Origin of the sequence: Vagococcus sp. WN89Y (assembly GCF_052220145.1) — a bacterium.
GTDB lineage: Bacteria > Pseudomonadota > Gammaproteobacteria > Enterobacterales > Enterobacteriaceae > Kosakonia.
On the sequence record NZ_JBQPOM010000060.1, the window covers coordinates 1 to 57,671 of the forward strand.

Genomic DNA, 57,671 nt, shown 5'->3' on the forward strand with positions numbered 1-57,671 from the left:
TCGATCTGCTCAACAACGGCTATTTTAAAGGATAGAGGATAATCGCGTTGGGTGCGTTTGAACTCAGTCATCATCACGTTCTCCGGGTTTGAGTCAGGAACGTGTCAACGCTATTCAGGACGGGTCACTGGCAACAAAAAAGGCGCCTCGCGGCGCCTTAGCAATCGTCGTTGCGAACTTAGAACTGGTAAACCAGACCCAGGGCAACGATGTCGTCGGTGCTGATACCAGCAGCACGAGTAAAGTCGTTTTCGTCCAGCAGGTTGATTTTGTAATCAACATAGGTGGACATGTTTTTGTTGAAGTAGTAGGTCGCGCCGATATCGATATATTTCAGCAGATCCTGATCGCCGTAGTTAGAAGTACCAGTGTTGTTGGTAATGTCTTTACCTTTGGACTGCAGGTAAGCGATGGACGGACGCAGACCGAAGTCGAACTGATACTGCGCCACAACTTCGAAGTTCTGCGCTTTGTTTGCAAAACCATAGGCGTCAGAAGGATTAGAACCGTTAGAGGTACCGAAACGGGTCGCGTTATAGGTCTGGGAGTACTCCGCGGCCAGGTAGATGTTGTTAGCATCGTATTTCAGGCCGCCGCTGTACACTTCAGCGCGATCGCCGTGACCGTACAGAGCCGGGTTAGTCACAACGTTCTGATCGTAGCTACGTTTGGAGGAGGACATTGCCGCACCCAGGCTGAAACCTTCGCCCAGATCGTAGGTCAGGGACGCGCCGTAACCGTCGCCGTTCTGTTTCAGCAGGCTGCGGCCATCAGCGTTTTCACCGCTTACGCTACCGTTTTTACCCTGATACTGCAGAGCGAAGTTCAGACCATCAACCAGACCGAAGAAGTCGGTGTTACGGTAGGTAGCAACGCCGTTAGCACGGGATTGCATAAAGTTGTCAGAACCGTAGGTGTCGCCGCCGAATTCCGGCAGAACGTCGGTCCAGGACGTCACGTCGTAAATCACGCCGTAGTTACGACCGTAGTCGAAAGAGCCTGCTTCCGCAACGCGGATACCGGCGAATGCCAGACGGGTCCAGGCCTGGTCGCTTGAACCTTCAGTGTTATCGGCCTGAACGTTGTACTCCCACTGACCGTAACCAGTTACCTGATCATTTACCTGGGTTTCGCCTTTGAAGCCGAAACGCACGTAGGATTTGTCGCCATCGTCGCCGTTGTTATCGGAAAAATAGTGCAGGCCGTCGACTTTGCCATACAGATCTAATTTGTTGCCATCTTTGTTATAAATTTCAGCCGCATTTGCTGCGCCCGCTACCAGCAGAGCCGGTACCAGGAGGGACAGGACTTTAACTTTCATTTATAAACCCTCTGTTATATGCATTTTATTATTGCCACTGCTTTGCTGACTAACCCTCTAAGTCAGCTGGCGATTTCATTGTCCGCAAAAATGCAGAATAATCCAACAAGAATATGATACTAAAACTTTGAAGATGTTTCATATATACACAAAGGTGTTTCATTTTGTAAATTTCACGGAACTTTTTATAGCACGATTAGCTAAAATAAATAGCACCTTTAATCAAGAAATATAAAATAAAACATTAAAAACATATAGTTACAATCATCAAACTTGATAGCACTGAATGCAAAACCAGAATCTTCAATCGCAACTAGAATATTCGACGCTATCATCATTAACTTTATTTATTACCGTCATTCGAATCTGAATGTCTGTTTACCCCTCTTATAACCGGATGCTTCGCATTCGGTTTTTTTTTCGCTTCGACTTATAAGGTAAATAGTAAAGCGAGAAATTATTGAATTTGTAATGACTATTAATTAATCAATTATCATGCCAGGTCTTTTCTTACACGTACAACTCATTAATTTATTTCTTGATATTTTGTGCGATCTTTTCCAACCCTAACGGTAAATATTTGTACAATCTTTTCCGCTTTTACCTTTTAACTGCTATGGTTATCTCGGCCCCTCTGCTGCGACATTTGCTGGCAATAGAGTCTGGAATTTCATGCATTAACCGATATACTGCCTGCTGTACATTGCTCTGCAACACGACATCTGCATTTGTCGCGCATCAACATCGACGATTACGGGTTACAGGCTACACACACGAATGAGTCAATCTGACACAATGATCCCTGGCAAATTTTCCCTGATACCGGGCAACATTACCCGTTTCTTTCTCTTGCTGATTATCGTCCTGCTGGTCACGATGGGCGTGATGATCCAGAGTTCAGTCAATGCGTGGCTGAAAGATAAAAGCTATCAAATCGTGGGTATTACCCATGCTATTCATAAACGCATCGATACCTGGCGCTACGCGACATGGCAGCTTTATGACAATATCGCAGCCGCACCGGCTTCTTCGTCGGGTGAGGGTTTACAGGAGACGCGTTTAAAACAGGATGTGTATTACCTGGAGAAGCCCCGGCGTAAAACCGAAGCGCTGATTTTTGGCTCGCATGACAGCACCACGCTGGAGATGACCCAGCGCATTTCTGCTTATCTGGACACGCTGTGGGGCGCGGAGACCGTGCCGTGGTCGATGTACTATCTCAATGGCCAGGATAACAGTATGATCCTGGTCTCCACGCTGCCGCTAAAAGACCTGACCTCCGGTTTCAAAGATTACACCATCAGTAATATAGTGGACTCCCGGCGCGCGGAGATGCTCCAGCAGGCGAATGCTCTTGATGAGCGCGAAAGCTTTTCCTCCCTGCGCCGCCTTGACTGGCAAAATGGCCGCTACTTCACCCTGCGCACCACGTTTAACCAGCCAGGCCATCTGGCCACCGTCGTGGCGTTTGATTTACCTATCAATGATTTGATCCCACCGGGTATGCAGCTCGATAGCTTTCGTCTCGATCCGGACACCACGCCCGGCGCTTCTCGCGGACAGGATAAAGATCCGGCCGATAGCGCCACGGTAAATTTTAACAGTTCAAAAATTGAAATCTCCTCGCCGCTGAACGGCACCGGGATGCGCCTTGTCTGGCAGGTGCCGTTTGGTACGTTGCTGCTTGAGACCTTGCAAAACAGCCTGTTGCCGCTGCTGCTAAACATTGGTTTGCTGGCGCTGGCGCTGTTTGGTTACACCACGTTTCGCCACCAGCCGGGGCGTAAAACCGATAGCCTGGCCTCACCGGCTGCGCAAAATGAGCTGCGGGTGATGCGCGCGTTTAATGAAGAGATAGTCTCACTGCTGCCGCTGGGCCTGTTGGTGTACGATCAAGAAGCCAATCGCACGGTGCTTAGCAATAAAATTGCCGATCATTTGTTGCCACATCTCAATTTGCAAAATATCACCGCAATGGCTGATCAACACCAGGGTGTTATCCAGGCGACAATCAATAATGAGCTGTATGAGATTCGCCAGTTTCGCAGCCAGGTCGCTTCGCGCACGCAAATTTTTATTATTCGCGATCAGGACCGTGAAGTACTGGTGAATAAGAAACTCAAACAGGCGCAGCGCCTGTATGAGAAGAATCAGCAAGGCCGCGCGGCGTTTATGAGTAACCTGGCCGAGGCGCTGAAACTGCCGGTGAAAGACCTGGCGACCGAAGCCGCGGCGTTGCAAAGCAGCGAGGGCAATCAGCTGGCGGATCACGCCGACAGGCTGGTGCAGCTGGTTGATGAAATTCAGCTGGCGAATATGCTCGAAAACGACACCTGGAAAGGCACAGCCAGCCTGTTTGCTATTCAGGATTTAATTGATGAAGTGGTGCCAGTGGTGCTGCCCGTTATTAAACGCAAAGGCTTACAGCTTTTGATTAACAACCATCTTCCGGCAAACGAACAGCGTCATGGCGATCGTGAGGCGCTGAGCCGCATCCTGCTGTTGTTGATCCAGTACGCCGTCACCACCACGCAAATGGGCAAAATTACCCTTGAGGTAAGCCGTGACGAGTCGGCAGACGATCGCCTGACATTCCGCATTCTGGATACAGGTACAGGTGTGAGCGCCAGTGAGATTGATAATTTACACTTCCCGTTCCTGAACGACACTCAGAGCGATCAGTACGGGAAAGCAAACGCCCTCACCTTCTGGCTGTGCGATCAGCTGGCCAGGAAGCTGGGCGGGCATCTGAATATTAAAGCACGTGAAGAGCTGGGAACCCGCTACTCGCTGCACGTTAAAATGGCCGCTCGCGCGCAACAGGATGACAGCGAAGAGAAATTGCTCGATGATGTTGTGGCAATGATTGATATTACATCTAATGAAATTCGTAATATTGTAGTACGGCAGCTCGAAAACTGGGGGGCAACCTGCATTTCTCCGGACGAAAGGCTTTCAAGTCAAGAATATGATCTGTTTTTGACTGATAATCCGTCTAATCTTACTGCCTCCGGCTTGCTTTTAAGCGATGATGAGGTAGGCGTGCGGAAGATTGGCCCTGGCCAATTGCGCGTCAACTTTAATATGAGCAATGCAATGCAGGGAGCAATATTGCAGCTTATTGAAGAGCAACTGGCACAGGAAGATGTACCGGAGTCGCCTTTGGGGGGCGACGAAAACGCCGAACTCCATGCCAGCGGCTATTACGCGCTGTTTGTTGATACGGTACCCGATGATGTTAAGAGGTTGTATACTGAGTCGGCATCGGGCGATTTCGCGGCGCTGGCTCAGACGGCACACCGCCTCAAAGGGGTGTTTGCCATGCTAAACCTGGTGCCGGGTAAACAGTTGTGCGAAACGCTGGAGCAGTTAATTCGCGAGAAGGATGCTCCAGGCATAGAAAATTACATCAGCGACATTGACGCATACGTCAAGAGCTTGCTGTAGCAAGGTAGCCTAATACATGAACAATATGAACGTAATTATTGCCGATGACCACCCGATTGTACTGTTCGGTATTCGTAAGTCACTCGAACAAATTGAATGGGTAAATGTAGTCGGTGAATTTGAAGACTCTACAGCGCTAATTAATAACTTGCCGAAACTTGAGGCAAATGTCCTGATCACCGATCTGTCAATGCCGGGCGATAAATACGGCGATGGTATTACGTTGATCAAATACATCAAACGCCACTTTCCGACCCTGTCGATTATTGTGCTGACGATGAACAATAACCCGGCTATCCTCAGCGCCGTGCTGGATTTAGATATCGAAGGTATCGTGCTGAAACAGGGCGCGCCGACAGACCTGCCGAAGGCGCTCGCTGCGTTGCAAAAAGGGAAGAAGTTTACCCCGGAAAGCGTCTCCCGCCTGCTGGAGAAAATCAGCGCTGGCGGCTACGGCGACAAACGTCTGTCACCGAAAGAGAGCGAAGTGTTGCGTCTGTTTGCTGAAGGTTTCCTGGTCACCGAAATCGCCAAGAAGCTGAACCGCAGCATCAAAACCATCAGCAGCCAGAAGAAATCAGCCATGATGAAGCTGGGTGTTGATAATGATATCGCCCTGCTGAATTACCTCTCTTCCGTCACCCTCACCCAGACGGAAAAAGAGTAACGTCAGAACCCCCGGCCCTGCGCCGGGGTTCCTCTTTTCTTCTCATCAATTCCGACTGTTTCTCACCCGCGCGGCATAAACGGCCAGCGTTTGCCTGATGACATCCAGCGTCACCGGCTTGGAGAGGCAGCTATCCATCCCCGATTCGAGGCAGCGTTGCTTCTCTTCTGCCAGCGCGTTGGCCGTAACGCCAATCACCGGCAGCGTCAGCCCCAGCTGGCGAATACGTTGTGTCAGACGATAACCATCCATATTCGGCATGTTGACATCGCTGAGCACGATATCGATATGGTTTTTGCTCAGCACGTTCAGCGCATCCACCCCGTCGTTGGCGGTCTTGCACTGATAACCCAGCGAACCGAGCTGATCGGCAAGCAGACGGCGGTTGATCGGGTGATCGTCCACCACCAGGATCATCATATCGTCGTTGCACTGCGCGTCGCTGTCCAGCTCAGGCAGTAGATTATCCGCCCGTGATTCCGCCATCGGCACGCGATAAATACGCCCCAGCAGGTTGAGCAGTTCGTGAGGCGAAGCTACGCTGTGTAACCATTCGCCCGGCGCACGTTCCAGCGGAATACCGATATGCCGCGGGCAAAAGATAATCGCCGCGCGACCAGTCCAGGACGATAGCTGATCGTCATCGGTGATTAACGTATCTTCATTACCCAACGTGCGGCCATCATAGTGCTTAACCGGAATACCGTGCCAGCTAAGTAACCGTTGCAGATAATCGTAAAGTGATGCGTTACGTACTGCCAGCCAGCAGCTGGTTTGCGCCAGGCCATCTACCGCCGCCGGAGACGATGGCACCGCGCCATAAAGCGGAATGCGAATGGTGAACTGGCTGCCCATGCCCGGTTCAGAATCGACGGCAATATCGCCGTCCATCATATTGATAAGCTTCTCACAGATAGCAAGGCCCAGCCCGGTTCCCTGGAAGTTACGCTGCACGCCGGTTCCCACCTGAAAGAACGGATCGAACAGGCGCACCACTTCTTTACCAGGAATACCGACGCCGGTATCGCGCACACGAATGCTGAGATACTCAGAATTGCGCTGTACGTGCAGAACAATGCAGCCAATATCGGTAAACTTGATGGCATTGCTGAGCAGGTTAGAGATAACCTGCTGTAAACGCATCGGGTCGCCATTGAGCTGCGCCGGAACATCCGGCTCAATAAAGCAGTACAGCCCAAGCTGTTTGCGCACCACCAGCGGGACATAGTTGGCGGTAATATGGCTCATCACCTCGCGCGGCGAAAACTCGCGCGGCTCAATTTTTAACTGCTCAGATTCAATTTTCGAGAAGTCGAGAATATCGCTGATGATTTTTAACAGCAGGCTGGAGGAGTTGTTCATGGCGTTAACCAGCCGGTCCACGCCCTTCGGCAGCTCTTTGGTTTGCAGCAGATCCAGATTCCCGATGATGCCATACAAAGGCGTGCGTAATTCGTGGCTGACAGTTGCCAGGAACATCGATTTCGACTGGCTCGCCTGTTCTGCCGCCTGGGCCATCTCCTGGAGCGACTCTTCCATTTTGACGCGGGCGGAGACATCCACCAGCACGCAAATCGCCACGTTTTCATTGCGATAACGCGAATGCACAAAACTGATTTGCAGGTTGGTGTTATTGCTGGTCAGCACATCGACAAAATTCACCTGCTGGCCGCAGATTATCTGCGTCAGCCGCTGCCTGTCCTCATGCGTCAGCATATTCAGATAGTTATGCGCCAGCTCATTACTGAGGATATTGGTACCGTCCTGGGTGCGCAAAATACAGATCCCTACCGGCGCAGAAGCAACGATTTTACGGTTGAACTGATCGTGCTCCTCCAGGCGCTGGGCGTCATTCTCTGCCGGTATAAAAATGCGCCGCTCATACATCCGCGCCAGGGTAAACAGTGCGATACCGACCAGTACGTTGAGCAACACCGCGTTCAGGATAAGCATACGGATGCGCTCCAGAACCAAATCGACCGGCACGGAGTAAACCACGCTAAGGGAAGACGGCGGCAATGTTTTTTTCAGGATCAGTTCGCGAAACCCGGAGGTGTAGCCAAACCAGGAGCGTTCTTGCATCCAGCGCGGCTCGGCGCTGACGCCGGTATCCGGCCCGGTCAGTGAAAGCAGCGAGTGGCCATTCTCATCAAGGATAGTCACCCCCATCGGCAGGCTGCCAGGGGTAAAAAAGTTTTCCATGCGAATGGACTGCTCAGTACCGAGCAGCGCCTGCAGGCGGTTGCCGAGGTAAACGGGCGTCAGGGCGTAGAAGTAGCCGATGCCCGGACGCGGCCCCTGGCTCATCCAGTACACATTATTACTGCGTTCATCCTGCGGAGCATTGCGGTATTTCATGATGCGCTCATGCAGGCTTTTCAGGGTGTTATCGCGCTCCACCGGCATATCGCGCAGGCCGAAATCAGCCATACACAGGTTATCGCTGCCAATCAGAAACACACGATTAAGATCGTAAGCAGCGGAAAAATTATCGCGCCAATAGCGCATAAACCACGCCAGCGACTCCAGCGAGCCGCGCCAGGACTTGCTCATCGCCGCGCAGTCAGAATCCGGAAACAGCGGCGCAAAGGTGGGCACGCTGGTTTTGTCGTCCTGCCCGCGTGAGGTAAGGATACCGTTTTCTGCCGTCAGGCGGTTTTCAGCGATGTACTTCAGCTCTTTCATCACATCCGACGTGCGCTGGATATAGCGCTGCGCCTGATCGGAACTCAGGTTAAATTCCTGACGGATTTCCGACTCTTTATCATGTAATGCATTAACGATGTAAAAAACAGAGAAAAAGGCAATCAATAGCCAGAGCAATAGCGCCAGCGCCCTGAATAAATAGCGGGAAACTTTTAGCGTACTGCGAAACGAGACAGGGTATTTCAACCTGAAGAAACTCCACCACAAGGATGTTAAAAAAGAGTGTGATTAAGGTAGCGGTAAAACGTAACGCCTGCAACGGCAAAGGAAAAAGGGCCGGATACCGGCCCTTCAGGAGGCATTACTCGGCGTCGTCGTCCGCCACATCATCGTCGCTGTCAACTTCCGGGGCGATATCTTCATCCCCTTCCGCGACGCTACCGTCAATGGAATCCAGCTCTTCGTCATCCACCGGTTCAGCAACACGCTGCAGACCCACCACGTTTTCATCTTCCGCAGTACGGATAAGAATAACGCCCTGGGTGTTACGACCCACCACGCTGATTTCCGACACGCGCGTACGCACCAGCGTACCGGCATCGGTTATCATCATTATCTGGTCGCAATCATCAACCTGCACAGCGCCGACAACCGGGCCGTTACGATCGGTGACTTTGATAGAGATAACGCCCTGAGTACCGCGAGACTTGGTCGGGTATTCCATTTCAGCGGTACGTTTGCCGTAACCGTTTTGCGTAACCGTCAGAATGGCGCCCTCACCGCGCGGCACAATCAGCGAAACCACGCTGTCGCCTTCGGCAAGTTTGATACCGCGCACGCCGGTCGCCGTACGGCCCATTGCACGCACTGCGCCCTCTTTAAAGCGCACTACTTTACCGGCTGCGGAGAACAGCATGACTTCGTCGTTTCCGGAGGTCAGATCCACGCCAATCAGCTCATCACCGTCGTTCAGATTCACGGCAATGATACCGGCGGAACGCGGACGGCTGAACTCGGTCAGCGCCGTTTTCTTCACGGTACCGCTGGCGGTCGCCATAAAGACGTTGACGCCCTCTTCGTATTCACGCACCGGCAGGATAGCCGTAATGCGCTCATTCGGCTCCAGCGGCAGCAGGTTGACAATCGGGCGGCCACGCGCGCCACGGCTCGCTTCCGGCAGCTGATAGACTTTCATCCAGTACAAACGACCACGGCTGGAGAAGCACAGGATAGTGTCATGAGTATTGGCCACCAGCAGGCGGTCGATAAAGTCTTCTTCTTTAATACGCGCAGCGGATTTACCTTTCCCGCCACGGCGCTGGGCTTCGTAATCGGTCAGCGGCTGATACTTCACATAGCCCTGATGCGACAACGTCACCACAACATCTTCCTGGTTGATCAGGTCTTCGATATTGATATCGGCGCTGTTGGCGGTAATTTCCGTGCGGCGCTCGTCGCCAAACTGCTCGCGCACCAGCTCAAGCTCTTCACGGATCACTTCCATCAGGCGCTCTGCGCTGCCGAGAATATGCAGCAATTCGGCTATCTGCGTCAGCAGCTCTTTGTATTCGTCGAGCAGTTTTTCATGCTCAAGGCCGGTCAGTTTCTGCAAACGCAGATCCAGAATCGCCTGTGCCTGCTGTTCGGTCAGGTAGTATTTACCGTCGCGAATACCGTACTCAGGCTCCAGCCACTCCGGGCGCGCCGCGTCATCGCCTGCGCGTTCCAGCATCGAGGCCACGTTGCCCAGATCCCACGGACGGGCAATCAGGCCCGCTTTCGCTTCAGCCGGGGTCGGCGCGCGACGAATCAGTTCAATAATCGGATCGATGTTGGCAAGAGCCACCGCCAGCGCTTCAAGGATATGCGCGCGGTCGCGCGCTTTACGCAGTTCGAAAATAGTACGGCGGGTCACCACTTCACGGCGGTGGCGCACAAACGCGGCCAGAATCTCTTTTAGCGTCATGATCTTCGGTTGACCATGGTGCAGCGCCACCATGTTGATACCGAAGGAAACCTGCAGTTGCGTCTGGGAGTAGAGGTTATTGAGCACCACTTCGCCCACCGCGTCGCGTTTCACCTCAATCACGATACGCATACCGTCTTTGTCAGACTCATCGCGCAGCGCGCTGATACCTTCGACGCGTTTGTCTTTGACCAGCTCGGCGATTTTCTCAATCAGGCGCGCTTTGTTCACCTGGTAGGGAATTTCGTGGACGATAATCGTCTCGCGGCCGTTTTTCGCATCGGTTTCAACTTCCGCGCGCGCGCGAATATAAATTTTGCCGCGACCAGTACGGTAAGCTTCTTCAATACCGCGACGGCCATTGATAATCGCCGCCGTCGGGAAGTCCGGGCCTGGAATATGCTCCATCAGCCCTTCGACGCTGATGTCTTCATCATCGATATACGCCAGGCAGCCGTTGATCACTTCCGTCAGGTTGTGCGGCGGAATATTAGTCGCCATACCAACAGCAATACCGGAAGACCCGTTTACCAGCAGGTTCGGGATCTTGGTTGGCATTACATCTGGGATTTTCTCGGTGCCGTCGTAGTTATCAACGTAGTCGACGGTCTCTTTTTCCAGATCGGCCATCAATTCATGGGCGATCTTCGCCAGGCGGATTTCCGTATAACGCATCGCCGCCGCAGAGTCGCCATCGATAGAACCGAAGTTCCCCTGGCCATCAACCAGCATATAGCGCAGCGAGAACGGCTGCGCCATACGGACGATGGTGTCATATACCGCGGAATCACCATGGGGATGGTATTTACCGATTACGTCACCAACAACACGGGCAGATTTCTTGTATGCTTTATTCCAGTCATTGCCCAATACGTTCATGGCGTAAAGTACGCGACGGTGAACCGGTTTCAGGCCATCTCGGACATCCGGCAGCGCACGGCCAACAATGACCGACATCGCATAATCCAGATAGGAGCTCTTCAGCTCTTCCTCAATGTTGACCGGTGTAATTTCTCTCGCAAGGTCGCTCATCTAACCGCTATCCCTCTACTGTATCCCGGATTCAAAGGTCGCAAATTATAACACAACCGCTTTCATTCAGGTAAACCTATAACACCTGCACAAAGGTTTATTCATGCCGTCGGCCTGATATACTCCTTTGTCTTACTGAAAGAGGAGTATATGCGCCCATGAATGCCGAAAAAACGTCGGTCGCTCAGAATGTTGATCATGCTGAAATCGCTAAATTCGAAGCGGTTGCTTCACGCTGGTGGGATACCGAAGGCGAGTTTAAACCCCTGCATCGTATTAACCCGCTACGCCTGGGGTATATCACTGAGCATGCCGGTGGTCTGTTCGGCAAAAAAGTGCTGGATGTCGGCTGCGGCGGCGGTATCCTGGCCGAGAGCATGGCGCGTGAAGGGGCGAGCGTAACCGGTCTGGATATGGGTTTTGAGCCGTTACAGGTCGCTCGCCTGCATGCGCTGGAGTCCGGCGTTGCGGTGGAATACGTGCAGCAGACCGTGGAAGAACACGCGCAAGCCCACCCGCAACAGTATGACGTCGTGACCTGTATGGAAATGCTCGAGCACGTTCCCGACCCGCAATCTGTGGTAAGAGCTTGCGCACAGCTGGTGAAACCTGGCGGGCACGTCTTTTTCTCAACCATTAATCGCAACGGCAAAGCCTGGCTGATGGCGGTGGTGGGCGCGGAATATGTGCTGCGGATGGTGCCGAAAGGGACGCATGACGTGAAGAAATTTATCAAGCCCGCGGAGTTGTTAAACTGGGTGGACGGTACGGTATTACAAGAGCGTCACATTACCGGCCTACACTACAACCCGTTGCTGAATCAGTTTCGGTTAGGGCCGGGCGTCGACGTTAATTACATGTTACTTACAACAGCTAAAAAAGCGTAACGTCATTCAGAAAAGTTATAAGTATTGCGCAGGATCAGACTGCGCAATTCTGCTTCCCGATGAAGAAATCAGCACTCGATCAAATTTTCATTTTTTTTTAAGCAATGTTGACATGCCCGCCAGGCCTTACAGTGCGTGGAGTTTGCGTTTGTCACCTCCCGGCAACCTCAATTTAACGTCAAAATCAACTCTTGTACTGAAAAGATTCCTTACTAGAATACTCACCATATAGCGTTTATCTTATCGCAAACCCCCTATATATAGTATTTATCCACAGAGTTAGCCACAGCGGCTTACTGTGGATAAATGGGGGATACATTTATTTCACGGATAGGTAGAAATTCAAATGAATCAGAGTCTGCTGGTGACAAAGCGTGATGGTAGTACCGAGCGCATCAATCTCGACAAAATTCACCGCGTGCTGGATTGGGCAGCAGAGGGGCTGAATAACGTATCCATCTCTCAGGTTGAGCTGCGTTCGCACATCCAGTTCTACGATGGCATCAAGACCTCCGACATCCACGAAACTATCATCAAAGCCGCAGCGGATCTGATTTCCCGTGAGGCGCCAGACTACCAGTACCTTGCTGCCCGTCTGGCGATTTTCCACCTGCGTAAAAAAGCCTATGGCCAGTTCGAACCGCCAGCGCTGTTTGATCATGTGAAAAAAATGGTCGAGCTGGGCAAATATGATGAACACCTGCTGAACGATTACACCGAAGAAGAGTTCAGGGAGATGGACGGTTTTGTCGACCACTGGCGCGACATGAACTTCTCCTACGCTGCGGTGAAGCAGCTCGAAGGGAAGTATCTGGTTCAGAACCGCGTCACCGGCGAAATTTACGAAAGTGCCCAGTTCCTCTATATCCTGGTGGCCGCATGCCTGTTCTCCGGCTACCCGCGTGAGACGCGCCTTAGCTATGTGAAGCGTTTTTACGATGCGGTGTCGACCTTCAAGATTTCGCTGCCGACGCCGATTATGTCCGGCGTGCGTACCCCAACCCGCCAGTTCAGCTCTTGCGTACTGATTGAGTGCGGCGACAGCCTGGACTCCATCAACGCGACGTCCAGCGCGATTGTGAAATATGTTTCCCAGCGCGCCGGTATTGGTATCAACGCCGGGCGCATCCGTGCGCTGGGTAGCCCTATCCGTGGCGGCGAAGCGTTCCATACCGGTTGTATTCCGTTCTACAAACACTTCCAGACAGCGGTGAAATCCTGCTCGCAGGGCGGCGTGCGCGGCGGAGCAGCGACGCTGTTCTACCCGATGTGGCACCTGGAAGTGGAAAGCCTGCTGGTGCTGAAAAACAACCGTGGCGTCGAAGGCAACCGCGTGCGTCACATGGATTACGGCGTACAAATCAACAAGCTGATGTACACCCGTTTGTTAAAAGGTGAAGACATTACCCTGTTCAGCCCGTCTGATGTACCGGGTCTGTACGACGCGTTCTTTGCCGATCAGGATGAGTTCGAGCGCCTCTACACGCAATACGAAAAAGATGACAGCATCCGTAAACAGCGGATCAAAGCCGTGGAGCTGTTCTCGTTAATGATGCAGGAGCGCGCCTCGACGGGCCGTATCTACATTCAGAACGTTGACCACTGCAACACCCACAGCCCGTTTGATCCGGCCATTGCGCCAGTGCGTCAGTCTAACCTGTGCCTGGAAATCGCGCTGCCGACCAAACCGCTGAACGATGTGAATGACGAGAATGGTGAAATCGCGCTGTGCACCTTGTCCGCCTTTAACCTCGGCGCTATTGAAAACCTCGACGAGCTGGAAGAGCTGGCGACGCTTGCGGTGCGCGCGCTGGATGCCCTGCTTGATTATCAGGATTACCCGATTCTGGCCGCGAAACGTGGCGCGATGGGGCGCCGTACGCTGGGTATTGGTGTGATTAACTTTGCTTACTGGCTGGCGAAAAACGGTAAACGTTACTCCGACGGCAGCGCCAACAACCTGACGCACAAAACGTTCGAAGCTATCCAGTACTGGCTGTTGAAAGCCTCTAACGAGCTGGCGAAAGAGCAAGGCGCGTGCCCATGGTTCAATGAAACCACCTACTCGCAGGGCGTGTTGCCTATCGATACCTATAAAAAGGATCTCGATGGCATCACCAACGAGCCGCTGCATTACGACTGGGAAGGGCTGCGTGAATCAATCAAAACCCACGGTCTGCGTAACTCCACACTCTCTGCGCTGATGCCGTCTGAAACTTCATCGCAGATCTCCAACGCCACCAACGGTATCGAACCGCCGCGCGGCTATGTGAGCATCAAAGCATCGAAAGACGGGATCCTGCGCCAGGTCGTGCCGGATTACGAACATCTGAAAGATGCTTACGAACTGCTGTGGGAAATGCCGGGTAACGATGGCTACCTGCAACTGGTTGGTATTATGCAGAAGTTTATCGACCAGTCGATTTCAGCGAATACGAACTACGACCCGTCTCGTTTCCCGTCGGGCAAGGTGCCGATGCAGCAATTGTTGAAAGACTTGCTCACCGCCTACAAATTTGGTGTGAAGACGCTGTATTATCAAAACACCCGCGATGGTGCCGAAGATGCGCAGGATGACCTGGTGCCTTCTATCCAGGACGATGGCTGCGAAAGCGGCGCATGTAAGATCTAACTGAAGGGCGGGGAAACCCGCCTTCTTTTTCGCACAAAAGTTCGCACGACAGGACCCACATTTCATGGCATACACCACCTTTTCACAGAAGAAAAACGACCAGCTGCTGGAGCCGATGTTTTTTGGCCAGCCGGTGAACGTGGCGCGCTACGATCAGCAAAAATATGACATCTTCGAAAAGCTGATTGAGAAACAGCTCTCCTTTTTCTGGCGACCGGAAGAAGTGGACGTTTCGCGCGACCGTATCGATTTCCAGGCGCTGCCGGAACACGAAAAACACATTTTTATCAGTAACCTGAAGTACCAGACGCTGCTGGACTCCATCCAGGGCCGCAGCCCGAACGTTGCGCTGCTGCCGCTGATCTCCATTCCTGAACTGGAAACCTGGGTGGAAACCTGGGCGTTTTCGGAAACGATCCACTCTCGCTCCTACACCCATATCATCCGCAATATCGTTAACGATCCGGCGGTGGTGTTTGACGATATCGTCACCAACGAGCAGATCCTCAAGCGCGCGGAAGGTATTTCCCACTTTTATGACTCGCTGATTGAGATGACCAACTACTGGCATCTGCTGGGCGAAGGTACGCACACGGTGAATGGTAAAACCGTGACCATCAGCCTGCGCGAGCTGAAAAAGAAACTCTATCTGTGCCTGATGAGCGTCAATGCGCTGGAAGCGATTCGCTTCTACGTCAGCTTCGCCTGCTCCTTTGCTTTCGCCGAGCGCGAGCTGATGGAAGGCAACGCGAAAATTATCCGCCTGATCGCCCGCGATGAAGCGCTGCACCTGACCGGTACCCAGCATATGCTGAACCTGCTGCGCTCCGGTGTGGATGACCCGGAAATGGCAGAGATTGCCGAAGAGTGTAAGCAAGAGTGCTACGACCTGTTTGTGCAGGCCGCACAGCAGGAAAAAGAGTGGGCGGAATATCTGTTCCAGGGCGGTTCGATGATCGGTCTGAATAAAGATATTCTTTGCCAGTACGTGGAGTACATCACCAATATTCGTATGCAGGCGGTAGGGCTGGATTTACCGTTCCAGACCCGCTCTAATCCTATTCCGTGGATCAATACCTGGCTGGTGTCCGATAATGTCCAGGTGGCGCCGCAGGAAGTGGAAGTCAGCTCTTATCTGGTCGGTCAGATCGATTCTGAAGTAGATACTGACGACCTGAGCAACTTCCAGCTCTGATGAACCGCGTTACGCTTCGCCTTTCCGGCACGCAGGTCGAGTGCCGGGATGAGCACCCTTCTCTGCTGGTGGCGCTGGAGTCCCAGCAGGTGGAGGTCGAATACCAGTGCCGCGCAGGCTACTGTGGCTCCTGCCGCTGTCGCCTGGTGGCAGGCCAGGTGGACTGGCTTACCGAACCGCTGGCCTTTATCAACGATGGCGAAATTTTGCCCTGCTGCTGCCGGGCAAAGGGCGATATCGAAATCGAGATGTGAACACTCACTCGTAGTAAGCATTAAAAAAGGGCCTTGCGGCCCTTTGTTTTAGCGATCCGTTTTCAGAAACTGGACGGCTTTATCGGGAAAGTCGGTGAATAACCCATCGACACCCGCCTGGTTATACAACACATCATAAAGCTGATTAACGTCGCTGGCATAGTCCGGCAGCTTATCCGCACGCACGGTAAACGGGTGCACCTGCAAGTGATTGTCCCGCGCCTCTTTGGCCATTGCCGTTAACTGGATATGGCCCGGCGTTGAACCTTCAGCCACCAGCATATGGTAATCGGGGCCGATACCATCCGCATAGCGCGCTATCTGCTTCATCGCGCCGGGTTTGAACATCCAGTCATAGTTATAATTCACCCACTTGCCGTCCGGCTGCTTTTGCTGCGTCTCGTTCCAGTCGGTATAGGCAATAAGCTGCACCAGTTTGAGATCCATCTGCATCTGCGGTTCCAGCACGTTTTTGATGCGTTTTAGCTCATCGGCGTCAAAACATTGCAAATACACGTTGTCATCTTTGCTGGTGTAGCCATATTTTTTCAGCACTTCCAGCGTTTTTCGCGCGATATCTTTGCCTTCCTGATGATGAAACCAGGGCGCTTTAATTTCCGGGTAGATACCGATATTTTTCCCCGTCGAATGATTCAGCCCCTGCACAAACTCTATCTCTTCTTCGAAGGTGTGAATGCGAAAAGTGGATTTGCCCATCGGGAAGCGCCCCGGAAAAACCTGCACTTTTTTCCCGCCTTCCAGCTCAAAGCCTTCGGTAAACTTCAGGGAACGGATCTCATCAAGGGTAAAATCAATCGCGTAGAAGCGGCCATCCTTGCGGGCGCGATACGGGTAACGCTCGGCAACATCGGTCACGCGATCCAGGTAGTGGTCGTGCAGCACCACCAGCTGGTCATCTTTGGTCATCACCAGATCCTGCTCAAGGAAATCTGCCCCCTGCGCATAGGCCATCGCTTTCGCCGGCAGCGTATGCTCCGGCAAATAACCGCTGGCACCGCGATGGGCAATGACGATTTTTTCTGCTGCCAGCGCCTGGCACGCGGCCATTCCGGCGAACAGCAAACCGATAGTGATACGGGTAAAGGTCGTTTTCATTGGCGCTTCCTCTTTTACTGATGACGTGCAGCAATTTCGGCGTGGTGGCGTTTTTCGCCAATCATCACGATGACCAGCAACAATACCGCCAGAATGCTACCGCCAATCATCACCATAAAGCCGCCGTCCCAGCCGAAGAAATCCACGGTGTAACCCACAATCGCGCTGGCCGCGACCGAACCGCCGAGGTAGCCAAACAGACCGGTAAAGCCCGCCGCTGTACCGGCCGCTTTTTTCGGCGCCAGCTCCAGCGCGTGCAGGCCAATTAACATCACCGGGCCATAGATAAGGAAGCCAATAATAATCATGCAGGCCATATCCACGGTCGGGTTGCCCGGCGGGTTCAGCCAGTAGACCACGGTGGCGATAGTCACCAGCGTCATAAAGAACACGCCGGTTGCGCCACGGTTGCCGCGAAAGACTTTATCGGACATCCAGCCGCACAGCAGCGTGCCGGGAATGCCCGCGTATTCATACAGGAAATAGGCCCAGGAGGATTTATCCAGCGCGAAATGCTTCACCTCTTTGAGGTATGTTGGCGACCAGTCGAGAATGCCGTAACGCAGCAGGTAAACAAACACGTTTGCCACGGCGATATACCACAGCAATTTGTTCGGCAGGATGTACTGCATAAAGATCTGTTTTGCGGTCAGCTCCTGCTCATGCTTCTCGTTGTAATCGTCCGGGTAGTCATTTTTATACTCTTCAATCGGCGGCAGGCCGCAGGATTGCGGCGTATCGCGCATTAACGCGAACGCAATAACCGCCACCAGAATGGCCCCGAAAGCGGGCATGTACAGCGCCGCGTGCCAGTCGTTAAACCAGGCCATCCCCAGCAGGAACAGCAGCGGAGGAATACCGCCCCCAACGTTATGCGCACAGTTCCACACCGAGACAATACCGCCGCGCTCTTTTTGCGACCACCAGTGCACCATCGTGCGCCCGCACGGCGGCCAGCCCATCCCCTGGAACCAGCCGCACAAAAACAGCAGCACAAACATCACCATGATGCTGGAAGTGGCCCAGGGCACAAACCCCATAAACAGCATCACCGCCGCCGCCAGGATTAAACCGGCGGGCAGAAAAACGCGCGGATTCGAGCGATCGGACACCGAACCCATGATGAATTTCGAAAAACCATAGGCAATAGAAATACCCGAAAGCGCAAAGCCTAAATCGCCGCGGGAAAAGCCCTGCTCGACAAGATACGGCATTGCCAGCGCAAAGTTTTTACGAACCAGATAGTAAGCGGCATAGCCAAAGAATATCCCCAGAAATATCTGCCAGCGCAGGCGGCGATAGAGTGGGTCTATCTGCTCTTCAGGCAAACGCGACCGGTGAGGGGCAGGTTTGAAAATGCTCAACATAATGGCCTCCGTGGCGCAGTGACTCATAATGCCTGGCATATATGAGCGAAAACGAACATTGCTTTAGTTATTCACGATGAAATGTAACGGCAATTTTAACCAGTAAAAGCCACCTGTCGCTTAAATTGTTACAGAAATATGACAGAAGTCTAAATTCACGCATTCTATGTTTTTTTGTTTTCGTTTTATGTTCACATATGCGCGATATCAAACATTCCACACAAAAAGTATGCCTAAATAATTCAGGGAAAGATGACAAGAGGGATGCGAGAATGCGCAACTCCACAGACTTTGACGTGATCATTATCGGCGGCGGCGCAACCGGCGCGGGGATTGCCAGGGATTGTGCTCTGCGCGGCCTGCGTGCGGTGCTGCTTGAGCGTCACGATATCGCTACCGGCGCCACCGGGCGCAACCACGGGCTGCTGCACAGCGGCGCGCGTTATGCAGTTACCGATAACGAATCCGCCCGTGAATGTATTGCCGAAAACCAAATCCTTAAACGCATCGCCCGCCACTGTATTGAGCCAACCGACGGCCTGTTTATTACCCTGCCGGAAGATTGCCTGGCGTATCAGCGCCAGTTTATCGATGCCTGCACGCAGGCGGGTATCCCCGTGCAGGCGCTGTCACCGCAGGAAGCACTGCGCATGGAACCGAGCGTTAACCCCACGTTAATTGGCGCGGTACGTGTGCCGGATGGCACGGTTGATCCGTTTCGCCTGACCGCCAGCAATATGCTGGATGCCCGCGAGCACGGCGCAAAAATCATGACCGGGTACGACGTGTGCGGACTTATCCGCCACGGCGATACGGTCAGCGGCGTGCGCGCGCGCCATGCCGGGAGCAACGAGCAGCTGGAGATTTACGCGCCTGTGGTGGTGAACGCCGCAGGGATTTGGGGCCAGCGGATCGCGGAATACGCCGATTTGCGCATTCGCATGTTCCCGGCCAAAGGTGCGCTATTAATCCTCGAAAACCGTATCAATCAGCATGTAATTAACCGCTGCCGTAAACCTGCCGACGCCGATATCCTGGTGCCCGGCGATACGATTTCGCTGATTGGCACCACCTCCACCCGCATTGATTACGACACGATAGATAACCTGCGCGTTACCCCGCAAGAGGTGGATATTCTGTTGCAGGAAGGGGAGAAACTCGCGCCAATAATGGGCAAATCGCGCGTTCTGCGCGCATATGCAGGCGTGCGCCCGCTGGTCGCCAGCGATGACGATCCCGCCGGGCGCAATGTCAGCCGTGGCATCGTGCTGCTTGACCATGCCGAGCGCGACGGGCTAAACGGTTTTATCACCATCACCGGGGGCAAGCTGATGACCTACCGGCTGATGGCGCAATGGGCTACTGACGCGGTGTGTCGCAAATTAAACCACAGCGCCGCCTGTACGACCGCCACAACACCTCTGCCCGGTTCACACGACTCAACGCAACAGACGCTGGGCAAAATTATCTCCCTTCCCGCATCTCTGCGCGGGTCGGCGGTCTATCGCCACGGCGATCGCACCCCGCACTGGCTGGGTAGCGACAGGCATAGCCGCAGCCTGGTCTGCGAATGTGAAGCTGTCACCGCCGGAGAAGTTCAGTACGCGGTGGAAAATTTGCAGATCCGTTCACTGTTGGATTTGCGCCGCCGCACCCGCGTCGGCATGGGAACCTGCCAGGGCGAGCTGTGCGCCTGTCGCGCCGCCGGGATGCTCAACCGTCTGCATGTCACCACTGAAGCGGAATCCCTCGACCAGTTACGGGCGTTTTTAAACGAACGCTGGAAAGGCATAAAACCGGTCGCCTGGGGCGATGCCCTGCGTGAGAGTGAATATACGCGCTGGGTCTATCAGGGGTTATGCGGGCTGGAAAAGGAGGCGGACGATGCAATTTGACACGGTGATTATTGGCGGCGGGCTGGCGGGATTACTGTGCGGCATCCGCCTGAGTGAAAGCGGGCAGCGCTGCGCCATCGTCAGCCGGGGGCAGAGCGCGCTCAGTTTTTCCTCCGGTTCACTGGATCTTCTCTCCCGCCTGCCAAATGGCCAGCCCGTCGGCGCACTGGGCGACGCGATTGCAGCCCTGCCCGCCACGCACCCCTATGCGCTGCTTGGCGAAGCACGGGTGCGCGACTACGCCACACAAGCACAGCAGTTGTTAGCCGGGTGCGGGCTGGCGCTCCAGGGCGATATTGATTCACCGCATCTGCACGTGACGCCTCTTGGCGCATTACGCCGCGCCTGGCTTAGCCCGCAAGAAGCGCCACTCAAACCCGAAAGCAATCCGCATATCGGCGTGGTGGGCATTAGCGATTTTCTCGACTTCCAGCCGCAACTGCTCGCCGCCGCGCTCTGTAAGCGTGGCTTTAATGCCTGCTCAGAAGAGATAGCGCTGCCAACGCTGGATGCGCTTCGCGATAACCCCAGCGAGTTTCGCGCGGTCAACATTGCCCGTTTACTGGATGCGCCCGAACAGTATGCGCAACTCTACGACGCCTTGTATCCGCTGAGCCAGCGCTACGACCTGTTATACCTGCCCGCCTGTTTTGGCCTGACAGACAATGCGCTCTTTACACGCCTTAACCAGCAACTGGCCTGCCCGCTGCGGCTATTGCCAACGCTGCCCCCTTCTGTGCCGGGTATGCGTATGCAGCACCTGCTTCAGCAGCACTTTATTCGCAGCGGCGGGCGCTGGATGCCGGGCGATGAAGTCATCAGCGCACGGGTAAGCAATGGCCAGGTCACACAGGTGTGGACGCGTAAGCATGAAGATATTCCGCTGCGCGCGCGCCATGTGGTGCTCGCCAGCGGAAGCTTTTTCAGTAACGGTCTGATTGCCGGGCGCGACCGGGTACGGGAAGCCGTATTCGGCCTGGATGTTTTGCAAAGCGATAACCGTAATGACTGGTACTGCGACGACGTTTTTGACAGCCAGCCCTGGCAGCGATTTGGCGTGAAAACCAACGCGCAACTCAACGGCCTTCGCCAGGGAGAAGCGATTAGCAATCTCTATGTTATCGGTTCGGTGTTAGGCGGGTTTGACGCTATTGCAGAAGGCTGCGGCGGCGGAGTCAGCGCGGTGACCGCGCTGCATGCCGCGACACAAATTATTGCTCAGGGAGGCGATGAATGAATACCACGCACTTTGACAGCTGCATCAAATGCACCGCCTGCACCACCGTCTGCCCGGTCAGCCGGGTCAACCCGGCGTACCCTGGCCCGAAACAGGCAGGCCCAGACGGCGAGCGGCTGCGCCGCAAAGACCCGGCGCTGTATGATGATGCGCTCAAATATTGCACCAACTGTAAGCGCTGCGAAACGGCCTGCCCGTCCGGGGTGAAAATTGGCGACATCATTCAGCGCGCCCGCGCGCAGTATGCGCCGAAAAAAGTGTCGCTGCGCAATACACTGCTTAGCCATACGGATCTGATGGGCACACTCTCCACACCGGTTGCGCCGCTTATAAACACCGCCACAGCGTTAAAGCCTGTGCGCCAGTTACTGGATAAAACGCTAAAAATCGACAGCCATCGCTCGCTGCCGAAATATTCCGACGGTACGTTCCGCCGCTGGTATCGCAGTGTTGCCGACCAACAGCGCACCTTTGAAGAACAGGTCGCGTTTTTTCACGGCTGCTACGTCAATTACAACCATCCTCAGCTTGGCAAAGATTTAATTCGCGTGCTGAATCATATGGGGGTCGGCGTGCAGTTGCTGGCGCGGGAAAAATGCTGCGGCGTGCCGCTGATGGCGAACGGCTTTTATGATAAAGCCAAAAAGCAGGCACAGTTTAATATACAGGCGCTGGAGCAGGTCATTGATAGCCAGGGGCTGGCGGTCATCGCGACCTCGTCAACCTGCGCCTTTACGCTGCGTGATGAATACCCGCACCTGCTGGATGTGGAAAACAGCCATTTGCGCAGGCATATTGATCTCGCAACGCGCTGGATTTGGCGTTTGCTTGACACCGGCCATACGCTGAAACTGCGGGAAACGCCGCTCAGGGTGGTGTATCACACCCCCTGCCATATGGAGAAAATGGGGTGGACGCATTACACGCTGGAACTGCTGCGGCGCATTCCGGGACTGACGCTGACCGTGCTGGATTCACGCTGTTGCGGCATCGCCGGAACCTACGGCTTTAAGCGGGAAAACTACGCCACGGCGCAGGCTATTGGCGCACCGCTGTTTGCGCAAATCGAAGCCAGCGGCGCGGACCTGGTGATAACCGATTGCGAAACCTGTAAATGGCAGATTGAGATGTCCACCAGCAAACGCTGCGAACATCCCATCACCCTGCTGGCGCGCGCGCTTTAATCGACGGACAGGGTTTCCACGACGTTTATCCAGCCGTGATCGGCTGCGATATCTTTACCGTGAAGCCAGCGTCGCAGGATGTTCAGCGCCATCATGGCGCACACTTCCTGGCGTACAACCAAGCCGTGGCGACTGGTGGCAAACTTCACCCGCAGCGCGCGGGTGCCTTCTGGCGTCGCCAGCGCAAAGTTGAGATGCTCCTCCTCAAGGCCCGTCACCGTCAACGCAAGACCCGCGAGGTGACGATTGCGCAGCTCGGTCGTCCAGCGCGCGCTTTGCATCAGCTCCTCGGCCTGCGATGGCAGCACTTCGCTGGCCAGCAGCGGAGCGCCCGCGCGTGACAGTTGCAACGCCACCAGCCCAGCAGTGAACTGCTCGCTCAATGTCAGGCTTAGCTGGCGCTCACGCAACATCTCCGCTATTTGCGCAGGAAGACCCTGTGTGCCTTCGAAAATCAGGCTCTCACCGGCCACGCGTTTGACTTCCGGCCACAGCGCTTCCATAGCTGGGCGCTGTGTGGCAGGGCCGGTCAGTTTCAGCTCAATGATCGGCATCGATGAGCGATAACCCATCACCACGCCTGGCGGCAGCACAAGATGCGATAACTGTTCAGCTAAATCACTTTCGGAACGGCCAAAGGTGGTCAAACGCAGGCACACCGGCGGTTCCGGTAAGGTGAAGCGTGCACGCAGGCGCGGCATAATTTCCCGCTCAACCATCACTTTAAATTCTGAGGGCACACCAGGGGTAAAGAACATCAGACAGCGGTTTAACTGGATGGCAAAGCCGCAGGCGGTGCCGACCGGGTTATCCACCAGCTCGGCGCTGGCCGGGATCTCTGCCTGTTTGCGGTTTGACGGCGCCATCACCCGCCCGCGTTCATTGAAAAAACGCGCCATCTGCTCAAGCCAGGCCTCGTGCAGCACCAGCGCCTCACCTTTCGCCGTAGCCGCGGCGAGCGCACTTAAATCATCGCTGGTTGGCCCCAGCCCTCCGTTGACGATAAGTACGTCTGCGTGCTCGCTGCGCTCGCGCAGTATCGCCACCAAATCGTCAAGGTTGTCGCCCACCGTATTACGGCGTGTTAAAAGCAGTCCCTGATTAAAGAAAAAGTCAGCCAGCCAGGCCGCGTTGGTATCCACAATCTGCCCGTGCAGCACTTCATCGCCGGTCGACAGCATCTCCACATTTAACATTGTTAGCTCCTGCAAGAGTGGTTGAAACACTATAGCGTAATCAGCGCCCGGAGGAGGAAAGAAACAGGCGCGGGCTGATGCCGCGCCGGAGGATCAGAAGCTGGCACTGACGCCAACGTAGGGGCCATCGGCAACCACATTGTCGCGGCGGCCATTTTTGCCCGTCATATCGATGTAGCGATAACCGGCCTCAACGGTCAGCGGGCGCATAATCGTATAACGCGCGCCAGCGTTGGCTTCCTGGTAATCTTTTACGCCGCTGGAGAGAGAGTCCGGGGAGTAGTAATACTCGCCAAAGACTGAGAAACTGCTGGTGAGGCTCCATTGCAGACCACCACCCACCGCAACGGCATACCCTTCACTGCCCTCGTCCGGGTTCAGGTACAGGCCTTTACCACCGACGGTCGCCAGGAACGGCCCCAGCGGCAGGTTATATCCCAGACCCAGGCCAGCGATATCACCATCGTCTTCGCTGTGCGCCCAGTTCCCGCTGAGCGCAATTCCGCTGCTACCGGTGCCCAGACCAAAGCCGAAATTGGTGTAGTCTTTGCCGACCTGGCCGTTCAGGCTGATGGCTTGCGCCCCGGCAGATGCCAGCAACAGGCTGGCTAAAGCAATTTTTTTCATTTCTCTTTTCCGCACATAACGGGCTGGTGCCCAAAAGTAGCTGATTGTACGCTGTTTTTTCTGACAGCTGAATGAGTAAACATAACGGTGGTCAATTTATTCACCTCATTATATAGGCTACCATAGGACCGAAATCTGCCCTTTACCGAGAGATAACCATGCGACAACGAACCATTGTTTGCCCGCTGATTCAAAACGATGGCGCTTACCTGCTGTGTAAGATGGCCGATGACCGCGGCGTGTTTCCCGGCCAGTGGGCATTATCAGGCGGAGGCGTTGAGCCGGGCGAGCGTATTGAAGAGGCGCTTCGTCGGGAGATTCGTGAAGAGCTGGGCGAAAAACTGCAGCTCAGCCAGATAACACCCTGGACTTTTCGCGACGATGTGCGGATAAAAACCTACGCCGACGGCAGTAAAGAGCAAATCTATATGATTTACCTGATCTTTGATTGTGTCAGCGCTAACCGTGACGTCATTATCAATGAGGAATTTCAGGACTACGCCTGGGTCAAACCACACGATTTACACCGCTACGATCTGAATGAAGCCACGCGTAATACGCTGGTGCAGAAAGGATTACTTTAAAGCAACGGGAGCGAGCGCTCCCGTGGTGTTGCGCAATGTTCAGTGGCGGGCTTGTTCGATGGCATCAGGTGCCAGACCGGTCAGCTTCGCCACAATTTCTGGCGCCATACCGCTTTCCAGCATCGCTCTGGCAATACGCATTGCCTCAAGCTGGATGCCTTCGGCCCGGCCCTGCGCCATGCCTTCTTCCCTGAGATACTGTGCAATATTCATTAAGGTCTCCTTATGCAGGTTATCCGACGTCCTGTTAGCCAGTGCGTGTAAAAATGCAGCCGGGTCGCCGGTATTGCCTGCCTGTAGCAGATAATTTAACAACGTTCTAAGCTGTGCGCTGCTAGTGTATCCCAGCGCCAATAAACTCACCAGCTGCTCCGTCAGCACCAGCATATCCCGCTGACGCACATGCTTTTGCAGCAGCTCCAGCATCGCGACCCGGCGGTGTTGCAAAATCTCCTCATCCGGTATTTGAGTAATATCAATCAGCGCAAAAGAACCGTTATACAGCGCCTGTGCCTGCTGCGGCAACGCAAAGGCATCCAGCCATCGCAGTGACCAGGGATAAGGCGTAACCCGCCCGTGATAAAACAGTAGAGGAATAACCAGCGGTAAATCGCGATGCCCTTTATCAAGGTGTCGCTGCATCGCGGCAATGGCATAGCGCATCAGGCGAAAAGCCATATTTCTGTCCGGCGAACTTTGATGCTCTATCAGGGCATAGATATACCCCTCGCCACCACGGGTTTGCAGCGAGTAAAGCACATCGCAGTAGCAGTGGCGCAAATCCTCTTCCACGAAGCTGCCGGACTCCAGACACAGCGTGGAGAGATCGCACAAAGCGGCGTACTGTTCGGGTAAGTGAATATCGAGAAAGTCGCGCGCCGCCGCCACATGCGACAGCACATTGCGAAACACCGCATCGTGCGGAACAGAAGAGAACGTGTTGTGCATAGCTATCCTTGCGTCAGAATTCCTGCACGCAAACTAACACACTCCACGCACGATAACGTCCTGACCTTACGATTTGTCGGCGCGCCTCGCAAATTAGCCTTTCAGAAAAGCATTCACCCATTGCTGCAACGCGCGGCGGGAAATTTTGATGCCGCCATTTTTTAGCTCAGGAGGCAACACCAGCCAGTGCACCGGCTGCTGAAAACGAGCCAGCTTATCTGCCGCCCACTGAGCAAGGGTTGTGGCCGCAAACCCCTCCTCACACTCCACCACCGCGACCGGACGCTGGCCAAACTCGTCGTCATCCACCGGCACGACCAGCACCTGGCGAACCTGCGTATGGCCGCTGATTACCCGCTCCACCTCTTCCGGTTGAATGCCTTCGCCGCCGCTGAAAAAGAGGTTATCCAGCCGCCCAAGAATGGTCAGTCGCCCTGCGTTTAACACGCCGCGATCGCGCGTCGCGAACCAGCCTTCACTATTGACCAGCGGCAACAATTTACCATCGTACCAGTAGCCTGAGGCCATGCTGGCAGCACGCAACCACACCTCTTCACCGACAATTTTCACCTCCCGACCGGGTAATGCATACCCCACATCCGGCGCGCCATCCGCCTCTTTAGCACAGACTGTCGAGGCAAACTCTGTCAGACCATAACCACACCAGCTACGGATGCCGCGCTGTTTCGCCTGCTGGGTTAACGACACCGGAATGGCCGCTCCGCCCAGCAATACCGCTTTCAACGACACGGGCGCGTTGTCGTGCAGCAAACGCCAGAGCTGAGTAGGCACCAGCGAGGCATGGGTGCATCCGGCCAGCGCCTGCTCCAGCGGCAGCTTCTCGTGGACCGTCATCCGCGCGCCCGCCAGCAGCCAGCGCCATAAAATGCCCTGACCAGAGACGTGAAAGAGCGGCAGCGAGAGCAGCCAGTCATCCTGTGGCGCAAAAGGGATCAGCGCCAGCACGCCCTGCGCGCTGGCAAGGTGCGCCGCATAGGTATGCACCGCCGCTTTCGGCAAACCGGTCGAGCCGGAGGTTAGTGTCATTGTGGCCAGCCGCTGCGGCTGCCACGGTGCGGCGTGAGTTCCCTCCTCCTCGCGCCAGCGCAATGCTGCCAAGCCCGCCGTAACAGGCTGGCCTTCCCTGTCCAGCGCAAATCTCAGCGTCATCTTCCCTAACAGTACCTCAAGCAGCGCCGCCGGAAGCTGAGGATTGACCGGCAGCACGCGCGCTCCGCATTGCAGCAGCGCCAGCCACACCAGCAGCGTATCCGGGTGGTTACGCGCGCGCAGCATCACGCCGTCGCCCGCCTTCAGCCCCTGGCGGGCGAAGCCACTTGCCAGGGCATCAATGCGCGCACAAAGCTCACGCCAGTTAAGGGTTTGCATACCGAGACGAATCGCAGGCTGCTCGCCGCGTTGAGCGCGCCAGTGCCGCCAGGGCCAGTCGGGAAACATCATAGTAATGGCTCCAGCGCGTCGGTATACAGACAGGGCAAATCACTCTGCGGCCAGCGGCGCAACAGTTGCGCTTTCATTAAATGCAGAGTATCAAGCCCAGGAATAGTACCCGGCGTCAGCCAGGCGGCGATACGCGCCAGCTGCGTCAGTCCCAGACTCGACTCAATCGATGAGCTGATAACTACCCCAAGCCCCAGCGCTTTGGCTTGCTCCACCTGCTGGCGAACTTTTTCCAGGCTTCCGGTGAGCATCGGTTTGATGACCACCGCGCTGACGCCCGGCTGAGCAGAGAAAGAGAAACCCTCCTCGCGCAGACTTTCATCCCAGGCGATGGCAATCCCCGTCTCACGCGCAAATGCCAGCGACTGTTCACGCGTTTTGCATGGTTCTTCGAGAAAAGCGATGCGCGAGCGATACGCAGGGTTAACGTATTTGGCAAACTGCTGTGCTTTGAGCGGTGTCCAGGCACGATTGGCATCCAGGCGAAGCTGCAAATCCGGGAGGGATTCGAGCAATAAATTCACCACCATGCCATCACGCACGGCTTCGTACAGCCCGACTTTCACCTTCGCCACTTTCTCGCCAGGCAGCTCCGCCAGTGCAGCAAACAGCGCATCCGGGTCGCCGCTACAGAGCATCGCCGCGCGGTATTCCGCCGCCGCAGGCAGCTCGCCGGCAAGCTCTGCCAGCGCACAGCTGAGGCCAAAAGCAGCGGAAGGCATCGCGGGCAAGGTTAACGCTTCACCGCTACGCCAGCGCGTAAGCCAGTCAAGCGCCACATCCTGCGCCTCATCAAGCGTTTCATGGCTAAAACCCGGCAGTGGGGTGATCTCTCCCCAGCCTTCGTTTTCGCCTTCGCGCAAATGGACAACCAGGCCGTCGCGGGTTTTTAACCGCCGTTCGCGCAACACCACGCCCGCGTCGAGGGGGATTTGCCAACGGTATAGCTGCGCCTGGCGCATTACGGGTTCCGTTTGAATTTGCTGAAATCAGGCTGGCGTTTTTGGTTAAACGCGTTGCGGCCTTCCTGCCCTTCTTCGGTCATGTAGAACAGCATGGTCGCGTTTCCGGCCAGCTCCTGCAGGCCTGCCTGCCCGTCACAGTCTGCATTGAGCGCCGCTTTCAGGCAACGCAGCGCCATCGGGCTGTTTTGCAGCATTTCCCGGCACCAGCGCACGGTTTCTTTTTCCAGCTCCGCTACCGGTACAACGGTATTCACCAGCCCCATATCCAGCGCCTGCTGCGCATCATACTGGCGGCAAAGGAACCAGATTTCGCGCGCTTTTTTCTGCCCGACAATGCGCGCCATGTAAGACGCGCCCCAGCCGCCATCAAACGAGCCGACTTTCGGGCCGGTCTGGCCGAAGATGGCGTTTTCTGCAGCGATCGTCAGATCGCACATCATATGCAGCACGTGACCACCGCCGATGGAGTAACCTGCCACCATCGCGACCACCGGTTTCGGGCAGGTACGGATCTGGCGCTGGAAATCCAGCACGTTGAGATGATGCACACCGGAATCATCCTGATAGCCGCCGTAATCGCCGCGCACTTTCTGATCGCCCCCGGCACAAAACGCTTTTTCCCCTTCGCCCGTCAGAATAATGACCCCGACGTTATCATCGTAGCGCGCGTCGGCCAGCGCCTGAATCATCTCTTTCACCGTTAGCGGTCGAAATGCGTTACGTACCTGCGGGCGGTTGATGGTGATTTTGGCGATGCCATCGGCAGACTTGTGATAACGAATATCGGTGTAACCCTCTGAACAATCACGCCATTCAACCGGCGCGTAAAGCATGCTTTCATCTGGGTAGATCATAGTGTGTCCTTTATTTCAAGACGCAGAATTTGCGCCAGAGCAAAAGCAACGGCAGCAGGGTTTTCCCGATGCGCATTGTGCCCGGCTGCAGGAATGGCGTGACAGCGGCAGGTGACTTGCGTCGCCAGTGCCTGGAATTTGCTGTCGAATTCACCGTATAAGTAATGAACAGGAAACGGCACGGCGTGCAGCGCCGCGCGTAAATCGGGCTGGTGCCCAAGAGATGTCGCCTCAAGCATCGCCGCAAGCGCCGGGCCATTGTTCTGACTGCGTAACGCAATCAGCTGCGCACGCTGGGTTTCGTTGAGCGAAGCAAACACCGGCTGGCGGTACCAGTCGTTAAAAACATCGGCAAGCGGCTGCTGGCGAAAGCGCGTTGCCCATTGCTGGTCGCCAGCCAGACGCTGCGCACGGGCAGCGTCGTCACTAAGGCCAGGATACCCGCCTTCCACCACCAGGCCGCACAAGCCGTCCGGTTGCTGGCAAGCGTGATACATCGCTACCCGCCCGCCGAGAGAATACCCCACCAGCCAGTATTTTAGTATGTTGTAACTACTTAGCGTTGCCCGCAGCAATTCACTCACTTGTGAAAACGTATTAACGCGAAGCGCCGCCGATCCGCCGTGCCCCGGCAGGTCGAGATAGAGACGTGGAAATGCCTCCAGCGAGGCCCCCACTGGCTGCCACTCCCGGCTGTCCCCGGAAAAACCATGCAGGAAAACCAGCCACGGCAGTGACCGACGCCCGTCAAAAGCCTGCCCTTGCAACGTCACAACTGACTTACCTGCGCCAGCAAATTTTGCAGCGCCTGCGCGCCATCCGTGTCATTGACCACCAGCTCAATAAGCGTCGTACCCGGTTTGCTCCAGGCCCTGGTCAGCACCTGCTCCAGGCCATCCCAGTTTGCCGGGCACTGGTAGTTGAGGCCAAACATCGCCGCCGCATGTTTGAAGTGCACATTCTGCGGCATCAGATAAAACTGCTCGCGCTCGGTCGGCGGTGTCGGCAATAAAGAGAAAATCTGCCCGCCGTTATTATTAACGACCAGCAGAACAAAAGGCGTGGAGACCGGGCGTAGCAGCGCCAGCGCATTAAGATCGTAGAGTGCAGAGAGATCGCCCACAATCGCCAGCGTCGGTCGCGCGGTCGCCCGCTGTACGCCCGCCGCAGTGGACAGCAAGCCATCGATACCGCTCGCGCCGCGATTACTGTAGACCGGATAGCCCGCCGGGAGCTGTGCCAGCGCATCCACCAGCCGTACTACCAGGCTGTTGCCCAGAAACACCTGCCCCTGCTTGGGTAAATAATCCGCTATACGGTGCGCCAGCTGCGCCTCGCCGAAGGTGTCGCGCGTTGCGCTAACGCACTCCCACGCCCGGGAAGCGAGCAAAGGGATGGTTTCACACCAGGGCGCGCGCGGCTGTGCCGGGTGCAGCTCCAGCCAGGCAGAAATATCAGCGACCAGCCGCCGACCCCGATGATGCGCCGGATCGAGTCGGCCCGAAAGATCATCAATCAGCCAGTACTCTTGCGGCTCACAGGTTGCCTGCCACTGCAACAGGCGTTTACCGGTCAGACTGCTGCCAAACTGCAACACAATGTCTGCCTGATTAAGTTCCGTTACCGCCCGCGCGTTACCCAGCCATAGATCCGCACAGGGCAGCGGCTGCCCGGTCTGGGAAAGCGCGTCGCCAATCAGCGGCCAGCCGAGCGTGCTCGCCCACTGCGCCAGCTTAACGCCCTGTTCGGCGCTCATTCGCCCGGCGATGATGACGCCGCGTTTTTGCCGCCAGCTAAACCAGTCAGGCTGCTGTTCAGGCGTTATCGCGCTGTGCGTATGCAGCCAGGGCTTCTCCTCCTGCCACCAGCTTCCCAGCGCCTGCTGCCAGGCAAGGCCGGTATCGTCCAGCTCGCCATAGAGCGGTTCCGCGAACGGGCAATTAATGTGCACCGCGCCACCGCGCAATGAACCCAGAACGTTATCAATCGCAGAGACCAGCCAGCGCGCGGGAATATCCTGCGAAGGGCGCGGCAGTGTGAGCGCTTCACGCGGGTGCGAGGCGAACATGCCCGGCTGGCGAATTGCCTGGTTGGCGCCGCAATCGATAAGCTCCGGCGGCCGGTCAGCGGTCAGCAGGATCAGTTTTTCCCCGGTCAGCCCCGCTTCAATCAGCGCCGGATAAAGGTTAGCTACCGCCGTACCGGAGGTCACAATCACCGCGACCGGCTCTTTGCTGGCTTTGGCAAGCCCAAGCGCAAGATGCCCCAGCCCACGCTCATCAAAATGCGTGTGGTGAATAAAGGCACGGTTTTCCGCCGCCGCCAGGGTCAGAGGCGTTGAGCGTGACCCTGGCGCAATGCACACATGCCTGACGCTGTGGCGAGTCAGGGCTTCGAGGATCACCGTCGCCCAGCGTCGGTTAAAGGAGCTTATTGACATGAGTTTGTCCGGTATCAATATTACGGCTTAGTATAAATAATCAGAATCTTCGGAATTTTGATATGCATCGGTTATACGTGCACAAGAAGTAATAATGATTGCAGCGCGGCGGCTTTGTTTTCAATTTCTTGCCACTCACGCTGTGCATCAGACCCCGGCACAATTCCCGCTCCGGCGTACAGCCGTATTGTTTTTCCGCTGATTTTTGCACAGCGTAGCGCAACGCAAAATTCACTTTGTTGACGAGAGAGATAACCTGCGGAACCGGCATACCACTCGCGGCGAAAGGGTTCATGGCGCTCGATAAATGCCCAGGCCTGGTGGCGCGGCAACCCCGCCACCGCCGCTGTCGGTTGCAGCATTTGCAGGCACAGAGCGTCATCCGGCGTGTGCAGATTCGCCCAAATGCAGCGACGCAAATGCTGCACATTACGCAGCCGGACAACCTGCGGTGGCAGGACCTGTATGGTGTCGGTTTCCTGCTGCAACCGCTGGCAGATATCCTCCACGACCAGCATGTTTTCGCGCTGGTTTTTATCATCCTGCATTAGCCAGGAAGCCAGCGCTGCGGCCTGCTGGTCATCGTTATGGCTGGCGACCGTGCCCGCCAGGGCTTCGGTACGCAACGCACAGCCGCGCCGGCGCCATAAACGCTCCGGCGAAGAGCCTAAAAAAGCATGTTCTGCGTCAAAGGCCAGCATAAAGTGAAAACAGTGGTGATTTAACCGACGGCTGGCGGCCATCAGCGCCGCGCACTGCACTGCGCTGGCAAAATGGTAATCTGTCGCTCTGGCGAGCACGACCTTTTCCAGCTCGCCGCGCGCCAGCGTTTCCAGCGCCTGCGCCATCACCTGCTCCCAACCATTGCGATCGGGAAAATGCTGGCGATGCGTGCAGATAGGTGGCGTGCGTTCAGGGAATTTTGCCGGACGAAGCGCAGCAAGAAAAGCCGCCGCGCGGGTCGCATCATCGCGCAGGGAGCTGTCGCTAAAAAGATAAAGGCGCAGGAAAGCTCGCCCGCCTTCACGCCGCCACTCCAGGCGTGGCAAGAAAAGCGCGCCCTCTTGCAAATTGAAGGCGTTGAGTCCCCAGACGCGCACATCCTCAGCCTGAGAATTTAAAAATAGCTGCGCATTATGTAACGAGGTGAACGGAAGCAGTTCGCCAAGCGCGGCGGCTTCATCTTCACCGCTACGTTGCTGCCAGTAGAATTGCGGCCAGACGGCCTGGCTTGTCAACCATGCAAGCGGGTCGAAAGCATCATTTAACGGGAAAGGCGCGTCAAAAAAACGCAGGCCGGGCGCATGCGGAAGCTGACCCGCCAGGCAACGGTGAAGCGTTTCCAGCGCCGAGGAAATGGAATGCACAAGTGCCCCTCCCTGTTAAAAACCATACAGTATACAAGGTACTTAGTTTAATAACAGTACCCCCTTCCAGGGAGGGGAAGTGACGTGCCGGTAAGGTTAGCGGCGGGCTAACAGCAGGCCGAGCACGAGGCCAACCGCAGCGCCCACACCGACGCCTTGCCAGGGTTTTTCATGCACGTAATCATCGGCGCGATAAACGGCTTTTTTCGCACGATAATAGTACGTGTCGGATGCGCTACTGACGCGATTTTTTACGTCATTTAGCGCCTGTTCTGCACGCGCTTTTAGTTCAATGTACTTCTGATCGGCAGGATCGCCCGACGAACGAAGGACTTCTTCCAGCGTTTCGCTCAGCAGGGTCAGGTCGTCATCAATATGTGAATCATAAGCGTGATTTGCCATTTTTTGTCTCCATGTTATGCACCTGTCCGCTAACTATAGACAATAGCTGCCGTTTACGCCTGAGGACACTCGCGCGCCATGCCCACGTGCGCGATGCCGTCTTCGTCATAGATATCGGTCACGGGACGAAAACCAAAGCGGTCATAGAACGCTTGCAGATGTGCCTGCGCCCCCAGATAGAGCGCGTGCTGCGGCCAGTTTTGCGCGCAGGTGCGCAGTGCCTGTTCCATCAGCTGATAGCCCAATTTTTCCCCGCGCACCTCGGCGCTGATAATCACCCGGCCAATCACCACTGGCGCGGTATTATCGTGACTTTTCAGAATCCTCGCATACGCCACCAGCTTGTCTGCCTGCCAGCCGAGAATGTGCCGGTTCTCACCTATCAGATCCTCGCCGTCAATATCCAGGTAGGGGCACGTTTGCTCAACGATAAACACTTCACAACGCAGCTTTAACAGGGCGTAAAGCGCGCTTGTGGTTAATTCAGAATGGTGCAAATCCTGCCAGCGAATCATCCGCTCTCCTCAGAGGTACTGGTGGTCAATACAAAAGCCGTCACCGGCCTGGTTAGGGTATACTCGACTGCCTTAGCGTTTGGCAAAGGACAACTCGCACTGTGGAACTGATTTTTCTGGGTACCTCCGCCGGTGTGCCGACGCGCACACGTAATGTTACTGCGATGCTGCTTAATTTACAGCATCCGACGCGCGCGGGGCTGTGGCTCTTTGATTGTGGCGAAGGTACGCAGCACCAGCTGCAACATACGGCGTTTCACCCCGGCAAGCTGGATAAAATTTTTATCACGCATTTGCATGGCGATCATCTGTTTGGTTTACCGGGTCTATTGTGCAGCCGTTCGATGGCAGGCAATGTGCAGCCGCTGCATATCTACGGCCCGGCGGGCATCCGTGAGTTTGTGCAAACGGCCCTGCGCCTTAGCGGCTCCTGGACAGATTATCCGTTGACCATTGAAGAGGTGACGCCAGGGCTGGTTGTTGATGATGGGCTGCGTAAAGTGACCGCCTGGCCGCTGGCGCACCCTGTTGAGTGCTACGGGTATCGCATTGAAGAGCATGATAAACCCGGTGCGCTGGACGCTGCGGCGCTACAAGCGGCGGGCGTGCAGCCAGGGCCGCTGTTTCAGCGTTTAAAAGCGGGCGAAACGGTGACGCTTGCCGATGGTCGCGTGATTAACGGCGCGGACTATCTGGCTGCGGCGCAACCGGGTAAAAAGCTGGCCATCTTTGGCGATACCTCGCCCTGCCCTGAGGCACTGGCGCTGGCGCACGGTGTGGATGTGATGGTGCATGAAGCCACGCTTGAGGCGGCGATGGAAGAAAAAGCCAACAGCCGGGGCCACAGTTCAACGCGCCAGGCCGCGCAGCTCGCGGCAGATGCGGGCGCAGGCAAACTGATTATTACCCATATCAGTTCACGCTATGACGCACAAAGCAGCCAGGCGCTGCTGGCAGAGTGCCGCGCGACCTTTTCGCAAACTCAGCTGGCGGAAGATTTTCTGGTTGTTCGTATCTGATGTGATATTGAACACTCTACTTTTTCCTCAGAATGCCGATAAGTATATATACGCAGGTATTTCCTATTGAGGGCAAGATGGATAATTTCCAGAAAGACATCGATGACAGGGCGAATCTTACTCTGTCGAACCGTTTTGAGCTGTTGCTGTTTCGCCTTGGCACATCGTTACATGCCGACAAATCTGAACTTTTTGGTATTAACGTGTTTAAATTGCGCGAAATCGTTCCGATGCCTGTGTTTACACGCCCTGCGGGAATGAAAGCGCCGCTGCTGGGGATGGTGAATATCCGCGATCAGGTGATCCCGGTCATCGATCTGGCGGCAGTCGCCGGGTGTAAGCCGACCACCGGCCTGAATATTTTGCTGATTACCGAGTACGCCCGCAGCGTGCAGGCGTTTGCGGTGGAGTCGGTCGAGAATATTACGCGCCTGGACTGGAAACAGGTGCACACGGCGGAAAAAGCCATCAACGGACGCTATATCACCAGTATTGCCTGCCTGGATGACGAAAAAGATACCAACAACCTGGCGATGGTGCTGGATGTGGAACAGATCCTGTACGATATCACTCCTGCCGATCATCAACTGCACGGCGAACACGTGCCGGATAAGAAGTTCAATATCAAGCCAGGCGCTGTCGCTATCGTTGCGGAAGATTCGAAAGTTGCCCGTGTCATGCTGGAAAAGGGTCTCAACTCAATGGAGATCCCCAACGACATGCATATCACCGGTAAAGATGCCTGGGAAAAAATTCAGCTGCTGGCTCAGCAAGCCGAGGCAGACGGCGTACCGGTGAGCGATAAAATCTCGATGGTGCTGACCGACCTTGAGATGCCGGAAATGGATGGCTTTACCCTGACCCGCCTGATTAAAACCGATCCACGCCTGAAAAATATTCCGGTCGTTATTCACTCTTCGCTCTCCGGTAGCGCCAACGAAGATCATGTGCGTAAGGTGCAGGCGGATGGTTATGTGGCGAAATTTGAGATAAACGAACTCTCAGCGGTTATCCAGGAAGTGCTGGATCGCGCGGCGAACAATATTCGCGGCCCGTTGATTAGCCACCATCAGCTAAACGCCCAGCCGCTGCTGGCGAAGTAATTCAGCCGAAAAAAAACCGCCGGGTTTGCAGCCCGGCGGTTTTTTTGTGCGCGTTACGCGATTACATCAGCGGCATCGCCAGCTGCACCACGCTTATCAACGGCTGCGGATAGATACCCAGCACCAGCACCAGCAGGGCTGAAATCAGCACCACAATACCGCCTGCGCTGTAGGCCCAGTCGGATGGCGCATCACGGTTAAGCTGCTGCGGCGCGCTCAGATAGAGACTCACCGCCACACGCAGGTAGTAGTACAAACCAATCGCTGAACCCAACACCACCGCGGCGGTCAGCCACCACAGATGCGCCTGCACACCCACTGCGAGGATATAGAACTTACCGATAAAGCCTAAAGTCATCGGGATACCGGCCAGCGACAGCATCATCACCGTCATCACCGCCGACAGAATCGGACGGTGCCAGAACAGGCCACGGTAGGAGTACAGCGAGTCTGCATCCGGGCCGCGATACGGGCTGGACATCAGGCTAACCACACCAAACGCGCCGAGGCTGCTGAACAGGTAACCGGCCAGGTAAACGCCCACGGTTTCCATCGACATCTGCCCGCTTTGCAACGCAATCAGCGCCACCAGCAGATAACCCAGATGCGCAATGGAGGAGTAACCGAGCAGACGTTTGATGTTGGTCTGGCTCAGCGCCATCAGGTTACCGAAGAGGATGGAGGCGAAGGCGATAATACCCAGCACCACGCGAACCGCCTCGTTGTCACCCACCGGCGCGTAGAGGAACAGACGCATCACCACACCAAAGATAGCAATCTTGCTGGCGGTGGCGAGGAAGGTCGAAACCGGCGCAGGCGCGCCCTGGTAAACGTCCGGCGTCCACAGATGGAACGGTACCAGCGAGAGCTTAAAGCCCAGCCCGACTATCATCATGCCAAGACCGGCCAGCAGCAGCGGCTCATGCAGCATCCCTTCGCCGAGGCTCTTACCGATGGCGGCAAACCCAAGATTACCGGTCTGAGCATAAATCAGCGCAATACCGAACAGCAGGAATGAAGACGCTGCGGCAGAAAGAATGGTGTATTTGATACTGGCTTCCAGCGAGCGTTTCTGGCGGAAGGCGTAGCCCACCAGCCCGAACAGCGGCAGCGAAATCAGTTCAATACCGAGGAACAGCGCCGCCATGTGGTTCGCATTCGCCAGCAGAATACCGCCAAGCGCGGCAATCAGCACCAGCAGATAGAACTCTTCCTGGTTATCGTTATAGCCTTCAAGCCACGGGTAGGCAAAGGTACAGGTGGCAAGACTTGCCAGCAGCACCAGCCCGGTATAGAGCATGGCGAAACCATCGACGCGCATCAGCGGCGTAACATCCATGGCCCCCGCCTGGCCGACGAACCACAAGGAAAGCAGCGCGGCGTTAAGACCAATGACCGACAGCGTGGCGTTGAGGAAATGATTGCGTCGCCACGCGATAGAGAGCATCACAACCACCACCGTCAATCCGACGATCAGCAGCGGCAGCAGCGCAATCAGGTGTTGTGGAGTTAAAGTCATAGCGCTTTACGGCCTTGTAGTAGTAACTGAATTAACAAACCACTGCTGGATATTACCCATCGCAGAATGCGAGGTATCCAGAATCGGCTGCGGATAGAAGCCGAGCAGTACCAGAAGCACCACCAGAACCAAAATCATAAACAGCTCGCGCAGTGATAAACCCGGCAAATCCTGGCTGGCAATTTCGCTTTTCGCTTTACCGAAGTAGGCGCGGTGCAGCATCGCCAGTGAATAGACAGAGGCAAAAACCAGACCGAAGGTCGAGATTACCGTAATCACCGGTACAACCTGGTAGCTGCCGAAGAGGATCATGAATTCGCCAACAAAGTTACCGGTTCCCGGCATACCCAGCGTGGCGACGGCGAAGAACATCGACAGCGCCGGCAGCCATTTAATTTTGCTCCACAAGCCACCCATCATGCGCATATCGCGTGTGTGCAGGCGTTCGTACAGCTGGCCGCAGAGGATGAACAGACCGGCGGCGGAAAGACCGTGGGCAATCATCTGGATAACCGCGCCCTGGTAGGCAAGCTGGCTGCCGGTATAGATAGCAATCAGCACAAAACCCATATGGGAGACGGAGGTATAAGCAATCAGACGTTTGATATCGGTCTGGCTAAAGGCCATCCACGCGCCGTAGAAGATGCCAATCACACCAAGCCACATGGCAATGGGCGCAAACTCTGCCGACGCATTCGGGAACAGCGGCAGCGAGAAGCGCAGCAAGCCGTACGCAGCGGTTTTCAGCAAGATCCCCGCGAGGTCAACAGAACCGGCGGTCGGTGCCTGGGAGTGGGCATCCGGCAGCCAGCCGTGCAGCGGCACCACCGGCATTTTCACCGCAAAAGCGATGAAGAAGCCGAGCATCAGCAGGTATTCCACGTTTGCGGACATCGGCGTATCCAGCAGATCTTCATAGTTGAAGGTCCACACGCCGGTCGCGTTGTAGTGCACCAGCACCAGCGCCAGGATAGCAATCAGCATCACCAGACCGCTGGCCTGGGTATAGATGAAGAACTTGGTGGCGGCAGTGATACGCGTCTTCCCGTCAGAGGCTTTATGGCCCCAGAGCGCAATCAGGAAGTACATCGGTACCAGCATCATCTCCCAGAAGAAGAAGAACAGGAACATGTCGATGGCAAGGAACACGCCGATAACGCCGCCCAGGATCCACATCAGGTTGAGGTGGAAGAAGCCCTGGTACTTTTCGATTTCACGCCACGAGCAGAGCACAGCCAGCACGCCGAGGAAACCGGTCAGCACCACCATCAGCAGCGACAGACCGTCGAGCGCGAGGTGAATGCTGATGCCAAAGCGCGGGATCCAGTCCATGCGGAATGTTTCCTGCCATTCAGGGAACCTGGCAGCCTGCAGAGAATAGCCGCCCTGCAACCAGAGTTGCAGAGAAAGCGCCAGCGTCAGTCCCATGGTGATCAGCGCTATCCAGCGAGGCACCTTGACGCCAAAGCGTTCGGTCTGCCAGCAAAGGAAGCCGCCGATGAAGGGGATGAGTATTAGCCAGGGTAATAACATGGCGGTGTATGTCCCTTATATTAATTCCTGTTCAGGCTATCTTACTTGCCAGCCTGAATCCCGGCAGTGCTCGCAATCCTCACGTACTCCAGTACGCTCCGGTTGCTCCGCGCTGGCGGTCTTCAGTCTGACTTCGCCGATGACGCCTGTCTGTCAGGAATACTTACCTAAAATATGTTTTCATCGGGGGTGGTCAGCCACCCCACACATCGCATAACTCAGCGCAATACCATTAACAGTGCCAGTACCACGACAGCACCGATGCTCATCGACGCCACATACCAGCGCAGATAACCGTTCTCACTAAACAGCAGCCCTTTGCCTGCGAAGCGGGAAAGGATCGCCGGTATGTTCATCAGCGCATTCAGCGGGTCGCTCTTCAAAAGCCAGGCTACGCCCAGGAACGGCTTAACGAACACGCGCTCGTAGAGCCAGTCGAAGCCCCAGGCATTAAACCACCAGGTGCCAAAGAAGCGTCCCGGCGCGCTGTTTGCGATGCTCTGCACCAGCGTGCGTTTACCCAGCCACAGCCACGCAGCCAGCAGAATACCGATAACCGCCACCGCGCCGGATGCCACTTCCAGCATCACCACGCTGCCGTGGGCAAGCTCGGTTGTCTCTGGCAACACGCCCGCCAGCGGCGGCACGATCATCGCGCCAATAAAGGTCGACAGCACCAGCAAAACAATCAGCGGCAGGCTATGCGTAATGCCCTTCACCGGGTGTGCGTGGATCTGCTCTTTACCGTGGAAGACGATGAAAATCATCCGGAAGGTATACAGTGAGGTCATAAACGCCCCGACCAGCCCCGCAACCATCAGGTTGATATGCCCGTTCGCCACGGCGCCCGCCAGGATTTCATCTTTACTGAAGAAGCCCGCCGTCAGCAGCGGCAGCGCGGACAGCGCAGCGCCACCGACCAGGAAGCAGGCATAAACCAGCGGAATGGATTTACGCAGACCGCCCATCTTAAAGATGTTCTGCTCGTGATGGCAGGCGAGGATCACCGAACCGGAAGCGAGGAACAGCAGGGCTTTGAAGAACGCATGAGTCATCAGGTGGAAAATTGCCGCGTCCCATGCCTGCACGCCGAGCGCGAGGAACATGTAACCAATCTGGCTCATCGTTGAGTAGGCGAGCACGCGTTTGATGTCGGTCTGCACCAGGGCGGCGAAACCGGCCATCAGCAGCGTCACCGCACCGACTATCCCGACCAGATGCAGCACTTCCGGCGTCATCAGGAACAGGCCATGCGTACGGGCAATCAAATAAACACCCGCCGTCACCATGGTTGCAGCGTGGATCAGCGCAGAAACCGGCGTCGGGCCAGCCATCGCATCGGCAAGCCATGTTTGCAACGGCAGCTGGGCAGATTTACCCACCGCGCCGCCAAGCAGCATCAGCGTTGCCCACATCAGCATGTTGTTGCCGTCGGCGAAATGCTGCGGCGCCAGCTCAACCATCTCGCGGAAGTTCAGCGTACCGAGCTCGTTGTAAAGAATGAACAGCGTGAAGGCGAGGAAGACGTCACCGACACGCGTTACCACAAAGGCTTTGATCGCCGCTGCGCCATTTTTCGGGTCGGTATAGTAGAAGCCGATCAGCAAGTAGGAGCAGAGGCCCACACCTTCCCAACCGAGGTACATTAGCAGCAGGTTATCCGCCAGCACCAGTACCACCATGCTGGCGATAAACAGGTTGGTGTAAGCAAAGAAGCGTGAATACCCCTCTTCGCCGCGCATATACCAGGAGGCGTACATATGGATAAGGAAGCCAACGCCGGTCACGACAGAGAGCATGGTCAGCGACAGGCCGTCCAGCACCAGGTTGAAACCGATATTGAAATCACCGACCGACATCCACGTCCACAGCGGCTGCGCGAACGCCTGGCGGCCATTGTTGAAAAAATCAACGCCAACAATCGCTGTGACCAGCGCGGCAAGACCAATCGAGCCGATGCCGATGGTCGCAGAAATATTTTCTGACCAGCGCCCACGGGAAAAAGCCAGCAGCACGAAGCCAATCAAAGGGAAAATAATGGTTAAGGCGAGCATATTCATCCGCGCATCTCACTTACTGAATCGATATTCAGATTCTGACGGCGACGATGGAGTTGCAGCAGCAACGCCAGGCCAATGCTCGCTTCCGCAGCCGCGAGGCTAATGGCGAGGATATACATCACCTGCCCGTCGGTCTGGCCCCAGTAGCTGCCGGCGACCACGAAGGCCAGCGCGGAGGCATTAATCATGATTTCAAGCCCAATCAGCATAAACAGCAGATTGCGGCGAATAACCAGACCCGTTAAACCTAAAACAAACAAAATCGCCGCGAGGATCAGTCCATGTTGTAAGGGGATCATGCGTGCTCCTCCGTTTTTCTCTTCGCGCGGTCATCAGAGCGATTGCTCAACACTTCGCCCTGCCTGTCTTCACGCCCTACGTGGAAGGCCACAACCAGACCCGCCAGCAGCAGCATGGAAGCCAGTTCCACCGCCAGTACGTAAGGGCCAAACAGCGTGATACCTACCTCTTTTGCACTGATAGCGGTGCCGTCAATGCCCTGATCGTTCACCCCGAGGATGGCGTAAACCACCACCACCAGCAGCACCGCAGAGAGCAGCGCCGGGCCGACCCAGATTTGCGGCGAGAGCCATTTACGCTCCTGCTCAACAACTGCATTGCCGAGGTTGAGCATCATCACCACGAAGACAAACAGCACCATAATGGCCCCAGCGTAGACAATTATCTCCAGCGCACCGGCAAAATGCGCGCCGAGCGAGAAGAAAACCCCGGAGATAGCCAGCAGGGACACAATCAGATACAGCAGCGCGTGCACCGGGTTGGTATGCGTAATGACGCGTATCGTCGTCAGGATGGCGATCAGGCCACAGATATAAAAAGCGAACTCCATTGCCCCTCTCCTTACGGTAACAGGCCCTTGACGTCGATTGGCTTAGCTTCGTTCTCCGCTTCGCCTTTATCTTTGCCGTCGATTGCCATACCTGCCATCCGGTAGAAGTTATATTCCGGGTATTTTCCCGGACCGGAGATCAGCAGATCCTCTTTTTCGTACACCAAATCCTGACGTTTGTATTCGCCCAGCTCGAAGTCCGGGGTGAGCTGAATCGCCGTTGTCGGGCACGCTTCTTCACACATCCCGCAGAAAATGCAGCGCGAGAAGTTGATACGGAAAAACTCCGGATACCAGCGCCCGTCTTTGGTTTCTGCTTTTTGCAGCGAGATACAGCCTACCGGGCAGGCTACCGCACAGAGGTTACAGGCAACGCAGCGCTCGGCTCCGTCCGGATCGCGCGTCAGCACGATACGGCCACGGTAGCGCGGCGGCAGGTAAACCGGCTCTTCCGGATACATGCGGGTTTCGCGTTTTGCAAACGCGTGCAGGCCAATCATCCAGATACTACGGACCTGGGTGCCGAAGCCCACGATTAATTCTTTTAAAGTCATGGTCTTTTCACCCCTTATTGCGCCTGCCAGAGAATGACAGCCGCCGTTGCCAGCAGGTTGACCAGCGTCAACGGCAGGCAGATTTTCCAGCCGAAGGACATTACCTGGTCATAACGAGGACGCGGTAATGACGCACGGATCAAAATGAACATCATCATAAAGAACGCGGTTTTCAGCGCGAACCAGATGAACGGCGGTAACCACGGGCCTTGCCAGCCGCCAAAGAACAGCGTGACCATCAGCGCGGAAATTGTAACGATACCGATATATTCACCGACGAAGAACAGACCAAACTTCATCCCGGAGTATTCGATATGGTAACCATCCGCCAGTTCCTGTTCGGCTTCTGGCTGGTCAAACGGGTGACGGTGACACACCGCCACGCCTGCGATAGCGAAGGTGACAAAACCAAAGAACTGCGGGATCACGTTCCAAAGCCCGGCCTGGTTGTTCACGATATCGGTCATATTAAATGACCCCGCTTGCGCCACCACGCCCATCAGGGAGAGGCCAAGAAACACTTCATAACTGAGCGTCTGCGCAGATGCGCGCATTGCGCCCAGAAGCGAGTATTTGTTGTTGCTCGACCAGCCCGCGAACAGCACCGCGTACACCGCAAGACCTGCCATCATCAGGAAGAACAGGATGCCGATGTTCAGATCAGCCACCACCCAGGTAGGGCTGACCGGCACGATAGCAAACGCTAACAGCAGCGAGGTGAACGCAATCATGGGCGCGAGGGTGAAAATCACGCGATCTGAGAAGCGCGGGATCCAGTCCTCTTTGAAGAACATCTTGATCATGTCCGCCACCAGCTGGAGCGAACCACCCCAGCCTACGCGGTTCGGCCCGTAACGGTTCTGGAACAAACCGAGCAGACGACGTTCGCCAAAGCTCATAAACGCACCGCAGGTGACGACCACCAGCAGGATCACGACAGCCTTCAGAATGCTTAACAGAATGTCGATAACATCCGGCGTTAACCAACTCATGCTTGCGCCTCCTGCAGATTTTCAAGTCGCGCCCCGGCCAGTACCGGCGCAATGCCCGGCATCCCCATCGGCAGGCCAACCTGCCCGGGCGCCAGCCCTTCGGAAACTTGCAGCGGCAGGCTGATGGTTTGCCCTTCCCAGCTAAAGGCTATCTTCGCGCCGACATTGACGCCAAGTTTCGCGGCATCCGCCGGGTTGAGCTTGATATACGGCTGCGGCATACGGCTCTGGAAAACAGGCGAGCGCTGCGACAACTCATCGCTACCAAACAGGTGATAGTACGGCGCGATACGCCAACTGCCTTCCTGGGCGCTAAACGCCGCCGGAATAGTCGTGAAGTAATCCAGCGCGCCTTCAGAGGCTTCAATCAACCGCACGCCAGGATCGCCGTGGCGTAAGTGACCGCCCACTTCAGCCTGGAATTTGTTCCATGCCTGCGGGGAGTTCCAGCCTGGCGCCCAAGCGAACGGGATCTGCGAACGCGGCGCGGACGGCTGGTTGTTCCCTTCCATCGAGAAGGCGAACATGGTGTCGATATCCTGCGGCTGACGCGGCTCGTGCACGCTGATATTGGCGCGCATTGCGGTGCGCCCGCTGTAACGGTGCGGTTCACGCGCCAGTTTCTGACCACGGATACGGAAGCTGGCATCCGGCGCGGCGTCTTTAATACCGGCCAGCTGCGGCAACGCCTGGATAGCGGCATCAATCACATGATCAAGCTGCGTCCAGTCCACTTCGCGGTTTTCCAGCGTGCTGTGCAGCGAGTGCAGCCAGCGCCAGCTTTCAAACATCACCGTTTTGCTGTCGTAATAGGCCGGGTCGTAGACCTGGAAGAAGCGCTGCGCACGGCCTTCGTTATTGATAACCGTCCCGTCGCTTTCGGCAAAGCTTGCCGCAGGCAGCACGAGGTGCGCGTTTTCCATAATCGCCGTGCGCTGGTGGTCAACCACCATCACCAGCGGCGCTTTCGCCAGCACTGCGTCAACGCGTGCGGCGGACGCATGGCGATGCAGATCGTTTTCCAGCACCACGACCGCGTCGGCGCGACCGCTTTCCAGCTCATCCAGCGCATCATCCAGGCTGCCACCGCCAATCATGCCAAGCCCCATGCTGTTCACGGAGCGGGCAATCATGGTGATGCCGACGTCAGCGCCACGGCCTTTCAGTGCTTTGGCCACGTTTGCCGCCGCATAAATCACATCCGAGCTACCGGCGTTGGTACCGGAGATAATCAGCGGTTTTTTCGCCCCGACCAGCGCCTGGACGATGACATCAATTTTGCTTTGCAGGTCGCTGCTAAGCCCTTCTACCGCGGGCGCGCTGTCGTCCAGCGCATGAGCAATAGCAAAACCTAAACGCGCCTGGTCTTCAACCGGCGCGCGGTAGGTCCACGCGGCGATATCGTCCAGACGGGTGTTATCAACGTTAGTCACAAACAGCGGATGTTTAGCGCGCTGACCGATGTTCATGATGGCGGCAATCTGCCAGTCGGCTACTTTCTGCGCGGCGGCCATTTCACGGGCTTTGCCCTTCACCGCCTGGCGCACCGCTAACGCCGCGCGCGCGCCGGTCTGGGTGATATCTTCACCGAGGATCAGCACCGCATCATACGATTCAATTTCGCGCAGCGCCGGGGTGTGAACACCGCCCTCGCGCAGCACTTTCAGCGCCAGTTCCAGACGCTGCTGCTCGCCGCGGGCAATCCCGGTGTAGAAATTCTCCGCACCGACTAACTCACGCAGCGCAAAGTTGCTCTCGACGCTGGCGCGCGGAGAACCAATACCGATGACTTTTTTCGACTGACGCAGAATATCCGCCGCACCCTGCATCGCCTGCTCGGCGTTGAGGGTTATCAGATCGTCGCCACGGCGCTGCACCGGCTGGCGCGGCCTGTCTTTCAGGTTCACATAGCCATAACCAAAGCGACCACGGTCGCAGAGGAAGTAGTGGTTAACGGTGCCGTTGTAGCGGTTTTCGATACGACGCAGCTCGCCATAGCGTTCGCCAGGGCTGGTGTTACAACCCAGCGAACACTGCTGGCAGATGCTCGGCGCAAACTGCATGTCCCACTTACGGTTGTAGCGCTCGGAGTGCGTTTTATCCGTAAACACCCCGGTCGGGCAGATTTCCACCAGGTTGCCGGAGAACTCGCTTTCCAGCGTGCCATCTTCCGGGCGGCCGAAATAGACGTTGTCATGCGCGCCATAGACGCCAAGATCGGTGCCGTCGGCATAGTCTTTGTAGTAACGCACGCAGCGATAGCAGGCGATGCAGCGGTTCATTTCATGGGAGATGAACGGCCCCAGATCCTGGTTGCGGTGGGTACGTTTGGTAAAACGATAGCGACGGAAGCTGTGACCGGTCATCACAGTCATATCCTGCAGGTGGCAGTTACCGCCCTCTTCGCAGACCGGGCAATCGTGCGGGTGGTTGGTCATCAACCACTCGACGACGCTTTCGCGAAACTGCTTCGCTTCGTCATCATCAATAGAGATAAAGGTGCCGTCGGATGCCGGTGTCATACAGGACATCACCAGGCGGCCACGCGTGTCTTCCGCGTTTTGATATTGCTTCACCGCACACTGGCGGCACGCACCGACGCTCCCCAGCGCCGGATGCCAGCAAAAGTAAGGAATATCAAGGCCTAAAGAGAGACACGCCTCAAGAAGGTTGTCTGCTCCATTTACCTCGTATTCTTTGCCGTCTACATGAATAGTAGCCATTAGCATGCTTCCAGTTGGCCCGAATAACCGTCACTTCTGATGCTTGACGTGTTGCCACAGCGCGAAGTGTTGGTTACTTCTCAGGCATTAATCGAAATTTTTCCAGCTCTCGCAAATGGGCGAGTGAGCACAATTACCAGCGCGCTTTCAGCAGATTTGGCTGGATCCCGCCAATCGCATGGGTATTGCTGAACTGCTGTTTGATCCCCGCTTCGAATTCTTCGCGGAAATATTTAATCGCGCTCTGTAACGGCTCAACAGCACCCGGCGCATGTGCGCAGAAGGTTTTACCCGGCCCGAGGAATCGACACAGTTGCTCAAGTGTTTCGATATCGCCCGGCTGGCCTTCGCCACGCTCCAGCGCTCGCAGAATTTTTACGCTCCACGGCAAACCATCGCGGCATGGCGTACACCAGCCGCAGGACTCGCGGGCGAAGAACTCTTCCAGGTTGCGAACCAGGCCGACCATACCAATCTCATGGTCAACGGCCATCGCCAGCGCCGTCCCCAGACGACTGCCCGCCTTGCCGATGCTTTCGAACTCCATCGGCAGATCAAGGTGCGCTTCGGTCAGGAAGTCGGTGCCCGCACCGCCCGGCTGCCAGGCTTTGAATTTCAGGCCATCGCGCATGCCGCCCGCGTAATCTTCCAGAATCTCACGCGCGGTCGTGCCGAACGGCAGCTCCCACAGGCCCGGGTTTTTTACCCGCCCGGAGAAGCCCATCAGCTTGGTGCCAGCATCTTTGCTGGTAGAGATGTTTTGATACCATTCGACGCCGTTCGCCAGAATTGCCGGCACGTTACATAAGGTTTCGACGTTATTTACGCAGGTCGGTTTACCCCAGGCACCGGAGGTCGCCGGGAACGGCGGCTTGGAGCGCGGGTTTGCGCGGCGGCCTTCCAGCGAGTTAATCAGCGCGGTCTCTTCACCGCAGATATAACGCCCGGCGCCGGTATGCACGATAAGCTCAAAGTCAAAACCGCTGCCGAGGATATTTTTACCCAGCAGCCCCGCTTCGGTGGCTTCGGCGATGGCGCGACGCAGGTGCACCGCCGCCTCGATATATTCACCGCGCAGGAAGATGTAGCCGCGATAGGCTTTCAGCGCGAAGGCCGAGATAAGCATACCTTCCACCAGCAGGTGCGGCAGTTGCTCCATCAGCAGGCGGTCTTTATATGTGCCCGGCTCCATTTCATCCGCGTTACACAGCAGGTAACGGATGTTCATGGACTCGTCTTTCGGCATCAGGCTCCACTTCAGACCCGTGGAGAAGCCTGCGCCGCCGCGGCCTTTCAGACCGGAGTCTTTGACCGCGTTGACTATTTCGTCCGGCGCCATGCCGGTCAGCGCTTTACGCGCGCCCGCATAGCCGTTTTTGCTCTGGTATTCCTCCAGCCAGACCGGCTGTTTGTCATCACGCAAACGCCAGGTTAGCGGGTGGGTCTCGGGAGTACGGATAATGTTTTTCATTTATACCGCTCCAGTAAGTCAGGGATTGCGTCCGGCGTCAGATGACTGTGCGTATCTTCGTCAATCATCATGTTCGGGCCTTTGTCGCAGTTACCCAGGCAGCAGGTCGGCAGCAGCGTAAAGCGGCCGTCGAAGGTAGTCTGGCCTGGTTTTATCTTCAGATGGCTTTCGATGGCCGACTGAATGCCCTGGTAGCCGGTGATATGGCACACCACGCTGTCGCAGTAGCGGATGACATGGCGACCAACCGGCTGGCGGAAGATCTGGCTGTAGAATGTCGCCACGCCTTCGACGTCGCTCGCCGGGATGCCCAGCACGTCAGCGATGGCATGAATCGCGCCGTCCGGTACCCAGCCACGCTGCTTCTGAACTATCTTCAGCGCTTCAATGGACGCCGCACGCGGGTCTTCGTAGTGGTGCTTTTCGTGCTCAATTGCCTCACGCTCTGCCGCACTCAGCTCAAAAGCCTCGGTTTGTGGTTGTTGATTCTCGTGCATAATTAGCGGTCCACATCTGACATAACAAAATCGATACTACCTAAATAAACGATCAGGTCGGATACCAGGCTGCCGCGAATTGCCGACGGAATTTGCTGCAAGTGAGCAAAACTCGGGGTGCGCACACGGGTACGGTAGCTCATAGTGCTGCCGTCGCTGGTCAGGTAGTAACTGTTAATACCCTTGGTTGCCTCAATCATCTGGAAGGATTCGTTGGCCGGCATCACCGGACCCCACGACACTTGCAGGAAGTGAGTAATCAGGGTTTCGATATGTTGCAGCGTGCGCTCTTTTGGCGGCGGCGTCGTTAGCGGATGATCGGCTTTGAACGGGCCTTCCGGCATGTTGTTGAGGCACTGCTCAAGGATACGCAGGCTCTGGCGCAGCTCTTCGACTTTCAGCATCACGCGGGTGTAACAGTCGCTGACGCCGCCGCCCAGCGGCACTTCAAAGTCAAAGTTTTCATAGCCAGAATAGGGGCGCGCTTTACGCACGTCGAAATCAATCCCCGTCGCGCGCAGGCCAGCACCGGTGGTGCCCCACTCCAGCGCCTCTTTCGCGCCGTAAGCGGCAACGCCCTGGCTGCGGCCTTTAAGGATGGTGTTGCGCAGCGCGGCTTTCTCGTAGGAAGCCAGGCGTTTTGGCATCCAGTCGAGGAACTCACGCAGCAGGCGATCCCAGCCGCGCGGCAGGTCGTGCGCCACACCGCCGATGCGGAACCAGGCCGGGTGCATACGAAAACCGGTGATAGCTTCGACCAGATCGTAAATCTTCTGCCGATCGGTAAAGGCGAAGAAGACGGGAGTCATCGCGCCCACGTCCTGAATAAAAGTCGAGATATACAGCAGGTGGCTGTTGATGCGGAACAGTTCCGATAGCATGACGCGGATAACGTTGACGCGATCCGGCACGGCAATGCCTGCCAGTTTTTCCACTGCCAGCACATACGGCATCTCGTTGACGCAGCCGCCGAGGTATTCGATACGGTCGGTATAAGGGATGTAGCTGTGCCAGGACTGGCGCTCGCCCATCTTCTCAGCACCACGGTGGTGATAGCCGATATCCGGTACGCAGTCGACAATCTCTTCGCCGTCCAGCTGAAGAATAATACGGAACGCACCGTGCGCAGAGGGGTGGTTCGGGCCGAGGTTGAGGAACATAAAGTCCTCGTTTTGCGTGCCGCGTTTCATGCCCCAGTCTTCTGGCTTAAAGGTCAGCGCTTCCATTTCAAGATCCTGCTTCGCTTTAGTCAGCTCAAACGGATCGAACTCGGTTGCGCGCGCCGGATAATCTTTACGCAATGGGTGTCCCGTCCAGGTCTGCGGCATCATGATGCGCGTCAGGTGCGGGTGACCGTCAAAGGTAATACCAAACATCTCCCAGGTTTCACGCTCGTACCAGTTGGCGTTCGGGAAGAGTTTGGTAAAGGTCGGCACATGCAGATCGTTTTCAGACAGCGCCACTTTCAGCATGATGTCGCTGTTGCGATCGATGGAAATCAGATGATAGAAAACGGAAAAATCCGCGGCGGGTAACCCGGCGCGGTGCGTACGCAGACGTTCGTCCATGCCGTGTAAGTCATACAGCATGACGTAAGGTTTTGGCAGTTTCTTAAGAAAATCGCCAACTTCCAGCAATTGCTCACGCTTTACCCAAACGACGGGTACCCCGGTGCGGGTCGCCTGAACAGTAAAGGCATCCGGCCCAAAACGGTTGCGCAATTCGCCAATGACCGGATCGTCCATATGATCCCTGGTCTGCAATGCGGCATCTTGCGCAGTTAAATCGGTCATATTGTTCACCATTGCAAAAGTTCCGTGGTGACTGCCGGGTATGGCTTCGCGTTATTGGATTATTGAAATGCGAAGTACTTTCCATTACCCGCAGGCGCAAATTAAATCTCGTCCGGCGTACGAAGATTGGTTACGGCAATGCGTTCGCCACGCTTACGCTCACGTTCAGACTGCATATTGGCGCGATAAACGCCCTGATCGCCGACCACCCAGGAGAGCGGACGGCGCTCTTTTCCAATCGATTCCTGTAACAGCATCAGCGCCTGCATATACGCTTCAGGGCGCGGCGGACAGCCGGGGATATAGACATCCACCGGGATAAATTTATCGACGCCCTGCACCACGGAATAGATGTCGTACATGCCGCCAGAATTCGCGCAGGCGCCCATGGAGATAACCCATTTCGGCTCCAGCATCTGGTCATAGAGGCGCTGAATAACCGGTGCCATTTTGGTAAACGGCGTACCGGCAACCACCATCAGGTCAGCCTGACGCGGCGAGGCACGCAATACTTCCGCACCAAAACGCGCAACGTCATGCACCGCAGTGAATGACGTCACCATCTCGACATAGCAGCATGAAAGCCCAAAGTTATAAGGCCAAATTGAGTTTTTACGCCCCCAGTTAACCATATCGTGCAGCGCATGTTCGAGCTTGCCCATATACACGCTGCGGTTGATTTCTTGTTCCAGGGGGTCAGTTACGATCTCCTGTTTTTGCAGGGGGTAACGGTCGTTCTCACCGTTAGGATCTATGCGGGTGAGCGTATAATCCATCTTATTGCCTCGCGGTTAGCGTTGACGATCAGTGTAGCTGTTAGTCTCAGGGTTGGTTTGCAGACGGCGCGAACGCGCGGGCGTCCAATCCAGCGCACCAATTCGCACCAGATAAACCAGACCTGCCAGCAGCACTAAAATAAAAATTGCAGCTTCGACAAAACCGACCCAACCACTCTCGCGAATGGAGGTTGACCATGCGAATAAATAGAGCGCTTCAACGTCAAAGATGACGAAGAACATGGCCACCAGGTAAAACTTGGCGGACAGACGTAAGCGAGCGGAACCAACGGAGTCGATGCCGGATTCGAAGGGAACGTTCTTGTGCCTCGCGCGTGCGCGGCCACCCAGGTAACGGCCCCCTATGAGCATCAGGCAGCACAGGCCGATGGCGACAATAAGAAAGATAGCGAATGCCCAGTGATGAGCGATGATTTCAGTGGATGTTGACATACGCATTGCTTAACTCAAAAGGTAGCGCTACAACCTCTGCTCTTGCTGGCAGATGGCGCTACATCGATTCACGGGGAGGAATAAAAAACCACACTTTCACTGTGTATAAAGACAAAAACAGCAAAACGATGTGGGTTTTTACTCCTTTCTATAACCTTTTGTCAACTTTAACAAAGGTTTCCTCACATTAGTTAACATCGGCAGAAATTCATTAACATTTAATGCCGTTTTCTTAAACAGCCTTAAATTTTCCCGCAAATGCGGCGGGTGTTGAATCGTGTCCGCCAGGAGCTTCTCTCCTTATTACCCGCTTATTTTGACAGGATTTGGCGCGGATTCCTCCCCCTCTACAGGAGTATTTTCTTGATCTGAGACACGCTTTTGTTAATTCATCGGAAAAAACGGCAACAAAAGAACTTGATTTTTAACATGAACTGCAGGCATGTGAGACTATAGATGATAAAAGAGGGTTCTGCTGAGATGGAGGATAACTTATTGATAGAAAGAATGAATTATGTGAACAAAAATCATTCCGATTATAATTTATACAAAAAAAGAACCGTTGCCAGCGTTTTACCGGCCACCGGTTCATTTTAGCGCTTACATTTTGTTACCAGATTTTAGCCGATTTGTTAGCTAAAATCCCCGGCAGTAATAAGGGAATCCCCTCCCTCATCAGGAGTAGTTCCGCCGTAGTGCCACGGATTCTGGTAGTGTTCCATCGCCTGGAAAATAACCTGCGCGAGTTCGTTCTGGCTATGAGGGTTGCAGCAGAGCAAATATTCTGTGTCAGGCAGCAGCGGCAGGCCATCTGTGCGGCCCAGGACGCGTAAATCAGGGCTCATCATCTCGACAGGCCGCGCCGTCACGCCCAACCCCGCTTTGACGGCGGCTTTGACCGCGGAGAGCGTTGATGCAACATAGGCCATGCGCCAGGGAATACCGGCCTTATTTAAGGCCTCAATGACCATATCGCGAAACGCGCTAGGTTCGTCGAGTAAGACCAGCGGCACCGCCTCGCCTTTTTGCAGCACATATTCCGCAGAGCAATACCAGTGCGTGGGAGAGGTACGCAAAGTCAGGCTGTCAAAATGCCCGGCCCGGTGCGTTGTCACCACCAAATCAACATCATGGTCCTGCAGGCGGTCGCCTGATAACGGATTACGTTTCACGCGCACATCAAGCGCAAGCTTCGGATATACCGAGCTAATACGATTAAGCAGGAACGGTAATATTGTGTCGGCAGATTCATCAGATGCGCCAATCGTTAGCACCCCCTGAAGGTTGCTAAACATTAGCGATGTACATGCTTCGTCATTGAAACGTAAGATCTTTCTCGCATAGCCTAATAACTGGATGCCATGCTCAGTTAAGAGTTTATTACGACCATGACGGGCAAAAAGTTCCTTTCCCACTAGCTGTTCCAGTCGCTGCATTTGTTGACTCACAGCGGACTGGGTGCGACACACTGCGGCCGCCGCCGCAGCAAAGGTGTTAAGATCTGCGACCGCAACGAACGTTCTGAGCAGATCGAGGTCGAGATTCAGTATCGGACGATTTGCATTTATCATAATTTTTCACTTACGGGTTGCTCGCGCGCGGATACCCGGGTTTATGCTGTGCTCGTAAGATTAACTAATTCCATTTTAAAGGTGCATCCAGCAAAGTCATGGCTGGACAGCCTGACTGTAAGTTCTGGTGTTTATAGTTCGCTAACTTATGTAAGCCGAACTTAATCACTATAAATTGCATACTCCCATTCCTTTTGGATATATCAACCATGCTAAAACGTGTTTCTCCTTATTAAGGAGAAAACATTTGTTGAAACATTCGCGGCCATCCATAACCCACCCGTCATATACAATCAGCTTATATGACCATTCAGGAGTAAAACCCAGCAATAACAATTAACTAAAAATAAAAAATAGACCTTATCCGGCTTATGGCTTTTCATCACCACATCTTTTGTTGCCTCCGAGTTTAACCTAAAACCTTTATATTTATAAGCATTATTGCGAATAATCTTAAGTCAGGAATTGTCATGACATGCAAACTAATCTTATTAATATTAGTGAGAATGATCGTAACCATTCTCAATATTAAATAGCTATTAATTAAGATAAGTACGAACTATTAATAACACTTAACAATACATTCACAGTGAACACATTTGCCCTCTTCCAATAAAAATGATTTTCACCCGTCACTATTCACAATTTTCGAATGAATGTGCTGCATTCCCACCCTGAACGCCTGGATACCCTGCGCTACAAACGGTCGTTATCAGTATAAAATAATACCCTGAATGCAATTGCTAACATTAACAACCATCAATAAAACGCTTATCGGTTGAATTACGCAATTTTAAGCAAAACATCCAGCTTTATAAACGCCATATATTACCGGGTTTGGGCAAAATCTTCGTCTGCTAACCCTTCAAAACAGACCGGCGGGGGAGTACATTGTTCGGTGTTCACTGCCACGGCAGGCAGCGGCGAAACATAGCAAAAGGTCAAAGGTTCATGTTCTCCATTGAAAAATCCAGCAAATTAGACAACGTCTGTTATGACATCCGTGGCCCGGTGCTGAAAGAAGCGAAGCGCCTGGAAGAAGAAGGCAACAAAGTTCTTAAGCTCAATATCGGCAACCCTGCCCCTTTTGGCTTTGAAGCGCCCGATGAAATTCTGGTTGATGTGATTCGCAACCTGCCCGGCGCGCAAGGCTACTGCGATTCGAAAGGGCTCTACTCCGCGCGCAAAGCCATCATGCAGCACTACCAGGCTCGTGGCATGCGTGAAGTGACGGTGGAAGATATTTATATCGGCAACGGTGTCTCTGAGCTGATTGTGCAATCAATGCAGGCGCTGTTGAACAGCGGTGACGAAATGCTGGTTCCGGCACCGGATTACCCGCTGTGGACGGCCGCCGTGTCGCTCTCCGGCGGCAAAGCCGTGCACTATCTGTGCGATGAATCTTCTGACTGGTTTCCGGACCTTGACGATATCCGCGCGAAAATTACCCCGCGTACCCGCGGCATTGTGATAATCAACCCGAACAACCCAACCGGCGCGGTCTATTCAAAAGAACTGCTGCTGGAAATCGTTGAGATCGCACGCCAGCATAACCTGATAATCTTCGCCGATGAGATCTATGACAAGATCCTGTATGACGACGCAGAGCACCACTCGATCGCTGCGCTGGCACCGGATCTGTTTACCATTACCTTTAACGGCCTGTCGAAGACCTATCGCGTCGCCGGTTTCCGCCAGGGCTGGATGGTACTCAGCGGGCCGAAAAAACACGCGAAAGGCTATATCGAAGGGCTGGAAATGCTGGCATCGATGCGCCTGTGCGCCAACGTTCCGGCGCAGCACGCAATCCAGACGGCGCTGGGTGGCTATCAGAGCATCAGCGAGTTTATTGTGCCGGGCGGTCGCCTGTACGAGCAGCGCAACCGCGCGTGGGAGTTGATTAACGATATCCCCGGCGTTTCCTGCGTGAAGCCCAACGGCGCGCTCTATATGTTCCCGAAAATTGATGCCAAACGTTTTAATATCCACGACGACCAGAAAATGGTGCTCGACTTCCTGTTGCAGGAGAAAGTTCTGCTGGTGCAGGGTTCCGCCTTTAACTGGCCGTGGCCGGATCATGTGCGCATCGTGACGCTGCCGCGCGAAGATGACCTTGAAATGGCCATCAGCCGCTTCGGGCGTTTCCTCTCGGGTTATCATCAGTAAGCATGACGCGGGGAGGATTTGCATCTTCCCCGACTCTCTGCGCACAATGACTCAGGTCGCAGTCACAGACAAGGTTAACTATGAGTCAGAGTCATTTTTTCGCCCATCTCTCCCGCCTGAAACTTATCAATCGCTGGCCGCTGATGCGCAATGTCCGCACCGAAAATGTGTCTGAACATAGCCTGCAGGTCGCGATGGTTGCCCACGCGCTGGCGGCGATTAAAAACCGCAAGTTCGGCGGTCAGGTGAATGCCGAGCGCATCGCGCTGCTGGCGATGTACCATGATGCATCTGAAGTGCTAACGGGCGACTTACCGACGCCGGTGAAATATTTCAACACGCAGATTGCCCAGGAATATAAAGCCATTGAGAAAATTGCCCAGCAAAAACTGGTCGAAATGGTGCCGGAAGAATTACAGGATATTTTTGCGCCCTTGATCGATGAACAGCACTATAGCGAAGAGGAAAAATCCCTCGTCAAGCAGGCAGATGCGCTGTGCGCGTATTTAAAATGCCTGGAGGAGCTGTCGGCAGGCAACAATGAATTCAGACTGGCGAAATCGCGGCTGGAGAAAACGCTGGATGCCCGGCGCAGCCCGGAAATGGACTATTTTATGCAAATATTTGTGCCAAGTTTTCTGCTGTCGCTGGATGAAATAAGCCAGGATTCTTCGCTGTAAATGGCGCTGCCGGGCCATGCCCGGCAAACGCGTTAAAATGGAAACAACACCGGTATCAATAGCACGCACACCACCATCACCAGTAGCGTGAACGGCACACCCATTTTCACAAAGTCGCTGAAGGTGTAATTCCCCGGTCCCAGCACCAGCGTGTTCACCGGTGACGAGACCGGCGTCATAAACGCGGCGGAAGCGGCCATCGCCACCACCATCGCAAACGGGTACGGCGACACGCCCATCGACTTCGCCGCAGCCAGCGCAATGGGTGCCATCAGTACCGCAGTTGCGGTGTTTGAAATAAACAGCCCAATCACCGCACACATCACAAACAAGCAGGCCAGCATGATATAAGGCCCGTAGCCGCCGCCGACATCCATCAGCCCTTTCACTACCAGATCCACACCACCGGTTTTTTGCAACGCCAGCGCAAAAGGCATCATACCGACGATCAGAATAATACTCGGCCAGTGGATAGCCTTGTAGGCGCTTTCAGCATCGATACAGCGGAATTTCCCCATCAGCATGCAGGCAATGATCGCAGCGACAGGGTTAGGGATTTCATCGGTCAGCATCAGCGCTACCATCAGCATCAGGCAGAATATGGCATGCGGCGCCTGGCTGTGCGCCGGGGACGCCGCGCTCTCCTCCACCGGTAAATTCAGCACCACGAAGTTACGCCCGAGCGTCGCCAGCTGGCTGATAAGCTTCCAGTTGCCAACCACCAAAAAGACATCGCCCAGCTGGAGTTTTTCATCGGTGACCGCCCCCTGGAGCGCTTTGCCGTCGCGTTTGAGGCCGACAACATTTAAACCATAGCGGGTACGAAACGCTATCTCCCGTACCGTTTTGCCGATCAGTTCTGAATCCGGGATCAGCGAAACTTCCGCCATCCCCACATCCAGCGCCTGATCGGAGAAGTACTCGCCGCGCAGGATCATCGGTTCGAGCAACTGTTCGGCGCAAAACTCGCGCAAATCCACCTCGGCAGCGGACATATCAATCAGCAACACATCGCGGGCGCGGAACTCGGAGACACCGTTAACGTTAACGATAACCCGGCGAAAATGCCGCCAGCGTTCGACACCAATCACATTCGCGCCATAGCGCTCGCGCAGACGTAAATCATCCAGCCGCTGGCCGATTAGCGGCGAACCGGGGCGTATCGCCAGGCGACGTGCGCGCCCGGTCAGGTGATACTCTTTAATCAAATCGCGGAAGGTACGACGCTTCCAGCTCTCATGCTGCGTGCTGTCACTTTCCCTTGCCAGCATAAAACGCATCAGCAACATATAAATGATGCCAAGCAGTAAAATCACCAGCCCTAGCGGTGTGACGCTAAAAAAGCCAAAACCCTGTAACCCTTCGCGCAACAACTCGCTATTAACAACCAGATTTGGCGGCGTGGCCACAAGGGTCATCATGCCGCTGATTAGCCCGGCAAAGCTCAGCGGCATCATCAGGCGCGATGGCGAGGCTTGCATGCGCATCGACACACTCAGCACCACCGGGATAAAAATCGCCACCACGCCGGTGGAACTCATAAAGGCACCGAGAAAGGCCACCGTTATCATCAGCAGCACCAACATTTTCGTTTCGCTGCTGCCCGCCATCTGCACCAGCCAACTGCCCACATTGGTGGCGACCCCGGTGCGCACCAGACCTTCGCCGATGATAAACAGCGCGGCGATAAGCACCACGTTAGGATC

Annotated in this window: 45 protein-coding genes (1 of these 45 running past the window's edge); 14 read left to right on the forward strand and 31 right to left on the reverse strand. The window is 55.2% G+C overall.

Features of this window, described 5'->3' with window-relative positions:
• Nucleotides 1–178: 178 nt before the first annotated feature.
• Complete coding sequence (locus tag ACTU3N_RS16840; RefSeq protein ID WP_443087272.1) at nucleotides 179–1,321, reverse strand: porin OmpC; 1,143 nt, start codon at nucleotides 1,319–1,321, stop codon at nucleotides 179–181.
• A gap of 777 nt (nucleotides 1,322–2,098) precedes the next feature.
• Here ACTU3N_RS16840 and rcsD point away from each other — a divergent pair.
• Nucleotides 2,099–4,768, forward strand: a complete 2,670-nt coding sequence (rcsD, locus tag ACTU3N_RS16845; protein ID WP_443087273.1) for a phosphotransferase RcsD — start codon at nucleotides 2,099–2,101, stop codon at nucleotides 4,766–4,768.
• A 16-nt stretch (nucleotides 4,769–4,784) separates the two neighbouring features.
• Complete coding sequence (rcsB, locus tag ACTU3N_RS16850) at nucleotides 4,785–5,435, forward strand: response regulator transcription factor RcsB (RefSeq protein ID WP_017458563.1); 651 nt, start codon at nucleotides 4,785–4,787, stop codon at nucleotides 5,433–5,435.
• A gap of 45 nt (nucleotides 5,436–5,480) precedes the next feature.
• On the opposite strand, the gene rcsC is transcribed toward rcsB, so the two are convergent.
• Complete coding sequence (gene rcsC, locus ACTU3N_RS16855; RefSeq protein WP_443087274.1) at nucleotides 5,481–8,327, reverse strand: two-component system sensor histidine kinase RcsC; 2,847 nt, start codon at nucleotides 8,325–8,327, stop codon at nucleotides 5,481–5,483.
• Nucleotides 8,328–8,442: 115 nt separating this feature from the next.
• Nucleotides 8,443–11,079, reverse strand: a complete 2,637-nt coding sequence (gene gyrA / locus ACTU3N_RS16860; protein WP_443087275.1) for a DNA topoisomerase (ATP-hydrolyzing) subunit A — start codon at nucleotides 11,077–11,079, stop codon at nucleotides 8,443–8,445.
• Nucleotides 11,080–11,237: 158 nt separating this feature from the next.
• On the opposite strand from gyrA, the gene ubiG reads away from it, so the two are divergent.
• From ubiG to yfaE, 4 genes are all read left to right on the forward strand, one after another.
• Entirely contained in the window at nucleotides 11,238–11,966 is a 729-nt protein-coding gene (gene ubiG / locus ACTU3N_RS16865) for a bifunctional 2-polyprenyl-6-hydroxyphenol methylase/3-demethylubiquinol 3-O-methyltransferase UbiG (RefSeq protein WP_443087276.1), read from the forward strand.
• A gap of 346 nt (nucleotides 11,967–12,312) precedes the next feature.
• Nucleotides 12,313–14,598 (forward strand): class 1a ribonucleoside-diphosphate reductase subunit alpha, encoded by a 2,286-nt coding sequence (gene nrdA / locus ACTU3N_RS16870; RefSeq protein ID WP_443087277.1) that lies wholly within the window; start codon nucleotides 12,313–12,315, stop codon nucleotides 14,596–14,598.
• Between the two features lie 64 nt (nucleotides 14,599–14,662).
• Nucleotides 14,663–15,793, forward strand: coding sequence for a class Ia ribonucleoside-diphosphate reductase subunit beta (gene nrdB / locus ACTU3N_RS16875; protein ID WP_443087278.1), 1,131 nt, complete (start codon nucleotides 14,663–14,665; stop codon nucleotides 15,791–15,793).
• Entirely contained in the window at nucleotides 15,793–16,047 is a 255-nt protein-coding gene (gene yfaE / locus ACTU3N_RS16880) for a class I ribonucleotide reductase maintenance protein YfaE (RefSeq protein ID WP_443087279.1), read from the forward strand. Before nrdB ends, yfaE begins: the two co-directional genes overlap by 1 nt.
• 48 nt (nucleotides 16,048–16,095) lie before the next feature.
• Here yfaE and glpQ read toward each other — a convergent pair whose 3' ends face one another.
• Together glpQ and glpT are read right to left on the reverse strand one after the other, a co-directional pair.
• A complete protein-coding gene (glpQ, locus tag ACTU3N_RS16885; RefSeq protein WP_443087280.1) occupies nucleotides 16,096–17,163 on the reverse strand; it encodes a glycerophosphodiester phosphodiesterase in 1,068 nt (355 codons plus the stop codon).
• Between the two features lie 14 nt (nucleotides 17,164–17,177).
• Nucleotides 17,178–18,530 (reverse strand): glycerol-3-phosphate transporter, encoded by a 1,353-nt coding sequence (glpT, locus tag ACTU3N_RS16890; RefSeq protein ID WP_443087281.1) that lies wholly within the window; start codon nucleotides 18,528–18,530, stop codon nucleotides 17,178–17,180.
• Nucleotides 18,531–18,802: 272 nt separating this feature from the next.
• Here glpT and glpA point away from each other — a divergent pair, with 272 nt between their 5' ends.
• Genes glpA through glpC form a run of 3 tightly spaced genes read left to right on the forward strand, consistent with a single transcriptional unit; the run spans nucleotide 18,803 to nucleotide 22,846 of the window.
• Entirely contained in the window at nucleotides 18,803–20,425 is a 1,623-nt protein-coding gene (gene glpA / locus ACTU3N_RS16895) for an anaerobic glycerol-3-phosphate dehydrogenase subunit A (protein WP_443087282.1), read from the forward strand.
• Complete coding sequence (glpB, locus tag ACTU3N_RS16900) at nucleotides 20,415–21,662, forward strand: glycerol-3-phosphate dehydrogenase subunit GlpB (RefSeq protein WP_443087283.1); 1,248 nt, start codon at nucleotides 20,415–20,417, stop codon at nucleotides 21,660–21,662. Before glpA ends, glpB begins: the two co-directional genes overlap by 11 nt.
• Nucleotides 21,659–22,846, forward strand: coding sequence for an anaerobic glycerol-3-phosphate dehydrogenase subunit GlpC (gene glpC / locus ACTU3N_RS16905; protein WP_443087284.1), 1,188 nt, complete (start codon nucleotides 21,659–21,661; stop codon nucleotides 22,844–22,846). Before glpB ends, glpC begins: the two co-directional genes overlap by 4 nt.
• On the opposite strand, the gene ACTU3N_RS16910 is transcribed toward glpC, so the two are convergent.
• Complete coding sequence (locus tag ACTU3N_RS16910; RefSeq protein ID WP_443087285.1) at nucleotides 22,843–24,042, reverse strand: nicotinamide mononucleotide deamidase-related protein YfaY; 1,200 nt, start codon at nucleotides 24,040–24,042, stop codon at nucleotides 22,843–22,845. The two genes, glpC and ACTU3N_RS16910, sit on opposite strands and share 4 nt — an antisense overlap.
• Nucleotides 24,043–24,135: 93 nt before the next feature.
• Nucleotides 24,136–24,669: a YfaZ family outer membrane protein gene (locus ACTU3N_RS16915; protein ID WP_443087286.1), complete on the reverse strand. Its 534-nt coding sequence runs from the start codon at nucleotides 24,667–24,669 to the stop codon at nucleotides 24,136–24,138.
• Between the two features lie 158 nt (nucleotides 24,670–24,827).
• On the opposite strand from ACTU3N_RS16915, the gene nudI reads away from it, so the two are divergent.
• Nucleotides 24,828–25,253 (forward strand): nucleoside triphosphatase NudI, encoded by a 426-nt coding sequence (nudI, locus tag ACTU3N_RS16920; RefSeq protein ID WP_443087287.1) that lies wholly within the window; start codon nucleotides 24,828–24,830, stop codon nucleotides 25,251–25,253.
• Nucleotides 25,254–25,292: 39 nt separating this feature from the next.
• Here nudI and ACTU3N_RS16925 read toward each other — a convergent pair whose 3' ends face one another.
• From ACTU3N_RS16925 to ACTU3N_RS16965, 9 genes are all read right to left on the reverse strand, one after another.
• Nucleotides 25,293–26,201 carry an Rpn family recombination-promoting nuclease/putative transposase gene (locus ACTU3N_RS16925; protein WP_443087288.1) on the reverse strand — a complete coding sequence of 303 codons (909 nt, stop codon included), beginning with the start codon at nucleotides 26,199–26,201 and terminating at the stop codon, nucleotides 25,293–25,295.
• A 93-nt stretch (nucleotides 26,202–26,294) separates the two neighbouring features.
• Nucleotides 26,295–27,662, reverse strand: coding sequence for an o-succinylbenzoate--CoA ligase (gene menE, locus ACTU3N_RS16930; protein WP_443087289.1), 1,368 nt, complete (start codon nucleotides 27,660–27,662; stop codon nucleotides 26,295–26,297).
• A complete protein-coding gene (menC, locus tag ACTU3N_RS16935) occupies nucleotides 27,659–28,624 on the reverse strand; it encodes an o-succinylbenzoate synthase (protein ID WP_443087290.1) in 966 nt (321 codons plus the stop codon). Before menC ends, menE begins: the two co-directional genes overlap by 4 nt.
• On the reverse strand, nucleotides 28,624–29,481 hold the full coding sequence (gene menB, locus ACTU3N_RS16940) for a 1,4-dihydroxy-2-naphthoyl-CoA synthase (protein ID WP_443087291.1): 858 nt from the start codon (nucleotides 29,479–29,481) through the stop codon (nucleotides 28,624–28,626). Before menB ends, menC begins: the two co-directional genes overlap by 1 nt.
• Entirely contained in the window at nucleotides 29,478–30,254 is a 777-nt protein-coding gene (menH, locus tag ACTU3N_RS16945) for a 2-succinyl-6-hydroxy-2,4-cyclohexadiene-1-carboxylate synthase (RefSeq protein ID WP_443087292.1), read from the reverse strand. The genes menB and menH overlap by 4 nt, the downstream gene beginning before the upstream one ends.
• Nucleotides 30,251–31,921, reverse strand: a complete 1,671-nt coding sequence (gene menD / locus ACTU3N_RS16950) for a 2-succinyl-5-enolpyruvyl-6-hydroxy-3-cyclohexene-1-carboxylic-acid synthase (RefSeq protein ID WP_443087293.1) — start codon at nucleotides 31,919–31,921, stop codon at nucleotides 30,251–30,253. Before menD ends, menH begins: the two co-directional genes overlap by 4 nt.
• 71 nt (nucleotides 31,922–31,992) lie before the next feature.
• Entirely contained in the window at nucleotides 31,993–33,288 is a 1,296-nt protein-coding gene (menF, locus tag ACTU3N_RS16955; protein ID WP_443087294.1) for an isochorismate synthase MenF, read from the reverse strand.
• 96 nt (nucleotides 33,289–33,384) lie between these two features.
• Nucleotides 33,385–33,690, reverse strand: coding sequence for a stress response protein ElaB (gene elaB / locus ACTU3N_RS16960; protein ID WP_443087295.1), 306 nt, complete (start codon nucleotides 33,688–33,690; stop codon nucleotides 33,385–33,387).
• A gap of 53 nt (nucleotides 33,691–33,743) precedes the next feature.
• The gene (locus ACTU3N_RS16965) at nucleotides 33,744–34,205 is read right to left on the reverse strand and encodes a GNAT family N-acetyltransferase (protein ID WP_443087296.1); all 462 of its coding nucleotides are present in this window, start codon (nucleotides 34,203–34,205) and stop codon (nucleotides 33,744–33,746) included.
• A gap of 101 nt (nucleotides 34,206–34,306) precedes the next feature.
• Here ACTU3N_RS16965 and rbn point away from each other — a divergent pair, with 101 nt between their 5' ends.
• Together rbn and ACTU3N_RS16975 are read left to right on the forward strand one after the other, a co-directional pair.
• Nucleotides 34,307–35,224, forward strand: coding sequence for a ribonuclease BN (gene rbn, locus ACTU3N_RS16970; protein ID WP_443087297.1), 918 nt, complete (start codon nucleotides 34,307–34,309; stop codon nucleotides 35,222–35,224).
• Between the two features lie 77 nt (nucleotides 35,225–35,301).
• Entirely contained in the window at nucleotides 35,302–36,327 is a 1,026-nt protein-coding gene (locus ACTU3N_RS16975) for a chemotaxis protein (protein WP_443087298.1), read from the forward strand.
• Between the two features lie 61 nt (nucleotides 36,328–36,388).
• Here the strand turns inward: ACTU3N_RS16975 and nuoN are convergent, their stop codons facing one another.
• From nuoN to lrhA, 14 genes are all read right to left on the reverse strand, one after another.
• Nucleotides 36,389–37,846, reverse strand: coding sequence for an NADH-quinone oxidoreductase subunit NuoN (gene nuoN / locus ACTU3N_RS16980; RefSeq protein WP_443087299.1), 1,458 nt, complete (start codon nucleotides 37,844–37,846; stop codon nucleotides 36,389–36,391).
• A 6-nt stretch (nucleotides 37,847–37,852) separates the two neighbouring features.
• Nucleotides 37,853–39,379, reverse strand: a complete 1,527-nt coding sequence (nuoM, locus tag ACTU3N_RS16985) for an NADH-quinone oxidoreductase subunit M (protein WP_443087300.1) — start codon at nucleotides 39,377–39,379, stop codon at nucleotides 37,853–37,855.
• Nucleotides 39,380–39,597: 218 nt separating this feature from the next.
• Nucleotides 39,598–41,439 carry an NADH-quinone oxidoreductase subunit L gene (gene nuoL, locus ACTU3N_RS16990; protein ID WP_443087301.1) on the reverse strand — a complete coding sequence of 614 codons (1,842 nt, stop codon included), beginning with the start codon at nucleotides 41,437–41,439 and terminating at the stop codon, nucleotides 39,598–39,600.
• Complete coding sequence (nuoK, locus tag ACTU3N_RS16995) at nucleotides 41,436–41,738, reverse strand: NADH-quinone oxidoreductase subunit NuoK (protein ID WP_000612644.1); 303 nt, start codon at nucleotides 41,736–41,738, stop codon at nucleotides 41,436–41,438. The genes nuoL and nuoK overlap by 4 nt, the downstream gene beginning before the upstream one ends.
• Nucleotides 41,735–42,289 carry an NADH-quinone oxidoreductase subunit J gene (gene nuoJ / locus ACTU3N_RS17000; protein WP_443087302.1) on the reverse strand — a complete coding sequence of 185 codons (555 nt, stop codon included), beginning with the start codon at nucleotides 42,287–42,289 and terminating at the stop codon, nucleotides 41,735–41,737. Before nuoJ ends, nuoK begins: the two co-directional genes overlap by 4 nt.
• An 11-nt stretch (nucleotides 42,290–42,300) precedes the next feature.
• A complete protein-coding gene (gene nuoI / locus ACTU3N_RS17005; protein WP_443087303.1) occupies nucleotides 42,301–42,843 on the reverse strand; it encodes an NADH-quinone oxidoreductase subunit NuoI in 543 nt (180 codons plus the stop codon).
• A gap of 14 nt (nucleotides 42,844–42,857) precedes the next feature.
• Entirely contained in the window at nucleotides 42,858–43,835 is a 978-nt protein-coding gene (nuoH, locus tag ACTU3N_RS17010) for an NADH-quinone oxidoreductase subunit NuoH (RefSeq protein ID WP_443087304.1), read from the reverse strand.
• On the reverse strand, nucleotides 43,832–46,558 hold the full coding sequence (nuoG, locus tag ACTU3N_RS17015; RefSeq protein ID WP_443087305.1) for an NADH-quinone oxidoreductase subunit NuoG: 2,727 nt from the start codon (nucleotides 46,556–46,558) through the stop codon (nucleotides 43,832–43,834). Before nuoG ends, nuoH begins: the two co-directional genes overlap by 4 nt.
• A 133-nt stretch (nucleotides 46,559–46,691) precedes the next feature.
• A complete protein-coding gene (gene nuoF / locus ACTU3N_RS17020) occupies nucleotides 46,692–48,029 on the reverse strand; it encodes an NADH-quinone oxidoreductase subunit NuoF (RefSeq protein ID WP_443087306.1) in 1,338 nt (445 codons plus the stop codon).
• On the reverse strand, nucleotides 48,026–48,526 hold the full coding sequence (gene nuoE / locus ACTU3N_RS17025) for an NADH-quinone oxidoreductase subunit NuoE (protein ID WP_443087307.1): 501 nt from the start codon (nucleotides 48,524–48,526) through the stop codon (nucleotides 48,026–48,028). Before nuoE ends, nuoF begins: the two co-directional genes overlap by 4 nt.
• A gap of 2 nt (nucleotides 48,527–48,528) precedes the next feature.
• Complete coding sequence (gene nuoC / locus ACTU3N_RS17030) at nucleotides 48,529–50,319, reverse strand: NADH-quinone oxidoreductase subunit C/D (RefSeq protein ID WP_443087308.1); 1,791 nt, start codon at nucleotides 50,317–50,319, stop codon at nucleotides 48,529–48,531.
• 101 nt (nucleotides 50,320–50,420) lie between these two features.
• Complete coding sequence (gene nuoB / locus ACTU3N_RS17035; RefSeq protein ID WP_443087309.1) at nucleotides 50,421–51,095, reverse strand: NuoB/complex I 20 kDa subunit family protein; 675 nt, start codon at nucleotides 51,093–51,095, stop codon at nucleotides 50,421–50,423.
• 15 nt (nucleotides 51,096–51,110) lie between these two features.
• Complete coding sequence (nuoA, locus tag ACTU3N_RS17040) at nucleotides 51,111–51,554, reverse strand: NADH-quinone oxidoreductase subunit NuoA (protein WP_443087310.1); 444 nt, start codon at nucleotides 51,552–51,554, stop codon at nucleotides 51,111–51,113.
• A 626-nt stretch (nucleotides 51,555–52,180) separates the two neighbouring features.
• The gene (gene lrhA / locus ACTU3N_RS17045) at nucleotides 52,181–53,119 is read right to left on the reverse strand and encodes a transcriptional regulator LrhA (protein WP_443087311.1); all 939 of its coding nucleotides are present in this window, start codon (nucleotides 53,117–53,119) and stop codon (nucleotides 52,181–52,183) included.
• Nucleotides 53,120–54,070: 951 nt separating this feature from the next.
• On the opposite strand from lrhA, the gene alaA reads away from it, so the two are divergent.
• Both alaA and yfbR read left to right on the forward strand, forming a co-directional pair.
• Nucleotides 54,071–55,285 (forward strand): alanine transaminase AlaA, encoded by a 1,215-nt coding sequence (gene alaA, locus ACTU3N_RS17050; protein WP_443087312.1) that lies wholly within the window; start codon nucleotides 54,071–54,073, stop codon nucleotides 55,283–55,285.
• 80 nt (nucleotides 55,286–55,365) lie between these two features.
• Entirely contained in the window at nucleotides 55,366–55,965 is a 600-nt protein-coding gene (yfbR, locus tag ACTU3N_RS17055; protein ID WP_443087313.1) for a 5'-deoxynucleotidase, read from the forward strand.
• Between the two features lie 32 nt (nucleotides 55,966–55,997).
• On the opposite strand, the gene ACTU3N_RS17060 is transcribed toward yfbR, so the two are convergent.
• On the reverse strand, nucleotides 55,998–57,671 hold the 3' portion of the coding sequence (locus tag ACTU3N_RS17060; protein ID WP_443087314.1) for an SLC13 family permease. It continues 159 nt past the right edge of the window; only the last 1,674 of its 1,833 coding nucleotides appear in the window; the start codon falls outside the window, past its right edge — the gene reads right to left on this strand; its stop codon occupies nucleotides 55,998–56,000.

Excerpts from the sequence above, each read along its gene's own strand:
- ACTU3N_RS16840 (WP_443087272.1), bottom strand. The coding sequence starts at position 1,321 with ATGAAAGTTAAAGTCCTGTCCCTCCTGGTACCGGCTCTGCTGGTAGCG.
- rcsD (WP_443087273.1), top strand. The coding sequence starts at position 2,099 with ATGAGTCAATCTGACACAATGATCCCTGGCAAATTTTCCCTGATACCG.
- rcsB (WP_017458563.1), top strand. The coding sequence starts at position 4,785 with ATGAACAATATGAACGTAATTATTGCCGATGACCACCCGATTGTACTG.
- gyrA (WP_443087275.1), bottom strand. The coding sequence starts at position 11,079 with ATGAGCGACCTTGCGAGAGAAATTACACCGGTCAACATTGAGGAAGAG.
- ubiG (WP_443087276.1), top strand. The coding sequence starts at position 11,238 with ATGAATGCCGAAAAAACGTCGGTCGCTCAGAATGTTGATCATGCTGAA.
- nrdA (WP_443087277.1), top strand. The coding sequence starts at position 12,313 with ATGAATCAGAGTCTGCTGGTGACAAAGCGTGATGGTAGTACCGAGCGC.
- nrdB (WP_443087278.1), top strand. The coding sequence starts at position 14,663 with ATGGCATACACCACCTTTTCACAGAAGAAAAACGACCAGCTGCTGGAG.
- yfaE (WP_443087279.1), top strand. The coding sequence starts at position 15,793 with ATGAACCGCGTTACGCTTCGCCTTTCCGGCACGCAGGTCGAGTGCCGG.
- glpQ (WP_443087280.1), bottom strand. The coding sequence starts at position 17,163 with ATGAAAACGACCTTTACCCGTATCACTATCGGTTTGCTGTTCGCCGGA.
- glpT (WP_443087281.1), bottom strand. The coding sequence starts at position 18,530 with ATGTTGAGCATTTTCAAACCTGCCCCTCACCGGTCGCGTTTGCCTGAA.
- glpA (WP_443087282.1), top strand. The coding sequence starts at position 18,803 with ATGCGCAACTCCACAGACTTTGACGTGATCATTATCGGCGGCGGCGCA.
- glpB (WP_443087283.1), top strand. The coding sequence starts at position 20,415 with ATGCAATTTGACACGGTGATTATTGGCGGCGGGCTGGCGGGATTACTG.
- glpC (WP_443087284.1), top strand. The coding sequence starts at position 21,659 with ATGAATACCACGCACTTTGACAGCTGCATCAAATGCACCGCCTGCACC.
- ACTU3N_RS16910 (WP_443087285.1), bottom strand. The coding sequence starts at position 24,042 with ATGTTAAATGTGGAGATGCTGTCGACCGGCGATGAAGTGCTGCACGGG.
- ACTU3N_RS16915 (WP_443087286.1), bottom strand. The coding sequence starts at position 24,669 with ATGAAAAAAATTGCTTTAGCCAGCCTGTTGCTGGCATCTGCCGGGGCG.
- nudI (WP_443087287.1), top strand. The coding sequence starts at position 24,828 with ATGCGACAACGAACCATTGTTTGCCCGCTGATTCAAAACGATGGCGCT.
- ACTU3N_RS16925 (WP_443087288.1), bottom strand. The coding sequence starts at position 26,201 with ATGCACAACACGTTCTCTTCTGTTCCGCACGATGCGGTGTTTCGCAAT.
- menE (WP_443087289.1), bottom strand. The coding sequence starts at position 27,662 with ATGATGTTTCCCGACTGGCCCTGGCGGCACTGGCGCGCTCAACGCGGC.
- menC (WP_443087290.1), bottom strand. The coding sequence starts at position 28,624 with ATGCGCCAGGCGCAGCTATACCGTTGGCAAATCCCCCTCGACGCGGGC.
- menB (WP_443087291.1), bottom strand. The coding sequence starts at position 29,481 with ATGATCTACCCAGATGAAAGCATGCTTTACGCGCCGGTTGAATGGCGT.
- menD (WP_443087293.1), bottom strand. The coding sequence starts at position 31,921 with ATGTCAATAAGCTCCTTTAACCGACGCTGGGCGACGGTGATCCTCGAA.
- elaB (WP_443087295.1), bottom strand. The coding sequence starts at position 33,690 with ATGGCAAATCACGCTTATGATTCACATATTGATGACGACCTGACCCTG.
- ACTU3N_RS16965 (WP_443087296.1), bottom strand. The coding sequence starts at position 34,205 with ATGATTCGCTGGCAGGATTTGCACCATTCTGAATTAACCACAAGCGCG.
- ACTU3N_RS16975 (WP_443087298.1), top strand. The coding sequence starts at position 35,302 with ATGGATAATTTCCAGAAAGACATCGATGACAGGGCGAATCTTACTCTG.
- nuoN (WP_443087299.1), bottom strand. The coding sequence starts at position 37,846 with ATGACTTTAACTCCACAACACCTGATTGCGCTGCTGCCGCTGCTGATC.
- nuoM (WP_443087300.1), bottom strand. The coding sequence starts at position 39,379 with ATGTTATTACCCTGGCTAATACTCATCCCCTTCATCGGCGGCTTCCTT.
- nuoL (WP_443087301.1), bottom strand. The coding sequence starts at position 41,439 with ATGAATATGCTCGCCTTAACCATTATTTTCCCTTTGATTGGCTTCGTG.
- nuoK (WP_000612644.1), bottom strand. The coding sequence starts at position 41,738 with ATGATCCCCTTACAACATGGACTGATCCTCGCGGCGATTTTGTTTGTT.
- nuoJ (WP_443087302.1), bottom strand. The coding sequence starts at position 42,289 with ATGGAGTTCGCTTTTTATATCTGTGGCCTGATCGCCATCCTGACGACG.
- nuoI (WP_443087303.1), bottom strand. The coding sequence starts at position 42,843 with ATGACTTTAAAAGAATTAATCGTGGGCTTCGGCACCCAGGTCCGTAGT.
- nuoH (WP_443087304.1), bottom strand. The coding sequence starts at position 43,835 with ATGAGTTGGTTAACGCCGGATGTTATCGACATTCTGTTAAGCATTCTG.
- nuoG (WP_443087305.1), bottom strand. The coding sequence starts at position 46,558 with ATGGCTACTATTCATGTAGACGGCAAAGAATACGAGGTAAATGGAGCA.
- nuoF (WP_443087306.1), bottom strand. The coding sequence starts at position 48,029 with ATGAAAAACATTATCCGTACTCCCGAGACCCACCCGCTAACCTGGCGT.
- nuoE (WP_443087307.1), bottom strand. The coding sequence starts at position 48,526 with ATGCACGAGAATCAACAACCACAAACCGAGGCTTTTGAGCTGAGTGCG.
- nuoC (WP_443087308.1), bottom strand. The coding sequence starts at position 50,319 with ATGACCGATTTAACTGCGCAAGATGCCGCATTGCAGACCAGGGATCAT.
- nuoB (WP_443087309.1), bottom strand. The coding sequence starts at position 51,095 with ATGGATTATACGCTCACCCGCATAGATCCTAACGGTGAGAACGACCGT.
- nuoA (WP_443087310.1), bottom strand. The coding sequence starts at position 51,554 with ATGCGTATGTCAACATCCACTGAAATCATCGCTCATCACTGGGCATTC.
- lrhA (WP_443087311.1), bottom strand. The coding sequence starts at position 53,119 with ATGATAAATGCAAATCGTCCGATACTGAATCTCGACCTCGATCTGCTC.
- alaA (WP_443087312.1), top strand. The coding sequence starts at position 54,071 with ATGTTCTCCATTGAAAAATCCAGCAAATTAGACAACGTCTGTTATGAC.
- yfbR (WP_443087313.1), top strand. The coding sequence starts at position 55,366 with ATGAGTCAGAGTCATTTTTTCGCCCATCTCTCCCGCCTGAAACTTATC.